The sequence below is a fragment of the Bacillus cereus group sp. MYBK101-2 genome (assembly GCF_051918845.1).
Classification (GTDB): Bacteria; Bacillota; Bacilli; order Bacillales; family Bacillaceae_G; genus Bacillus_A; species Bacillus_A paranthracis.
Genome location: NZ_JBQAIE010000022.1, coordinates 1 through 55,972 on the forward strand (window position 1 = coordinate 1; position 55,972 = coordinate 55,972).

Genomic DNA, 55,972 nt, shown 5'->3' on the forward strand with positions numbered 1-55,972 from the left:
TCAAACTCTCCAATAAAGTTAGTTTGTCTAGCATCTAAAATAAAAATTGACGTTTCACGTTGTTTGTTTCGTTCAGTTTTCAAAGAACTACTTGGTCGCTCATTTGCGACTTCCTTATGTTAACATCTTCGTTTTTTAATGTCAACTAAGTTTTTCAATTTCTTTTTTGTCGTTTTTTGCGTTTCCGCATCAGCGACGGTTATTAATTTATCATATAATATCTATCGACGTCAACACTTTTTAATAAAAAGTTCTTTTTCTTACATAACGAATACATTCTTCTGCATTAGCGACTCTTCGAAACAAACAAAAAATGATTTTATATCTTTCTTCCATTGCCTTTTTTACAACGTCATGAATACGTTCATCTTCAAAATCAAATAAAAGTTCTTCTAACTCTCTCTTCAATATGTATTCCATTTCTTTTTTCTCTTCTTTCGTTAACATAAACCCAAGCAAATCATCACCTCAATCATTTCTTCCAGAGCAATAAAAATTAAGCCCATTTTCATTTAACAAAATCCTACCATCCATTATATCCACTACTTACGATATTAATCCCTTGTTCTCTTTTTTATATTTACAGCATATATGTAACTGAAAAGGATTGGACAAAGGGGCGTAATATTATGTTTTTCTTTTTTATTACGAGTAAAAGAAACTTTAAACACATTAGCTTAATAGTGATACTTTCCTTATTTACAGCATGGCTACTCTTTTTGAAAACATATTCACACGAGTCTGCTTTTTCAACCGCTACAGGACCTAAAGTTATTTACAAAGGCGACACCTCTAAAAAACAAGTTGCATTCACGTTTGATATTAGTTGGGGAGACAAAAAAGCAATTCCAATCCTTGATACACTTAAAGAAAGAGATATTAAGAATGCAACCTTCTTCCTTTCTGCTGCATGGGCAGAAAGACACCCTGATGTTGTTGAACGCATCATAAAAGATGGACATGAAATCGGTAGTATGGGTTATAATTACACGTCCTACACTTCTCTAGAGGCAAATGAAATAAGAAGAGATCTTCTGCGAGCACAAGATGTTTTTACAAAACTCGGTGTGAAACAAATTAAACTATTGCGTCCACCTAGTGGAGACTTTAACAAGGCAACACTTAAAATAGCAGAATCACTCGGATACACTGTCGTTCATTGGAGTAATAACTCAAACGATTGGAAAAACCCTGGTGTAAACAATATCGTTTCCACCGTCTCTAATAATTTAAAAGGTGGAGATATCGTCTTATTACATGCATCCGATTCTGCTCTTCAAACAAATAAAGCTTTACCACTGCTTCTACAGAAATTAAAGAGTGACGGCTATGAGCAAATATCCGTATCACAACTTATTTCCAACACAAGTACGAAAAGTAAAGATGTCCAATAATTTTTTACACATAAAAAGCTCTAATACCTTTCGTTCAGGTAATAGAGCTTTTTTTATCCCGATATTTTCATTCGTACAACTACCCTGCTTAAAAACTCTCTTAATTAGGCCGACTTACTCGTCTTTCCAATTAAACGATGTAATATAAGTAACTGATATGCATTACATAATAAAAGTGGTATCACCATTAAATATAACCAATCTGTATCATTAATTCGAAGTGCTGGTACCCACTCAAGAATTGTTACAACCACCATAAAGAACAAAGCTGGCACAAATGCCTTTTTATTCGTTTCCTTACTTTTTATATAAGCAACGATGGCACCAAACATAAATAACACACCAGCAACAAGTATGTTATTCCCTAATGAAATTTCCCCATTTGCAATCAATACCGATCTTAAATACACAAAATCAAATAAAACGAATGCAATAAAGAAGAGCTGGACTATATTCCATAAAGAAGATGATCGGAACATTCCTAGTCCAAAACGGTGGATTGTTAAATAAGCAAAGAACCCCATTTGACTTATCACACTAAAAATAAATCCTACACCCATCAACCAGAAGGAAACTGCCAAAATTTCCTTTCCGTCGAAATTTTGAAAAAATTTAGCGTACTTGTCCCACTCTAAAACAAATCCAATAATGACTGTACTAACCCCACCAAGAAACAACGTCGTAAAAAATAGTCGTACCCACTTGCGGCTATTCACAACACATCCCCCATTATCCTTATATTTCTAATTAAATTGTATCAATGACAATTTCAAAAAGCTAGCCATGTTCATGTATAAATTCCTTAAAGATATTTATATTAAAAAGAGAGAACTGTGCTGAAAGGAGTTCCAACTTATGAAACGGATGCTGCTCGTTTTGACTTCTTCTTTTCTATTTCTTGTACTTGTAGCATGTGCACAAGAAAAAGAAGCAAAGTCCGAACTTGATTATGATCAAACGAAGAAAATGATTGTTGATATTTTAAAAACCGATCAAGGTAAGAAAGCCATTCAAGATGTGTTAACTGATGAAAAAATGAAACAAGCACTCATACTAGATGAAACAGTAGTAAAGAAAACGATTGAAGATGCAATGGTATCCGATAAAGGGCAACAATTCTGGGAAAAGCTCTTTAAAGACCCTGAGTTCTCATCGAAATTCGCTAAAAGTATGGGAAAAGAACAAACAGCTTTAATGAAAACATTACTAAAAGACCCTGAATACCAAGCAGGCGTCATGGAAATTATGAAAAACCCTGAAGTAGAAAAAATGATGTTACAAACGATGAAGAGCAAAGAATACCGTCAATATTTACAACAAGTACTAACAGAAACTGCTGAAAGCCCACTCTTCCAAGCTAAGATGATTGATATTATTAGTAAAGGTGTCCAAAAAGCCGAAAAAAGTGGTTCTGATAAAAAGGAAGCCGGCGGTGAAGGTGGTTCCCAAGAAGGTAAAAAGGAACAGCAGTAAAAATAATAACGATAATAATGAGTGGACAATATATGTATCATCCACTCATTATTATTTTATTTTTGCGCAACAGTTGTTTTATCAATTACCGTTTCAGCTATTGTGCGGTAAATAAGACCTGTCGTATGCGTATCTTCATATACTGACGGCGCAAAATCTTCTTTATTCCAATCAGGTTGTTGAAGCGGGATTCGGCCAAGTACTTCTGTTTGAAGTTCTGTAGCTAATTTATCTCCTCCACCTCTTCCAAACACATATTCTTTTTCGCCAGTTGTTTTACTTTCAAAATAAGCCATATTTTCAACAACACCAAGAATACTATGTTCTGTACGCAAAGCCATTGCTCCAGCACGTGCTGCTACAAATGCCGCTGTTGGATGCGGTGTTGTAACAATAATCTCTTTACAAGCTGGTAGCATCGAATGTAAGTCTAGCGCAACATCACCTGTACCTGGTGGTAAATCTAAAACTAAATAATCTAAATCGCCCCATTCTACTTCTGTAAAGAAATGATTTAACATTTTCCCAAGCATAGGTCCTCTCCAAATAACCGGTGCATTATCTTCTACAAAGAACCCCATTGATATTACCTTTACACCTAGACGCTCCACTGGAATGATTTTATCTCCTCTTACTACAGGGCGTTTTTCTATCCCCATCATATCAGGTACGCTAAAACCATAAATATCGGCATCAATGATACCAACTTTTTTCCCTAGACGAGCTAAAGCAATAGCAAGGTTAACAGAAACTGTTGATTTCCCTACTCCACCTTTTCCACTCGCCACTGCTAAAAATATCGTTTTCGAATTTGGTGACAATAAAGATTCAGTTTGCTCTTCTTCTTGTTCTGGTGCAAACTGAGCTAATTCCTCTTCTGTAAATTCTGCAAAGCGAAGCCCTACTGTTGCTGCTCCTAGTTCTTTTACTAACTTTACAATTCCAGATTGCAATTGCATTTGTTCCGCGGTACCAGTTTTTACGATTGCAATTTTAACACTTACATGTTCCTTCTCAGGCTTGACTGTTACCTCTTTAATTGCCCCTGTTTCTTTTAACGTTTTATGTAAAAACGGATCTACAATCCCTTCTAACGCTTCCACTACTTGCTCTTTCGTTACCATAATTAGCCCAGCCCCCTGTATGAAAAATAACATAATGTTAATTAAATATATCTCTCTTTACTTTTGAAATAAATGCGTTTACATTTCCAGTATAACATATTTTCGGAAAACTTCGTTAACGAGAGAAACGCAAAAAAATCCTCCTTATTCTGGAGGATTTCCTTTTTCCGTGAAATAACGTAATATACCACGATATACAGCAGCTGCTACCTTTTGCTGATATTTCTCCGAATTTAACATATACCTTTCATTTACATTCGATAAAAAGCCAGCTTCAATTAAAGCACCTGGGTTTTTCGCATACTTTAATAAATACACATGAGAAATTGTTTTAGCAGAACGATTTGTATTCTCTAAACTCGTTCTCAACTCAGCTTGTATAAATTTCGCAGCACGTTCATTTTCAATTGAAGAACGGTAATAGAACGTTTGTGCGCCCTTTGATCCACTACTAGTTAAAGCATTTAAATGGATACTTGCAAAAAAATCTACATCGGGTTTATTAATAATCTCTACACGTTTTTTTAAATCTTCTGCTTTACGTCTACTATATGACTTTGTATCTTTCTGGGCTAAATCATAATCTCCCTCACGCGTTAAAATAACTAGTGCACCTTGCTCTTGTAAATAATCTTGCACCTTCTTTGTAATCTCAAGCGTAATATCTTTTTCTACAATATCCTTGCCACCAACAGCCCCTCCGTCTGGTCCACCATGCCCAGCATCTAATACGATTACTTTCCCTGATAAGGGTAAATTCCAAGCTCGCCACGATTTTGTAATTTGAAATTCTTGTTTGACTAAAAAAAACAAAATAACCGCAGCGAGTGCAAAAGAGATAATTCGAATTCTCTTCATACCTTTCCTCCTCCAGCTAGTCCCTCTAATTACTTATATGGGACAAGAGGAAAGTTTATGCTTGTCTTAATGAAGCTTTAATCGATATCTTCTTTCACCTTTTTCATATCCTTCCTGCCACCATAAGCCGATAAACTGCTGGCAAGATTCAAAAAGTAATTCCTCATCTTGTAACTTAATCTCCCGCATAGTCATGCTCGTTAAAAATTGAAATAGTGTTTCCGTTAATTGTTGCTCTTCTTCTAAGGCCCTATATTTCACATCAAAGAACGATTCGCCATAATAACCAAATTTACTATATCTCGCTCCTAATAAATACGATTCTATCCCTAATTCAATGCAGTAATCTTCATACTGACGATGAAGTTCCTGCATCTGAAAGGCATCTCTAATATTTGAACGTAATGTTTTTAATGATAATTCCCGCAGCATCTTCCGCTCATATTTCAACTGCTTTTCTTTTTGTTTTTCTTGTAAGCTGACAATGACATTCATAGTACTTATAAACCTCCCTAATACGTATTAGTCTAAACTTCTAAAGAAGAAGCATACGCGAGAGGATAGCACTAAAATATTCCAAACTACAAAAATTTCAAAAGAGGAATGAAACATAAAAAACCCCAACCAAAATGGTTGGGGTTTGTAGTTCGCAAAAATTAACGTTTTGAGAACTGAGGTGCACGACGTGCGCCTTTAAGACCGTATTTTTTACGCTCTTTCATACGTGCGTCACGAGTTAATAGACCTGCACGTTTTAGTGTTAGACGGTATTCTGGATCAGCTTTTAATAAAGCGCGAGAAATACCGTGACGAATAGCACCAGCTTGACCAGTGTATCCACCACCATTTACGTTTACAAGTACATCGTAGTTACCTAAAGTTTCTGTTGCAACTAGAGGTTGTTTCACTACTTCACGTAATGCAGCAAATGGGATATAGTTTTCAAAATCACGACCGTTAATGATAACGCGTCCTTCGCCTGGAACTAGGCGTACGCGCGCTACTGAACTCTTACGACGTCCAGTGCCATAGTATTGAACCTGTGCCAAAGTAAGCCCTCCTTTAATTGATTATCCGCGAAGTTCGTAAACTTCTGGTTTTTGTGCTTGGTGTGGATGCTCTGCTCCAGCATACACGTTTAGTTTCTTAGAAACTTGACGGCCTAAGCGTCCTTTTGGAAGCATGCCTTTAATTGCAAGCTCTAACATTTGTACAGGGTAGTTTGTACGCATTTCAAGAGCTGTTCTTTGTTTAAGTCCACCTGGGTGGTTAGTGTGACGGTAGTAAATTTTATCGTTTAATTTATTACCTGTTAAATGAATTTTCTCAGCGTTAATAATAATTACATGATCACCCGTGTCAACGTGTGGTGTAAATGTAGGTTTGTTTTTACCACGTAAAATGGATGCTACTTCACTAGCAAGGCGACCTAAAGTTTGACCTTCAGCATCAACCACATACCATTTACGCTCAACTTCGTTAGCTTTTGCCATAAAAGTCGTACGCATGTGTTTCCCTCCTCGTTATCTTTTCCATAGAAAAAATCTATTGTTTATCTTAAACACGATTTCCTTCCGGGGCTAATCGTGGTTTTAGAAACAATACCATATGTTATGATATACTTTTGAGTTTCTAATGTCAAGCAAATGTTACACCAGGATTAGTTGTTATAGTTTACCTGCCATAAATAAAGCCCATGACCAGGAGCCATCTTTCCAGCAAACTGACGATTTTGTTTCGCTAAAATCTCTGGAATGCTATCCGGATCAAGCTTTCCTTGCCCTACGATCAGTAACGTACCAACAATAATCCTGACCATATTATATAAAAATCCATTACCTACAAAACGAAAAATTAATTCGTCGTCCTGCTCAATTAGCTCGATTTCATAAATTGTTCTCACTTTATCTTTTTTGTCAGTTTTTGCCGAACAAAAAGAAGTGAAATCATGCGTTCCAATAAAATAAGGGATCGCTTTTCTTATAGCATTTATTTCGAGCGGATATGGATATTGATATACGTAATTTCTACGGAATACATCCGCAGTCTTTGATAATAATACACGATAACGATATTCTTTTCTCTCGACACCGTAACGTGCGTGAAATTCTTCTGTTTTTTTCTCTACCTGTGTGATAACAATATCATCTGGTAACATAGTGTTTAATGCATTGCTCCATTGCCACTCTTCAAGAGACAACGGTGTATCAAAGTGTATCACTTGTCCTTTAGCATGAACAGTAGAATCTGTTCTGCCCGATGCCTGAACACGAACAAGTTCCCCTTTATGCAATTTCTGTAAAGCTTTCTCTATTTCTTGTTGAACAGTACGATGCTGCGGTTGAATTTGATAACCACAAAAATGCATGCCATCATATGCAACCGTACATTTTATTCTATCCATTTCTTTATTCTCCATTACGATCGCACCCATGCCAAAATACAAGCTAAACAAAGTAAGCTTATAATCGTTACAGTATCGCTTGTTTTCCAGCGTAGTTGCCTAAATTTAGTACGTCCTTCGCCACTTTGATATCCACGGGCTTCCATAGCAATTGCTAAGTCTTCTGCACGCTTAAAAGCACTGATAAATAGAGGAACGAGTAGTGAAATGATAGCTTTCATCCTATCTTTTATCGGTCCCCCTGCAAAATCAATACCACGTGACGATTGTGCCTTCATTATTTTACTCGTTTCATCCATTAATGTCGGGATAAAACGAAGAGAAATTGACATCATTAATGCGATTTCATGAACAGGAACTTTTATACGCTTCAACGGCTTTAATAACGTCTCCAAACCATCTGTAATCTCAATGGGTGTCGTCGTTAACGTTAATAATGTCGTCATTAAAATAATAACGAAGAATCGTATAGAAATGTATATTCCTTGCTCTAATCCTTTTTCATGTATCGAAAACCAACCAAGCTGGAATAGTACTTCCCCTTCTTTATTTGTTAAAATATGCAGGAAAAATGTAAAAAGAAAAATCCATAGAATTGGTTTTAAGCCCGAAAGTACATAACGAATCGGCACTTTTGCAAAAAATAAAGCAATGAGTGCATATAAAAATAAAAATCCATATGAAATCGCATTATTTGCTAAGAAAACAACAAATACATATAAAAAGACAATCAGCAGCTTCGTACGTGGATCAAGTTGATGAATAAGAGAATTCCCTGGAATATATCTTCCAATAATCAACTGCTGCATGATTCATGACCACCTTTTCGTAACACCTGCACAACTTCATGAGTAAGATCCTCTAAAGATAAGGTAGCCTTTGGGATTGAAATGCCAAACTTCTCTTCAATTGCACGTTTATACTTTAAAGACATAGGAAGATCCACACCAATTTTCTCTAGTTCATCAGCATGTGAAAATACTTCCTCTGCACTTCCTTGCAAAAAGACCGTTCCTTTATGCATGACTACAATCTGCTCGGCATATTTAGCAGCATCCTCCATATTATGCGTTACAAGGATAACTGTAAGGCCTTTCTCCTTATGTAGCTTATAAAACATCTCCATAAGTTCATTTTGCCCTTTTGGATCTAGTCCTGCTGTAGGTTCATCTAATACGAGCACTTCGGGTTCCATCGCTAATACGCCTGCTATCGCAACACGCCTCATTTGCCCACCACTTAACTCAAATGGTGAACGTACTAACAGTTCTGGTTCTAACCCTACAAGTTGAATTGCCTCTCTTGCCTTTTGCTTCGCTTCTTCTACAGATACACCAAAATTAGTAGGTCCGAAGCAAATATCTTTCTCCACAGTCTCTTCAAACAACTGATGTTCTGGGAATTGAAAGACAACACCTACCTTTTTACGTAGTGGCTTTAGCTTTTTTTCTTTCTTTCCTGCCGAAATGAAATGTTCACCAATTTGAACTGTGCCATTTGTCGGCTGCAATAAACCATTTAAATGTTGAATCATCGTCGACTTACCTGAACCAGTATGACCGATAATGGCATAATAGCCCCCACTTGGAAACGACACGTCTACATCATAAAGTGCGCGTCTTTCAAATGGAGTTTTATATTGATAACGATGTTCTACTTTTTGGAATGTAATCTCCAAAGTTCGTTCACCAAGCTTTCCATTGTAAGATGCGTATTTTGCAAGAGAATTTCATTTCTTTTTAATAATTCTGCTATTTTCACTGAAAATGGTACATCTAATCCAATTTCTTGGAGCATATGAGAGGACTTGAAAATTTGTTCTGGAGTCCCTTCCTCTAATATCTCTCCCTTATTTAAAATAATGACACGGTCTGACTGTGCCGCTTCTTCTAAATCGTGCGTAATTGATAACACGGTAATACCTTTTTCATTAACAAGTTGTCTAACCGTTTCTACCACTTCACGTCTCCCTTGAGGGTCTAGCATTGACGTTGCTTCATCTAATATCAAAATAGACGGCTGAAGTGCTAAAACGCCTGCTATTGCTACTCGCTGCTTTTGCCCACCAGATAACGAATGTGGCTCATCATTAAGAAAATCTTCCATACGGACTAGTCGTAAGGCCTGATCTAATCTTTCTACCATTTGTTCTCTCGGCATTCCGATATTCTCTAAACCAAAGACAACGTCATCTTGCACTGTTGTTCCAACAAATTGATTATCTGGATTTTGAAATACCATCCCAATTTGTTTTCGAACATCCCATACCGTTTCCTCTGACAAAACCATTGTATCATTTACTGTAATTGTCCCTGCTTCTGGCAAAAACAAACCATTCAATAATTTTGCAAGTGTAGACTTCCCAGAACCGTTTTGTCCAATAACAGATACCCATTCTCCTTCATATAAGGAGAATGAAACATCTTTTAATGCATAAGTGGCTGCACCAGGATATTGAAATGATATATTTTCTGTCCGAAGTTTCTCTTTTTTCAATACAAGGCACCCTTTCCTTCGCCAAGTAAGCCTATTTTTATATTTAAAAAAAAGGGCCATGACCAGTTTCTTGAAAAGAACTGTCCTGCCCTTTTAATTATCATTATACTAACTCGATAATTACCATTGGTGCTGCGTCTCCGCGACGTGGACCAATTTTTGCAATACGAGTGTATCCGCCTTGGCGCTCAGCATAGCGTGGAGCTACATCAGCGAATAGTTTTTGAAGTGCATCTTGACCAGTCTCAGCGTTAGCTACTTCATTGCGAATGAAAGCTGCTGCTTGACGACGAGCATGAAGATCTCCGCGTTTACCTAAAGTGATCATTTTTTCCACTACAGAACGAAGTTCTTTTGCACGAGTTTCTGTCGTTTGGATGCGCTCGTTGATAATTAAATCAGTAGCTAAGTCACGTAACATAGCTTTACGTTGCGCACTTGTACGGCCTAATTTTCTGTATGCCATTCGTAGTTCCCTCCTTTGTTGATGGGTTTAAATCCTCAGTCGTCTTTACGTAAACCTAAACCTAATTCCTCAAGTTTATGTTTAACTTCTTCTAAGGATTTACGTCCTAAGTTACGAACTTTCATCATATCTTCTTCTGTTTTGTTCGCAAGCTCTTGTACAGTATTAATTCCTGCACGTTTTAGGCAATTATAAGAACGAACAGAAAGGTCTAGTTCTTCGATAGTCATCTCAAGAACTTTCTCTTTTTGATCTTCTTCCTTCTCGACCATAATCTCAGCATTTTGTGCTTCATCAGTTAAACCAACAAAGATATTTAAATGCTCAGTTAAGATTTTGGCACCTAAAGAGATAGCTTCTTTTGGCCCGATGCTTCCATCCGTCCATACATCAAGCGTAAGCTTATCATAATTAGCCACTTGTCCGACACGTGTCTTTTCCACTTGGTAAGTCACACGTGATACTGGAGTATAAATAGAATCAATAGGAATTACTCCTATTGGTTGATCTTCGCTTTTATTTGCATCAGCTGGCGTATACCCACGGCCACGCTTTGCAGTTAAACGCACGCGGAAATGCGCATCTTTTGCTAACGTTGCAATGTGTAAATCTGGATTTAAGATTTCTACATCACTATCGTGAGTAATATCAGCAGCTGTGACAATACCTTCGCCCTGCACATCAATTTCCAACGTCTTCTCTTCTTCAGAGTAGATTTTAAGAGCTAACTTTTTCAAGTTCAAGATGATCGTTGTAACGTCTTCTACTACGCCCTCAACTGTTGAAAATTCATGTAATACGCCATCGATTTGGATAGCAGTAACAGCGGCACCAGGGAGTGAAGATAAAAGAATACGACGTAAGGAGTTACCCAACGTAGTACCATATCCACGCTCAAGCGGTTCAATTACGAATTTACCATATTTAGCATCTTCGTTAAGTTCAACCGTTTCGATTTTCGGCTTTTCGATTTCAATCATTAACTAAACCCTCCTTCAAAACGTCGAAACCCCGGTTAAACAAAGGTATAACCTCTGTCTAACCGAAAGTCCCCCTTAGGCAGTTCCCGATTGTGCACAACAAGCGATGTTTCTGTACGAAATTTCTCGATAATGCATCATATCCATTATAGACAAAAGGGAAAATTCTATACAGAAAAATTACACACGACGACGTTTTGGTGGACGACATCCATTATGAGGAACTGGAGTAACATCTCTAATTGCTGTTACTTCTAGACCTGCAGCTTGAAGAGCACGAATTGCAGCTTCACGACCAGCACCAGGACCTTTAACAGTAACCTCTAAAGTTTTTAAACCGTGTTCCATTGCAGCTTTAGCAGCAGTTTCAGCAGCCATTTGCGCAGCGAATGGAGTAGATTTACGAGATCCACGGAAACCAAGTGCACCAGCACTAGACCAAGAAAGTGCGTTACCGTGAGTATCTGTAAGTGTTACGATTGTGTTGTTGAAAGTAGAACGAATATGAGCTACACCAGCTTCAATATTCTTTTTCACACGTTTTTTACGAGTGTTTGTTTTACGTGCCATTGTTAGTTCAACCTCCTTTACTTATTATTTCTTTTTATTTGCTACTGTACGACGTGGACCTTTACGTGTACGAGCATTGTTTTTAGAGTTTTGACCACGAACTGGTAAACCACGACGGTGACGAAGACCACGGTAAGAACCGATCTCCATTAGACGTTTGATGTTAAGAGATACTTCACGACGAAGGTCTCCCTCAACTTTAATACGATCGATGATATCACGGATACGTCCTAATTCGTCTTCCGTTAAATCACGAACTCGTGTTTCTTCAGAAACACCAGCTTCAGCAAGAATTTTTTCAGCAGTTGTGCGACCAATGCCGAATACGTAAGTTAAAGAAATAACAACGCGTTTGTCACGAGGAATATCTACACCTGCGATACGTGCCATTCTGAATGCACCTCCTTCTGATTAACCTTGTTTTTGTTTATGTTTAGGGTTTTCACAAATAACCATTACTTTTCCACGTCTACGAATAACTTTACATTTTTCGCAGATTGGTTTAACTGACGGTCTTACTTTCATGTCTCGAACCTCCTTAAAGATTACGGAGTGCTATATTATTTAAAACGGTACGTAATACGACCACGATTTAAATCGTACGGAGATAATTCTACCGTAACTTTGTCTCCTGGTAAAATACGAATGAAGTTCATACGGATTTTACCAGAAACGTGAGCCAATACGACATGCCCATTCTCTAATTCTACTTTGAACATAGCATTTGGCAACGTTTCAAGAACGGTACCTTCGACTTCAATTACATCATCTTTAGCCATTCAATAGTTCTCCCTTCTTCAAATCAGTAACATTTTACACTGCTCTGAAATCCCGGAGAGCCAGCTACTTATAAAGTGGTAAGGATTTCGTATCCTGCTTCTGTAAGAGCAATCGTGTGCTCAAAATGGGCACACCATTTACCATCTACCGTTACCACTGTCCAGTCATCAGATAGTGTTTTTACATATCGTCTTCCTTGATTCACCATCGGCTCAACACAGATGACCATTCCCGGCTTTAATCTAGGGCCTCTATTTGGTGGACCATAGTGCGGGATTTGAGGGTCCTCATGTAAGTCTTGCCCGATTCCGTGACCAACATACTCCCTAACGATCGAGAATCCGTTCTCTTCAGCATGGGTTTGAACCGCATGTGAGATATTTGATAATCTCTCGCCTGGTTTTACTTGTTCTAGACCAAGATACAACGATTTTTCTGTGACATCAAGTAGCTTTTGAACAGATTCAGAAATGTTTCCAACTGGATACGTCCATGCAGAATCTCCATGGTACCCATTGTATTTCGCACCAATATCGATACTGATGATATCGCCCTCTTTGAGCTTGCGCTTCCCTGGAATTCCGTGTACAAGCTCTTCATTTACAGAAGCACATATGCTCCCCGGAAATCCGTTGTATCCTTTAAAAGATGGCGTAGCACCATATTTTTGAATCGTCTTTTCCGCTATTTGATCGAGCTCTTTCGTTGTAATTCCTGGAGTAATGTGCTGTTTTAACTCTTGATGAGTCAAAGCAACGATCCTGCCCGCTTCTCGCATGATTTCTATCTCGCGAGGAGTTTTGCAGATTATCATTACGCTAAGCCTCCGATGAGAACATCGATATCAGCAAATACTTTATTGATATCTTGCTCACCATTAATGCTTTGTAAGTAACCAAGCTCCTCGTAGAAATCAAGCAAAGGTTTAGTTTGCTTAATATTTACATCTAAGCGATTTGCTACAGTTTCTTCATTGTCATCAGAGCGTTGATATAACTCGCCACCACATTTATCGCACACGTCAGCTTTTGCTGGCGGATTGAATTCTAAGTGGTAAGTCGCACCGCACTCTTTACAAATGCGACGGCCTGTAAGGCGTTTTAATAACAATCCTGAATCCACATTAATGTTTAAAACATAGTCGATTTTTTTGCCAAGATCTTTCATAATCTCTTCAAGAGCTGATGCTTGTGCAACAGTTCGTGGGAAACCGTCTAATAAGAAACCTCTTACGCAGTCTTCTTGACTTAAACGTTCACGAACGATTCCGATTGTAACTTCATCTGGAACAAGTGCCCCTTTATCAATAAAGGATTTTGCTTGTAAACCCATTTCAGTTTCAGCCTTCATAGCTGCACGGAACATATCTCCTGTTGAGATGTGAGGGATGTTATACTTGGCAACAATCTGTTCGGCTTGTGTACCTTTACCAGCACCAGGAAGCCCCATTAAAATTAAGTTCATCCTTGTTCCCCCTCAGAGTACATGAGCATGTAGGGAAGACAATACTTCCCACTTACTCACTGCTTGATAAACCCTTTGTAATGGCGTTTTACCAGTTGGCTTTCTAGTTGCTTCATTGTTTCTAAAGCAACGCCGACAACGATTAACATACTCGTTCCACCGATCTGTGCAGATGGAGGAAGATTTCCCAGCTTCGTAAAGATAACTGGTAAGATTGCAATCGCTGCTAGGAAAATTGATCCTACAAAGGTCAAACGATACAAGATTTTTGTTAGATATTGTTCTGTATTCTTACCCGGACGAATACCTGGAACATATCCACCTTGTTTGTTTAGATTCTCTGACATTTGCTCTGGATTAACCTGAACAAACGCATAGAAATATGTGAAGGCTACAATGAGCGCAACATATATGATCATTCCCACTGGGTGAGAATAGTTAAAGTTTGCAATAATCCACTGCGATACATCATGTTTCGGGAAGAACTGTGCAATAGTCGGAGGAGTAATTAAGAATGAAACAGCAAAAATTACTGGAATAACACCAGCACTATTTACCTTAAGCGGTAAATGTGTGTTTTGTGCTCCAGCATAACCACCATTTCCTCCTGTTACACGCTTCGCATATTGAATTGGGATCTTCCTAACAGCCTGTTGAATGAAAATAACACCCACAATAACTGCTAGCACAGCTAGTAAAATCAATGCAACTTTAACGATACTCATGAACAATTGATCTCCGATATTTTGAAACTGTTGCTGATACACTTGAGATATAACACTTGGGATCGCTGCGGCAATACCACCAAAGATAAGAATGGAAATACCATTACCTACACCTTTAGCTGTAATCTGTTCACCTAACCACATTAAAAATGCAGTACCAGCAGTCAGTACCGTAGCAATGTATAAATAAGTGCTCCAACCAGGATTCAAAATTAATTGTCCACCTACCATACCGTTAAAACCGATTGACATACCAAACCCCTGAATAAACGCAAGAACAATTGTAAAATAACGCGTGAATTGCGTTAGTTTACGACGGCCCATTTCACCTTGCTTCGCCCATTCCGAAAATTTAGGAACAACATCCATCTGCAATAATTGCACGATGATGGATGCTGTAATATACGGCATGATTCCCATCGCAAAGATGGAGAAGTTTTTCAAGGCTCCACCGCCAAATGTATTTAGAATACCTAAAGCATTTAATTGATCTTGTGCCTTCAGTACGTCTCCATTTGTAAATGGCACGGGGATAAACGTGCCAATCCTGAATACGATTAACATCGCTAAAGTGAATAATATTTTACGTCTTATCTCAGCAACGCGCATAAAGTTGGAGATTGTACGAAACATTAGATCACCTCAACTGATCCGCCAGCTGCTTCAATTGCTTCTTTAGCACTTGAAGAGAACTTGTGCGCTTTAACAGTTAGTTTTTTCTCTACTGCGCCGCTTGCAAGAATTTTAACACCGTCGTTTAATTTGCTGATAACGCCAATTTCCAGCAATAATTCAGGTGTTACTTCTGTACCATCTTCAAAACGATTTAACGTTGATAAGTTTACAATAGCAAACTCTTTACGGTTAATGTTTGTGAAGCCGCGTTTTGGTAAACGACGGAATAATGGAGTTTGACCACCTTCGAAGCCAAGACGAACACCGCCGCCAGAACGTGCGTTTTGTCCTTTATGACCTTTACCAGCAGTTTTACCGTTACCAGAACCGATACCACGACCGACACGGTTACGTACTTTACGAGAACCTTCTGCAGGTTTTAATTCATGAAGTTTCATTCCCAGGCACCTCCTTATATTAATGAGTTATCCTTAAGCTTCTTTTACAGTTACAAGGTGAGAAACTTTGTTGATCATACCAAGAATAGCAGGAGTTTCTTCCTTAACTACAGTTGAATTCAACTTTTTAAGACCTAAAGCTTCTACCGTCGCACGTTGATCTTGTGGACGACCAATTACACTACGAGTGAGGGTAATTTCTAACTTTTTCGCCATTTGTTTTCCCTCCTTAACCTAGTAGCTCTTCTACAGATTTACCGCGTAATTTTGCAACATCTTCAGCGCGCTTAAGTTCGCTTAATCCGTTCACAGTAGCGCGAATCATGTTGATTGGTGTGTTAGAACCAAGAGATTTCGAAAGAATATCTTGTACACCTGCTAATTCAAGGACCGCACGAACAGGTCCACCAGCAATAACACCAGTACCCTCAGCAGCAGGCTTTAAGAATACTTCACCAGCTCCAAAATGACCGTTGATTGTGTGTGGAATTGTTGTACCAACTAATGGTACAGCGATTAAGTTTTTCTTAGCGTCTTCGATAGCTTTGCGGATTGCGTCTGGTACCTCTTGTGCTTTACCAGTACCGAATCCAACATGACCGTTTTTATCGCCAACTACAACTAGTGCAGCAAAGCGGAAACGACGACCACCCTTAACAACTTTCGCGACACGATTTATCGTAACTACACGTTCTTCAAGTTCTAATTTACTTGGGTCAATGCGATGCATCAATTTTCCCTCCTTTGACCATTAAAATTGTAATCCAGCCTCACGAGCAGCTTCAGCTAGAGCTTTAACACGGCCATGGTATAAGTAACCACCGCGATCAAATACTACTTCTTTAACGCCTTTCTCTACAGCACGCTTAGCAACTGATTCTCCAACTTTCGTAGCAGCTTCAATATTGCTAGTACCGTTAAGAGCAAGGTCTTTATCAAGAGTAGATGCACTTACTAACGTTACACCATTTACATCATCAATAACTTGAGCGTAAATATGTTGGTTAGAACGGAACACGTTTAAACGTGGACGTTCTGCAGTACCAGTAAGTTTAGCACGTACACGCGCATGTCTTTTCTTACGAGTCGCATTTTTATCAGCTTTAGTGATCATTCTTGTCACTCCTTTCTCTCACCTAACGGGTTTACTTAGCAGTTTTACCTTCTTTACGACGAACAACTTCGCCTTCGTAACGAATACCTTTACCTTTGTAAGGCTCAGGAGCACGTACAGCGCGGATGTTAGCAGCGAATTCGCCAACACGTTGCTTGTCGATACCTTTGATTACGATCTTAGTTGGTGCAGGTACTTCAACTTCAAGACCTGCTTCCGGAGTCATTTCTACTGGATGAGAATAACCTACGCTTAATACAAGTTTATCACCTTGTTTTTGAGCACGGTAACCAACACCGACTAATTCAAGTCCGCGTGCGAAACCTTCAGTTACACCTTCAACCATGTTTCCGATTAAAGCACGAGTTGTACCGTGTAATGCACGGTGTTCCTTCTGTTCAGATGGACGCTCAACTGTTAATGTATTCTCTTCAATTTTGATAAGCATATCAGCATTGAAAGTACGAGTTAATTCACCTTTAGGGCCTTTTACTGTTACAGTATTGTCTTCTGCAACTGTAATAGTAACACCTGCAGGGATTTCAAGAATCTTTTTACCAATACGAGACATGTGGTCACACCTCCGTTCGTTTTAAATATATATTACCAAACGTATGCTACTACTTCTCCACCAGTTTGTAATTGACGAGCGTCTTTGTCTGTCATTACTCCCTTAGATGTAGAAACAAGAGCGATACCTAATCCGTTAAGTACACGTGGTACTTCGTCAGCTTTAGCGTAAACGCGTAAGCCAGGTTTACTGATACGTTTTAATCCAGTGATTACACGTTCGTTGTTTGCACCATATTTCAGGAAAATACGAAGGATACCTTGTTTGTTATCCTCGATGTATTCTACATCACGAATGAAACCTTCACGTTTTAAAAGTTCAGCGATCTCTTTTTTGATTTTAGAAGCAGGAACCTCTAATTTCTCATGACGTACCATGTTCGCATTACGGATGCGAGTAAGCATGTCTGCAATTGGATCTGTCATCACCATGTGTTTTACCTCCTTCCCATTTGTGGGTTTTACCAACTAGCTTTTTTAACACCAGGAATTTGACCTTTATATGCAAGTTCACGGAAACAAATACGGCAAAGTTTAAATTTGCGGTATACAGAATGCGGACGACCGCAGCGTTCGCAACGTGTATACTCTTGTACTTTAAACTTAGGAGTACGCTTTTGTTTCGCAATCATAGATTTTTTAGCCACGTTTTCGCCTCCTCTACTTAGCGTTGGCTTCCATTATTTTTGGAATGGCATACCGAATTGTGTTAAAAGTTCACGAGCTTCTTCATCAGTGTTCGCTGTAGTAACGATTACGATGTCCATACCGCGGACTTTGCTTACTTTATCATAATCAATCTCAGGGAAAATAAGTTGCTCTTTAACACCTAATGTATAGTTTCCACGACCATCGAATGATTTCTTAGAAACACCACGGAAATCACGTACACGTGGTAAAGAAACTGATACTAATTTATCGAAGAACTCATACATTTGCTCGCCGCGTAAAGTTACTTTCGCACCGATTGGCATACCTTCACGAAGACGGAAACCAGCGATTGATTTTTTAGCACGAGTTACAACAGGTTTTTGACCTGCGATTTGTGTTAATTCTTCTACTGCGTTGTCTAAAGCTTTTGAGTTAGATACCGCGTCACCAACACCAGTGTTGATTACGATCTTTTCGATTTTTGGTACCTGCATTACAGATTTATAGTTAAACTTGCTCATTAGAGCAGGAGTAATTTCCTTTTGGAACTTCTCTTTAAGGCGATTCAATGAAGTGACCTCCTTTCTTAAGAAAATTATTTATCTAATAATTCACCAGATTTTTTTGCAATACGAACTTTTTTACCATCTTCTACCTTGAAGCCTACGCGAGTAGGTTCACCTGTTTTCGGATCTAAAATCATAACGTTAGAAACGTGAATAGGTGCCTCTTTAGTAATAATTCCACCTTGTGGATTTAATTGAGATGGCTTAGAGTGCTTCTTAACGATGTTAACACCCTCAACGATAACACGGTTTTGCTTTGGGAAAGCCACAAGGATAACGCCTTGTTTTCCTTTGTCTTTACCAGTGATTACCTGTACTTTATCACCTTTTTTTACATGCATCTTAATTCTGCACCTCCTTAGCAAGGCAATACCTTAAATTATAGAACTTCTGGAGCTAAAGAAACGATCTTCATGAAGTTGCTATCACGTAATTCACGAGCTACTGGTCCGAAGATACGAGTACCACGTGGGCTCTTATCGTCTTTAATGATAACCGCTGCGTTTTCATCAAATTTGATGTAAGAACCATCCGGACGACGAGCACCGCTCTTCGTACGTACTACTACTGCTTTAACAACGTCACCTTTTTTAACAACGCCACCTGGTGTTGCTTGTTTTACCGTAGCAACGATAATGTCACCAATGTTAGCATATTTACGACCAGAGCCGCCTAATACTTTAATTGTTAAAAGTTCACGTGCACCAGAGTTGTCAGCAACTTTCAAACGAGATTCTTGTTGGATCATGTTATGAAACCTCCCTTCGGACTAAAAATTCCGATTCGTCTATTTAGATAATAACCGCTTCTTCAACGATTTCAACTAAACGGAAACGCTTAGTAGCAGAAAGCGGGCGAGTTTCCATGATTTTTACGATATCGCCAAGTTTCGCTTGGTTTTGCTCATCATGGGCTTTGTACTTCTTAGAATACTTAACACGTTTTCCGTACAAGGAATGAGTTTTGTAAGTTTCAACTAAAACTGTAATCGTTTTGTCCATTTTGTCAGACACTACACGACCAGTATAAACTTTGCGTTGGTTACGTTCGCTCACTATGCAAACCTCCCCTCAATTTATCGATTAATTCCGATCTCTCTTTCACGAACTACAGTTTTCATACGAGCAATTGCCTTACGCACTTCACGAATGCGAGTTGGATTCTCTAATTGTCCTGTAGCAAGTTGGAAGCGAAGATTAAACAACTCTTCCTTTAAAGCTTTAACTTTTGTTTCGATTTCGGCAGTGGTTAATTCACGAATATCATTAGTTTTCATTAGATTCACCACCATTTTCTTCACGTTTTACGAATTTACATTTCACAGGTAACTTGTGAGCTGCAAGACGTAATGCTTCGCGTGCTACCTCTTCAGATACACCCGCGATTTCGAACATAATTTTCCCAGGTTTTACTACTGCTACCCAGCCTTCTGGTGCCCCTTTACCGGAACCCATACGTACTTCTAGAGGTTTTGCAGTGTAAGGTTTAGAAGGGAAAATTTTAATCCATACTTTACCGCCACGTTTCATGTAACGAGTCATTGCACGACGAGCAGCTTCGATTTGACGGTTTGTAATCCATGAAGCAGCTTGTGCTTGTAAACCGAATTCACCGAAAGCTACTTCAGTTCCACCTTTAGCACGACCACGCATTTTACCACGATGCTCTCTACGATATTTTACGCGTTTTGGCATTAACATATTATTTTCCTCCTTCCTCAGAAGCTTTCTTTTTTGTAGGAAGGACTTCTCCACGGTAGATCCATACTTTTACGCCTAATTTACCGTATGTTGTATCAGCTTCAACTGCTGCATAGTCAATATCAGCGCGAAGTGTATGAAGTGGAACAGTTCCTTCACTGTAAGATTCTGCACGAGCGATATCAGCTCCGCCAAGACGACCAGAAACCTGTGTTTTAATACCTTTAGCACCTGCACGCATAGCACGTTGAATAACTTGCTTTTGTGCACGACGGAATGATACACGGTTTTCTAATTGACGAGCGATGTTTTCGCCTACTAATTTAGCGTTAAGATCAGCTCTCTTAACTTCTAAAATGTTGATGTGTACACGCTTGCCTGTTAATTGGTTAAGAGCTTTACGAAGTGCTTCAACTTCAGTACCACCTTTACCAATTACCATACCAGGTTTTGCAGTGTGAATTGTAACATTTACACGATTTGCTGCACGTTCGATTTCTACTTTAGCAACAGCAGAATCTTTTAAGCGTACATTAATGTACTCACGGATTTTGATGTCTTCATGTAATAATGTAGCGTAATCTTTCTCAGCGAACCAACGAGATTCCCAGTCACGGATAACGCCGACACGAAGACCAATTGGATTAACCTTTTGACCCATCGATTATCCCTCCTTCTTTTCTGATACCACAACTGTGATGTGGCTTGTGCGTTTGTTAATTTGGCTTGCACGACCCATTGCACGTGGACGGAAACGTTTTAACGTTGGACCTTCGTCAACGAAAACTTTCTCAACAACTAGGTTGTTAATGTCCATTTCATAATTGTGCTCTGCATTTGCGATTGCAGATTTTAAAACTTTTTCTACAACTGGAGAAGCAGTTTTTGGTGTGTGGTTAAGGATAGCAATCGCTTCACCCACTTGCTTACCTCGGATTAAGTCTACAACTAAACGAACTTTACGAGGAGCAATACGAACTGTTCTCGCTACTGCTTTAGCTTGCATTGAAGTGCCTCCTCTCATTATCTTCTAGTTTTCTTATCGTCAGCATCATGACCTTTATACGTACGAGTTGGTGCGAATTCACCTAACTTGTGGCCTACCATGTCTTCAGTAACATATACAGGTACATGTTTACGACCGTCATATACAGCGATTGTGTGACCGATGAACTGAGGGAAGATCGTTGAACGACGAGACCAAGTTTTAACAACTTGCTTTTGCTCAGTTTCATTTAGCTTTGCAATTTTACTCATTAAATGATCATCGACAAATGGTCCTTTTTTCAAGCTACGAGCCATTTTGGTGCCTCCCTTCGTGATTGCCGTACGGTTCTCAAAGTGAACCGTACTACAATCCCATTATTTTTTACGACGACGAACGATGAATTTGTCAGACGCTTTGTTTTTCTTACGAGTTTTGAATCCAAGAGTTGGTTTACCCCATGGAGACATTGGAGACTTACGTCCGATTGGTGAACGTCCTTCACCACCACCGTGTGGGTGATCAACTGGGTTCATTACAGAACCACGAACAGTTGGGCGCTTACCTAACCAGCGAGAGCGACCAGCTTTACCGATCTTGATAAGTTCGTGTGACTCGTTACCAACTTGACCTACAGTTGCACGGCAAGCAGATAATACAAGACGCACTTCACCAGAAGTTAAACGTACAAGAACGTATTTACCTTCTTTACCAAGTACTTGTGCAGATGTACCAGCAGAACGAACTAATTGTCCACCACGACCTGGTTTAAGCTCGATGTTATGAACAACAGTACCTACTGGAATGTTGATTAATGGTAATGCGTTACCGATTTTAATGTCAGCTTCAGCGCCAGACATAATTTCCATACCTACTTCTAAGTTCTTAGGAGCAAGAATGTAACGTTTTTCACCGTCAACGTAGTTAATTAATGCGATATTCGCAGAGCGGTTTGGATCGTATTCGATCGTAGCAACGCGTCCTGGAATTCCATCTTTGTTACGTTTGAAGTCGATGATACGGTATTGACGCTTATGTCCGCCACCTTGATGACGTACAGTGATTTTACCTTGGTTATTACGACCAGCCTTTTTGCTTAAAGGAGCAAGTAAAGACTTTTCGGGTCTGTCAGTCGTGATTTCAGCGAAATCATTCGTAGTCATGTTACGACGACCGTTAGTAGTTGGATTATACTTTTTAATTCCCATCTCAATTTCCCTCCTTCTTTAGTAAGAATTAAACGCCTTGGAAGATTTCGATTTCTTTGCTGTCAGCAGTTAGCTTAACGATTGCTTTACGACGACGGCTAGTAAAACCAGCGTGACGACCAACGCGTTTTGCTTTCGGCTTGTAGTTCATGATGTTCACTTTTTCTACTTTAACACCAAAGATCGCTTCTAGAGCATCTTTAACTTCTGTTTTATTAGATTTAACGTCCACATCGAACGTGTATTTTTTTTCAGCCATCATTTCCATAGAACGTTCAGTGATAACTGGGCGCTTAATGATATCACGAGGATCTCTCATTATGCAAGCACCTCCTCTACTTTTTCCACTGCCGCTTTTGTCATGATTAGCTTATCATGATGAAGCACGTCTAAAACGTTTACGCCATCAGCAGTGATTACTGTTACTCCAGGGATATTGCGAGCAGATAACTCTACAGATTCGTTTGCATCAGCAGTTACGATAAGAGCTTTCTTCTCAACAGTTAATCCTTTAAGTACTGCTAGCATATCTTTTGTTTTTGGTGCATTTAACACTAGGTCTTCAAGAACTACAATGTTGTTCTCAACTACTTTAGTAGCTAATGCAGATTTGATTGCTAAACGACGAACTTTCTTAGGAAGTTTGTACGCATAGCTTCTTGGTGTAGGTCCGAATACCGTACCACCACCACGCCATTGAGGAGAGCGGATAGACCCTTGACGAGCACGTCCAGTTCCTTTTTGACGCCATGGTTTACGACCACCACCGCGAACTTCAGAGCGAGTTTTTACTTTGTGTGTACCTTGACGTAAAGATGCACGTTGCATCATTACAGCTTCGAAAAGTACAGCTTCATTTGGTTCGATACCGAAAATAGCTTCAGCTAATTCGATTTCACCAACCTGTGAACCAGTTTGGTTATATACAGTAACTTTTGGCATTGGAATTCCTCCTTCCTATTGTGAATTATTTGCTAACCTTCACAGCGCCTTGAACAACTACAAGAGATTTCTTAGCACCTGGAACGTTACCTTTTACTAGTAATAAGTTGCGCTCAGTGTCAACTTGAACGATTTCTAAGTTTTGGATAGTAACTTGGTCTCCACCCATACGTCCAGCAAGTTTTTTGCCTTTGAATACACGGTTCGGAGCAACTGGGCCCATTGAACCTGGACGACGGTGATAGCGAGAACCATGAGACATAGGTCCGCGAGATTGTCCGTGGCGTTTGATAACACCTTGGAAACCTTTACCTTTAGAAATTCCTGTTACATCAACGATTTCACCTGTAGCGAATACGTCAACTTTTACCTCTTGACCAACCTCTAATCCGTCCACGTCTGCATCGCGGATTTCGCGAATGAAGCGCTTAGGAGTTGTAGATGCTTTAGCAGTGTGGCCTTGTTCAGGTTTGTTAGTTAACTTTTCACGCTTATCTTCAAATCCTAACTGAATTGCGTTGTAGCCATCAGTTTCAGTTGTTTTCTTTTGAAGAACAACGTTTGGATTAGCAGCGATAACTGTTACTGGGATTAACTCACCGTTCTCAGCAAATACTTGAGTCATACCGATCTTTCTTCCTAAGATTCCTTTGGTCATGAGTTACACCTCCTACATTTTTAAGTTATATAAATTATAGTTTGATTTCGATATCTACACCAGATGGTAAGTCTAAACGCATTAATGAATCTACTGTTTGTGGAGTAGGACTCACGATGTCGATTAGACGTTTGTGCGTGCGCATTTCGAATTGCTCACGAGAATCTTTGTACTTATGAACAGCACGAAGAATTGTGTAAACAGTTTTTTCAGTTGGTAATGGGATCGGACCAGAAACTGTTGCCCCAGAACGCTTAGCTGTTTCTACAATTTTCTCAGCTGACTGATCAAGAATACGGTGATCGTAAGCTTTTAAACGGATACGAATTTTTTCTTTTGCCATTATTTTCCCTCCTTCGTTCGCCTATTTCTAAAATAGACCTTCTCCATGGAAATTTCCTCACACCATGCCATGGCAAAGCGGCCGGGTGTGTCAGCAACCTTCCACTTCATCGCAGTCAAAGACCAACATTGTCTATTATACAATGTTATTCGTCTAGATGCAAGCATCTTTTTGTTTGCATCTGCTTTTCTCTACTTTTGCTATTATACATGGCACTTTAAAGAATTTCAAGTTTTCATCTAGTAGAATTCATTTTACAGTTTCTGGATTTCAGTTTTAATGATTTCACATTATTATAGAAGAAACTCGTCAAAACATGAAACAATCATTTTGTTCATTATATAAATGCAAACAAAAACCCCAAGGGAAAATCCCTCGGGGTTTTTTATATCAGTTAAGATTACTCAACGATAGTAGCAACTACGCCGTAACCTACTGTACGTCCACCTTCACGAATAGAGAATTTAGTTCCCTCTTCGATAGCGATTGGAGCGATAAGTTCGATAGTCATTTCTACGTTGTCACCAGGCATTACCATTTCAGTACCTTCTGGTAATTGGATGATACCAGTTACGTCAGTTGTACGGAAGTAGAACTGTGGACGGTAGTTAGCGAAGAATGGAGTGTGACGTCCACCTTCTTCTTTAGATAATACGAAAACTTCAGCTTTGAATTTAGCGTGAGCTTTTACAGAACCGCTTTTTGCAAGTACTTGTCCACGTTGGATGTCTTCACGAGCAACCCCACGAAGTAAAGCACCGATGTTGTCACCAGCTTGAGCTTGGTCAAGAAGTTTACGGAACATTTCTACACCAGTTACAGTTGTAGAAGCATTTTCTTCAGCAAGACCGATGATTTCTACAACGTCACCAACTTTAACGATACCGCGCTCAACACGACCAGTAGCAACTGTACCACGACCTGTGATAGAGAATACATCCTCTACAGGCATTAAGAATGGTTTGTCAGTTTCACGTTCTGGAGTTGGGATGTAAGCATCAACTTCAGCCATTAATTCAATGATTTTTGCTTCCCAATCAGCTTCTCCTTGAAGAGCTTTAAGAGCAGAACCTTTGATTACAGGAATGTCGTCACCTGGGAATCCGTATTCAGATAATAGGTCGCGAACTTCCATTTCTACTAATTCTAATAATTCTTCGTCGTCTACCATGTCGCATTTGTTTAAGAATACAACGATGTAAGGTACACCTACTTGACGAGAAAGAAGGATGTGCTCACGAGTTTGAGGCATTGGGCCATCAGCAGCAGATACTACTAAGATACCGCCGTCCATTTGAGCAGCACCAGTGATCATGTTTTTAACATAGTCAGCGTGACCTGGGCAGTCAACGTGTGCATAGTGACGAGTTTCAGTTTCGTACTCAACGTGTGCAGTTGAGATTGTGATACCGCGCTCTCTTTCTTCTGGAGCAGCATCGATTTGATCGTATCCGCGTGCTTCAGCACCACCAGCTTTTGCAAGAACTGTAGTGATCGCAGCAGTTAATGTAGTTTTACCATGGTCAACGTGGCCGATTGTACCGATGTTAACATGGGGTTTAGAACGTTCGAATTTAGCTTTAGCCATTCTAAATTCCTCCTTAGTTTATATAGGTTATTTTATATTTAGTCTAGAAAGCGAAACTTGCGTCCCACTTTCTAAGCTTACATAAGTAGTTATACTTGAACAATCGATAAAAATCAATTATTCACCTTTATTTTTTTTGATAATTTCTTCAGAAACAGACTTTGGTACTTCTTCATAGTGGTCAAACACCATAGAGAATGTTCCGCGTCCTTGAGTGTTAGAACGTAATGACGTTGCATAACCGAACATTTCAGAAAGTGGAACCATAGCGCGAACAACTTGAGCGTTACCGCGAGCTTCCATACCTTCTACACGTCCACGACGAGATGTTACGTCACCCATAATGTCACCCATGTACTCTTCAGGAATTACAACTTCAACTTTCATCATTGGCTCAAGAATTACTGGGTTACATTTAGAAACCGCAGCTTTAAGTGCCATAGATGCAGCGATTTTGAACGCCATCTCAGATGAATCGACATCATGGTAAGATCCGTCAACTAATGCAGCTTTAATGTCTACTACTGGATATCCAGCAAGTACACCATTTTTAAGTGCATCTTCAAGACCTGCGCCTACAGCTGGGATGTATTCACGTGGAACAACACCACCGACGATCTTGTTTTCGAATTCGAATCCTTTACCTTCTTCGTTAGGTTCAAACTCAATCCAAACGTGTCCGAATTGTCCACGTCCACCAGATTGACGAGCGAACTTACCTTCAACTTTCGCAGCAGAGCGGAAAGTCTCACGGTATGCTACCTGAGGAGCACCAACGTTTGCTTCAACTTTGAACTCACGGCGCATACGGTCAACGATGATATCAAGGTGAAGTTCACCCATACCAGCGATGATTGTTTGGCCAGTTTCTTGGTCAGTGTGAGCACGGAATGTTGGATCTTCTTCAGAAAGCTTAGCTAATGCTGTACCCATTTTATCTTGGTCAGCTTTAGATTTTGGTTCGATAGCTACAGAGATAACTGGCTCTGGGAATTCCATAGACTCAAGGATAACAAGGCTCTTCTCGTCACAAAGAGTATCACCAGTAGTAGTATCTTTTAAACCTACAGCAGCAGCGATGTCACCAGCGTAAACTGTTGAGATCTCTTCACGGCTGTTAGCGTGCATTTGTAGGATACGACCTACACGCTCACGCTTACCTTTAGTTGAGTTTTTCACGTATGATCCAGAGTTTAACACACCAGAGTACACACGGAAGAACGTTAACTTACCAACATAAGGGTCAGTCATGATTTTGAATGCTAATGCTGAGAAAGGCTCTTCATCGCTAGACTTACGTTCTACTTCTTCATCTGTATCAGGAACGATACCTTTAATAGCAGGTACGTCTAATGGAGATGGTAGGTAGTCGATAACTGCGTCTAACAGAATTTGAACACCTTTGTTTTTGAATGCAGAACCACAGATTACTGGGAAGAATTCTACAGAAGTTGTAGCCTTACGGATACCAGCTTTAAGCTCTTCTACAGTGATTTCTTCACCTTCTAGGTACTTCATCATCATTTCTTCATCTAGCTCAGCTACCGCTTCGATAAGTTTTCCACGGTATTCTTCAGCTAGTTCTTTGTGCTCTTCAGGAATCTCAACACGTTGAATGTCTGTTCCTAAATCGTTACCGTACATGTAAGCACATTCTTCAACAAGGTCAATGATACCATTGAACTCATCTTCAGCACCGATTGGTAACTGAATTGGATGTGCGTTTGCTTGTAAACGATCGTGGATTGTTCCTACAGAGTATAAGAAGTCCGCACCAATCTTATCCATTTTGTTAACGAATACGATACGAGGTACGCCATAAGTAGTAGCCTGACGCCAAACAGTTTCTGTTTGTGGTTCAACACCAGATTGTGCATCAAGTACTGCTACCGCGCCATCAAGTACGCGTAAAGAACGTTCTACTTCTACTGTGAAGTCTACGTGACCTGGAGTGTCAATGATGTTTACACGGTGACCTTTCCATTGTGCTGTAGTTGCAGCAGAAGTAATTGTGATACCACGCTCTTGCTCTTGCTCCATCCAGTCCATCTGAGATGCACCTTCGTGAGTTTCACCGATTTTATGAATACGTCCTGTGTAGTACAGAATACGCTCAGTAGCTGTTGTTTTACCAGCATCGATGTGAGCCATGATACCAATATTACGAGTGTTTTCTAAAGAGAACTCTCTTCCCATTTGGTGTCTTGCTCCTTCCATATATGGATTGGATTTTTTATTTTAAGTAGCAAAAAAGCCACTTTATATTGTTACATATGTCAGTATGTCCAGTACTCTCATTATGTAAAACGAGCGCCATTGAAAGGGAGAGGCATTCTCCCTCTCCACACTTCCATAAGCGACAAATAAAGCGGTCTATGCTTACATTTATTTTACGTTGTATCCTACCAACGGTAATGAGCAAATGCTTTGTTAGCTTCTGCCATTTTATGAGTGTCTTCACGTTTCTTAACAGATGCACCAGCGTTGTTAGCTGCATCTAAGATTTCGTTAGCAAGACGCTCTTCCATAGTTTTTTCACCACGAAGACGAGCGTAGTTTACTAACCAACGAAGACCTAAAGTTGTACGGCGTTCTGGACGAACCTCAACTGGAACTTGGTAGTTAGCACCACCAACACGACGAGCGCGTACTTCAAGAACAGGCATAATGTTCTTAAGAGCTTGCTCGAATACTTCCATTGGCTCTTTACCAGTACGTTCGCTTACGATATCGAACGCATTATAAAGAATTGTTTGAGATTTACCTTTTTTACCGTCAACCATCATTTTGTTGATAAGGCGTGTTACTAGCTTTGAATTGTACATTGGATCTGGTAACACGTCACGTTTTGCAACAGGTCCTTTACGAGGCATATTGAGTTCCTCCTTTCATTAAAAAGTTATTATTTCTTAGCCGCTTTTGGCTTTTTAGTACCGTATTTAGAACGGCCTTGCATACGCTTGTCAACACCAGCTGTATCAAGCGCACCACGAACGATGTGGTAACGTACCCCTGGTAAGTCTTTTACACGACCACCGCGAATTAATACTACGCTGTGCTCTTGTAAGTTGTGACCGATACCTGGGATGTATGCTGTTACCTCAATACCATTTGTTAAACGAACACGAGCATATTTACGTAACGCTGAGTTTGGTTTCTTTGGAGTCATTGTACCAACACGAGTACATACACCACGTTTTTGAGGTGCAGAGATATCAGTTGATTTTTTCTTTAAAGAGTTAAAACCTTTGTTTAACGCAGGTGATTTAGATTTCCATACTTTATCAGTACGACCATTTCTCACTAATTGGTTAATAGTAGGCATTTGATTATCCTCCCTTCGCATGTTTGTATGACCACATATCCAGGTGGTTCATTATTAGTTGAAAACAAAGTTTTTGCAAGGGAGAGCAAATGCTCTCTCCTCACAAAAACAGTTTTAACTTATTATTCCTATTGCTGAAGCTCCCACTTGAATCCCCGCAACTTTTCCAAGTTTACGAACTGATTCAACTTTTGTTATGGGTATGTTATGTTGCAATGCAGTACGAATGATAACATGGGTTAACCGCATATCAGCATCTTCTGCAATGACAACTTCTTTAACTATACCATTTTTGATTGCTTCCAATGTACGTTTATGACCAACGACCACATTTTCAGCATTTGACACTTTTTGATAAGACATATAAATATCCTCCAAAGCATCGTTCAGGAGCAACCTTGCTTATAGTAACATTTTGACTCATACAATGTCAACTAGGATTAACTGTTTTTATACAAAATTTACGACGGAAAATTTTACTGTTCCACATAAACTTCATCGTTTTCTACATTCATGTCATCTTGTGTTGTTTTAACAAGATCCACTTTGCGATAACGATTCATGCCTGTTCCAGCAGGAACAAGTTTACCGATAATAACATTTTCTTTCAATCCTAGAAGCTCATCACGTTTACCCTTAATTGCTGCATCAGTTAAGACACGAGTTGTTTCTTGGAACGATGCTGCAGATAAGAATGAATCTGTTTCAAGTGAAGCTTTTGTAATACCAAGTAGAACAGGTCTAGCTGTTGCTGGTTGTTTACCTTGTAGTAACACCTTCGCATTGGCATCAGTAAACTGATGGATATCTAGTAATGTTCCTGGTAATACATCTGTTTCACCTGCATCACTTACACGAACTTTACGTAACATTTGGCGTACCATTACTTCTACGTGTTTGTCACCAATTTCTACCCCTTGCATACGGTATACTTTTTGAACTTCACGTAATAAGTATTCTTGAACTGCCGTAATGTCCGTTACTTTTAGTAATTCTTTCGGATCAATAGAACCTTCTGTTAACTCTTTACCGTGGCTAATTTGCTGTCCTGGAATTACTTTCAGACGAGCACCGTAAGGAATAGCATACGTACGAGTTTCAACTTCACCCTGTACAACTACTTCTTGGCGATCTTTAACATCGTTGATCGCTGCGATAACACCGTCGATTTCACTGATAACTGCCTGACCTTTCGGATTACGAGCTTCGAAGATCTCTTGGATACGAGGTAAACCTTGAGTGATATCATCTCCGGCAACCCCACCTGTATGGAACGTACGCATCGTTAACTGTGTACCTGGCTCACCGATAGATTGAGCTGCGATAATACCTACCGCTTCCCCTACCTCTACGTCTGTTCCAGTTGCTAAGTTACGACCGTAACACTTCTTACATACACCGTGGCGAGTGTTACACGTGAACGCTGAACGAATGTTTACAGTTTCAACACCCGAATTTTCAACAATATGAGCAATATCTTCAGTAATTAATTGATTTTCAGCAACTAATACTTCACCTGTTTCAGGATGTTTTACAGTTTTTCTTGCAAAACGTCCAACAAGACGATCATATAATGACTCGATAACTTCATTACCCTCTTTAATCGCACCAATTAATAAACCGCGATCTGTTCCACAATCATCTTCACGAACGATTACATCTTGTGCAACGTCAACAAGACGACGTGTTAAGTAACCAGAATCGGCAGTTTTCAGTGCTGTATCGGCAAGACCTTTACGCGCACCATGCGTAGAGATGAAGTACTCAAGTACTGTTAAACCTTCACGGAAACTTGATTTGATTGGAAGTTCGATGATACGACCAGATGGATTGGCCATCAGACCACGCATACCAGCAAGCTGAGTAAAGTTCGATGCGTTACCACGGGCACCGGAATCACTCATCATGAAGATTGGGTTGCGTTTATTCAAGGATTTCATCAGTTTTCCTTGGATAACATCTTTTGCATTACTCCAAATAGAGATAACACGATCGTAACGTTCTTCTTCCGTGATTAAACCGCGACGGAATTGTTTAATTACATTATCTACTTTTGCTTGTGCTTCGTGGAGAATTTCATCTTTTTCACCTAATACAAGAATGTCAGATACCCCAACTGTAATACCAGCTTTTGTAGAGTACTTGAATCCTAAGTTTTTCATACGGTCAAGCATGCGAGACGTTTCTGTAATTTTGAAACGTTTAAACACTTCCGCAATGATGTTACCAAGGATTTTCTTGCTGAATGGCGCCACTTCTTCGCGACTAGCAATAATCTCTTTAATGTTCGCACCTTTTTCAACGAAATATTTCGCTGGTGTTTCTTTTTCAAGGTTTGAATTTGTTGGTTCATTAATATAAGGGAACGACTCTGGTAAGATTTCGTTAAATATTAATTTACCAACTGTTGTTAATAGAAGCATACTCTTTTGCTCTTCAGTAAATGTTGCGTTGTTTACTGCGCTTGCAGCTACTGCAACACGTGTATGAAGATGTACATATCCATTTTGGTATGCAAGTAATGCCTCGTTCGCATCTTTGAAGACCATACCTTCACCGATTGCGCCTTCACGCTCAAGTGTTAAGTAGTAGTTACCTAATACCATATCCTGAGATGGAGTAACAACTGGTTTACCGTCTTTCGGGTTCAAGATGTTTTGTGCCGCTAACATAAGAAGACGAGCTTCTGCTTGTGCTTCTGATGATAAAGGTACGTGAACGGCCATTTGGTCACCGTCAAAGTCCGCGTTGTATGCAGTACATACAAGTGGGTGAAGACGGATTGCGCGACCTTCTACTAATGTAGGTTCAAACGCCTGAATACCAAGACGGTGAAGTGTTGGTGCGCGGTTTAGAAGTACTGGATGTTCTTTAATCACAGATTCTAAAACGTCCCAAACTTCAGGTTGTACACGCTCGATTTTACGTTTCGCACTCTTAATGTTGTGTGCTAATCCTTTTTCAACTAACTCTTTCATTACGAAAGGTTTGAACAGTTCAAGCGCCATCTCTTTTGGTAATCCACATTGGTACATCTTTAAGTTCGGTCCTACAACGATTACAGAACGACCAGAGTAGTCAACACGTTTACCTAATAAGTTTTGACGGAAGCGTCCTTGTTTACCTTTAAGCATGTGAGATAGTGATTTTAATGGACGGTTACCTGGTCCAGTAACTGGACGGCCACGACGACCATTATCGATTAATGCGTCTACAGCTTCTTGTAACATACGTTTTTCGTTCTGAACGATAATGCTTGGTGCACCTAAGTCCAATAGACGTTTTAAACGGTTATTACGGTTAATTACACGACGGTATAAGTCGTTTAAGTCAGAAGTAGCAAAACGTCCACCATCTAACTGTACCATTGGGCGTAGTTCTGGTGGGATTACTGGTAGAACATCTAAGATCATCCAAGATGGCTCATTTCCAGAGTTACGGAATGCTTCTAATACTTCTAGACGTTTAATAGCACGAGTACGGCGTTGTCCTTGTGCTGTTTTTAATTCTTCTTTTAAGAAGTCTACTTCTTTATCTAAATCGATGTCTTGTAATAGCTTTTTAATCGCTTCTGCACCCATAGCAGCTTGGAATGTGCTACCATATCGATCACGATATGCACGGTATTCTTTTTCAGAAAGTAATTGCTTCTTATCAAGTGGTGTATCTCCACTTTCTGTTACAACATAAGAAGCGAAATAAATTACTTCTTCAAGCGCGCGAGGGGACATGTCTAAGACAAGTCCCATGCGGCTCGGGATACCTTTGAAATACCAAATATGAGATACAGGAGCAGCTAATTCGATATGACCCATACGTTCACGACGCACTTTCGCACGCGTTACTTCAACGCCACATCGATCACAAACTACACCTTTATAACGTACACGTTTGTATTTTCCGCAATGACATTCCCAGTCCTTTTGTGGTCCGAAAATGCGCTCACAGAACAAGCCATCTTTTTCAGGCTTTAACGTACGATAGTTAATTGTTTCTGGTTTCTTAACTTCACCGTATGACCAAGAACGAATCTTGTCAGGTGAAGCAAGTCCAATCTTCATATATTCAAAGTTATTTACATCTATCAAGGGGCCTACCTCCCTTTTAGTCTACAGGTTATCCCAATTATTCCTTAGTTGTCTCAACTTCGACATTCAATTTGTCTGCTGATTGATGATCATCGTCATCTTCCGTATCACGCATTTCAATTTCTGTATCGTCGCTAGACATCATTTTAACGTCCATACCTAAACTTTGCAGCTCTTTAATCAATACTTTGAATGATTCAGGAACGCCTGGCTCTGGAACATTTTCGCCTTTAACAATTGCTTCATACGTCTTAACACGTCCAACAACATCATCAGACTTCACTGTTAAGATTTCTTGAAGAGTATAAGCAGCACCATAAGCTTCAAGTGCCCAAACCTCCATCTCACCGAAACGCTGTCCACCGAACTGAGCTTTACCTCCAAGAGGCTGCTGCGTTACAAGTGAGTATGGTCCAGTAGAACGAGCATGAAGTTTATCGTCAACCATGTGCGCAAGTTTGATCATATACATGACACCAACAGATACACGGTTATCGAATGGTTCACCAGTACGTCCGTCATACAGGATTGTTTTCGCGTCATTTGCCATACCAGCTTCTTCAATTGTGCCCCAAACATCTTCCTCACGAGCACCATCGAATACTGGTGTTGCAATGTGAATGCCAAGGTATCTTGCTGCCATACCAAGATGAAGCTCTAATACCTGACCGATATTCATACGAGATGGTACCCCTAATGGGTTTAACATGATATCGATTGGCGTACCGTCTGGTAAGTAAGGCATATCTTCTTCTGGTAAAATACGAGAGATAACACCTTTGTTACCGTGACGTCCGGCCATCTTGTCACCTTCAGAAATTTTACGTTTTTGAACGATATATGCACGCACAAGTTGATTCACGCCTGGTGGCAATTCGTCGCCATCTTCACGGTTGAATACTTTTACGTCTAAGATAATACCGCCACCACCGTGTGGTACACGTAGTGATGTATCACGTACTTCACGCGCTTTTTCTCCAAAGATAGCATGTAATAGACGTTCTTCAGCTGTTAATTCTGTTACACCTTTAGGTGTTACTTTACCAACAAGTAAATCTCCATCTTTTACTTCCGCACCAACGCGAATGATACCGCGCTCGTCAAGGTTGCGTAATGCATCTTCCCCAACGTTTGGAATATCACGTGTGATTTCTTCTGGTCCAAGCTTCGTATCACGAGCTTCTGACTCATATTCTTCAATATGAATAGAAGTGTACACATCATCTTTTACAAGGCGCTCACTCATAATGATCGCATCCTCGTAGTTATAACCGTCCCAAGTCATGAAGCCAACAAGCACGTTACGTCCAAGTGCTAGTTCACCTAATTCCATAGAAGGACCATCCGCAAGGATTTCACCTTTTACAACTTCATTTCCAACACTTACGATTGGACGTTGGTTGTAGCAAGTTCCTTGGTTAGAACGAATGAATTTTTGCATTTTGTAGCGATCTAAGTCGCCTTTTACTGTTTGACCGTCAACTTCTACATAGCGACGTACCCAAACTTCACGTGCTTCTACGCGTTCAACAACACCAGGGTGTTTACAGATTACTGCAGCACCTGAGTCTTTTGCTGATACGTACTCCATACCTGTACCTACAATCGGAGATTCCGGATTCATTAACGGAACCGCCTGACGTTGCATGTTCGCTCCCATAAGTGCGCGGTTAGAGTCATCGTTTTCTAAGAACGGAATACAAGCTGTCGCTGCCGACACTACTTGTTTTGGTGATACATCCATGTAGTCGATGCGTTCTTTATTTGTGACAATGTTTTCACCGCGGAAACGAGCTACGATATCTTCATCAAGGAATTCTCCTTCTTCAGATAATTTCATATTCGCTTGGGCTACAACATAATTATCTTCTTCATCTGCTGTTAAATAATCAACATGCCCTGTTACAAGACCAGTTTCTGGGTCAACACGACGGTATGGTGTTTCAATGAAACCAAACTCATTTACTTTCGCGAACGAAGATAATGAGTTAATCAAACCGATGTTTGGTCCCTCTGGTGTTTCAATCGGACACATACGACCATAGTGAGAGTAGTGAACGTCACGTACTTCAAAGCCTGCGCGCTCACGCGTTAAACCACCAGGTCCTAATGCAGATAATCTTCGTTTGTGAGTTAACTCTGCTAACGGATTTGTTTGGTCCATGAACTGAGATAACTGAGAACTTCCGAAGAACTCTTTAATAGATGCAATAACAGGACGAATATTAATTAATGCCTGTGGTGTAATTGCATTTGTATCTTGGATCGACATTCTCTCACGAACAACACGTTCCATACGAGAAAGACCGATACGGAATTGATTTTGTAATAGTTCTCCAACAGAACGCAGACGACGGTTTCCTAAGTGGTCGATATCATCTGTATCCCCTACTTTATATAGTAGGTTGAAGAAGTAACTGATAGAAGCAAGGATATCACCTGGTGTGATGTGTTTTACATCGCGAGTAATATTTGCATTACCAATTACGTTAATTACGCGCTCGCCTTCTGACTCAGGAGCATAAATCTTAATAGATTGCAGCTCAACATCGCCTTCTACCACTCCACCCATTGGTTTCGCTGTTTTGAATCCAATGTTTTTCTCTAAGTAAGGTAAAATGCGATCAAGTGTACGACGATCTAAGATTGTTCCTTCTGCCGCTAAAATTTCACCAGTTTCTGGATCCACTAATGTTTCAGCTAAACGTTGATTAAACAATCTGTTTTTAATGTGTAACTTTTTGTTGATCTTGTAGCGACCTACATTTGCTAAATCGTAGCGCTTTGGATCAAAGAAACGAGACACAAGTAAGCTCTTAGCATTTTCTACTGTTGGTGGTTCACCAGGACGTAGACGCTCATAAATTTCAAGCAATGCTTTTTCTGTGCTATCTGTGTTGTCTTTTTCCAATGTGTTGCTTAAGTATTCGTTATCACCTAAAAGCTCGGTGATTTCTTGATCAGAGCCAAACCCTAATGCGCGTAACAAAACAGTTACAGGAAGTTTACGCGTACGGTCAATACGCACATATACAACATCCTTAGCATCTGTCTCATACTCTAACCAAGCTCCGCGGTTTGGAATTACAGTAGCAGTAAAACCACGTTTTCCGTTTTTATCCACTTTGCCACTATAGTATACGCTTGGAGAGCGAACTAACTGGGAAACGATAACACGTTCTGCACCGTTAATTACGAATGTTCCAGTCTCTGTCATGAGTGGGAAATCTCCCATGAACACATCTTGTTCTTTTACTTCACCAGTTTCCTTGTTGATTAGACGCACTTTTACACGAAGTGGTGCTGCATACGTCACATCACGCTCTTTGCATTCGTCTACAGAGTATTTAGGTTCACCTAAGCTGTAGTCGATAAATTCAAGCGATAGATTTCCCGTAAAGTCTTCAATCGGAGAAATGTCTTGGAACATTTCTCGCAAACCCTCATCAAGAAACCACTGATAAGAAGAGGTTTGAATTTCGATAAGATTTGGTAACTCTAATACTTCACTAATACGGGCATAACTTCTTCGTTGGCGGTGGCGTCCGTATTGAACTAGTTGACCTGTCAACTGCTTCACCCCTCAAATCATGAGTATTATAAATGCACAAAAAAATTTGTGCAAAATCACAAATAAATACAACTACTGCTATTTAGCGTAGTCTTTTTCTCTTAAAGATAAATACGTTGAGTCTTTCTACCTGTTCAAAAAAGAAAAATGGCTTCTATAAGAAAACCATCATTCTGTTTCATAATCTGCTGATTTTACTATCTTTTCCAAGAGAAACAAAAATATACATCTTTCTCAACGCAGAAAATCATATATTGGCATTGTATAATGTTAACATAGCCAAAAATAACCGTCAACGTTTTTTTGATTTTATGATATAATATCCTTTTTTCTTTTCTACAACTTCGACTTCAGAAAATACTTCTTCTAGTTTCTTCAGCGCAGATGGTGCACCTTGTTTCTTTTGAATAACAATCCACAACTCCCCACCTGGAACTAAATGTTCTACAGCTTTTTCTAAAATCTCATGCACGATATCTTTACCTGCACGAATTGGAGGATTAGATAGAATAGCAGCATACATACCATCTACATTTTCATAGACGCTACTTTGAAAAATGTGCACATTTCCAATTCTATTGTTAGCGGCATTTTCTTTCGCAAGCTCAAGTGCCCTTTCATTCACATCCACCATGTGAACTTTACGGTCTTGAAACTCTTTCGCCAACGATAAACCAATTGGTCCATACCCACAACCTACGTCTAATATGTCACCTTTAATATCTGGCACTTGAAACGCTTCAATTAAAAGACGAGAACCAAAGTCCACTTCGTTTTTCGAGAACACCCCACGGTCAGATAAGAAAGTAAATTGAGATCCACGAAGCGTAAATTCCCATCGCTTACGATCACTTTTACTAGAAGGGTCGTTAGAAAAATAATGGTCTGCCATATGGCCACCTCTTTTCTTTACAGTTAAAAAAAAAGCTCGCATGAGAGCGAGCTTTTTTTAAAGCATCAAAAGTTAATTACTTAACTTCTACAGCAGCGCCAACTTCTTCAAGTTTAGCTTTGATTTCTTCAGCTTCTTCTTTAGCAGCAGCTTCTTTGATTACTTTTGGAGTGTTGTCAACTAATTCTTTAGCTTCTTTTAAGCCAAGACCAGTGATTTCACGAACAACTTTGATAACTTTGATTTTTTGTGCACCAGCGCTAGTTAGTTCCACATCAAATTCAGTTTTCTCAGCAGCAGCTTCTCCAGCGCCACCAGCAACAGCTACAGGAGCAGCAGCAGTTACGCCGAATTCTTCCTCGATAGCTTTTACTAAGTCGTTAAGTTCTAATACAGTCATAGATTTAACTGCTTCAATGATTTGTTCTTTAGTCATTGTAAATATCCTCCCTTAAATAGGTTTGTATTGTTTTATCGATAATACGTAATTATCTTTTAAAAAATTAAGCGCCTTGCTCTTCCTTTTGGTCTGCAACTGCTTTAGTAGCAAGTGCAAGGTTACGGATTGGAGCTTGAAGAACGCTAAGAAGCATAGAAAGTAAGCCTTCACGTGATGGAAGAGTAGCGATAGCTTTAACCTCATCAAGTGTTACAAGTTTACCTTCGATTACGCCTGCTTTAATTTCTAAAGCTTCATGATCTTTAGCGAAGTCGTTTAATACTTTCGCAGGAGCAACTACATCCTCGTTACTGAACGCGATTGCGTTTGGTCCTGTTAAGAATTCATTTAACTCAGCCATTTCAGCAGATTCTGCAGCACGACGAGTTAGAGAGTTTTTGTAAACTTTGAACTCAACGCCAGCTTCACGTAATTGCTTACGTAATTCTGTTGCTTCAGAAACTGTTAAACCACGGTAGTCAACAACGATTGTAGATTTACTAGCGCGAAGTTTGTCCGCGATTTCAGTTACAACTTGTTGTTTAGTTTCGATTACTTTGCTCATGTTATTACACCTCCTGTAGATTATATAGAAGATGTACCGAAAGTGCACTAAAAACCTCCATGCCCAACTTGTAGACATGGAGGCATATAGTCACAGAAAAAAATTCCGCTTCGTATATTAACACCTAGGTAGGAAATTAAGTCTATTGACACCTACTGTCTACGGTACACTAATTAAATTCACAACATAAATGATTATATTAAAACTTCTTTATGAAGTCAACTTCCAAAATTTACGCTAATGTAGAAACGTCTACACGTACGCCAGGTCCCATTGTAGAAGCAACTGTTACGTTCTTCATGTAAGTACCTTTTGCAGCAGCTGGCTTAACTTTTTGTAAAGTGTCAGCGATTGTTCTGAAGTTTTCTACTAATTTAGCATCTTCGAAAGATACTTTACCGATTGGAACGTGGATGTTACCAGCTTTATCAACGCGGTATTCAACTTTACCAGCTTTGATTTCGTTAACAGCTTTAGTTACATCGAAAGTAACTGTTCCAGTTTTAGGGTTTGGCATTAAACCTTTAGGTCCTAATACGCGACCAAGTTTACCAACTTCACCCATCATGTCAGGAGTTGCTACTACTACATCGAAATCGAACCAACCTTGTTGGATTTTACCGATGTAATCAGCATCGCCTACGAAGTCAGCTCCAGCAGCTTCAGCTTCTTTAGCTTTTTCACCTTTAGCGAACACTAATACACGTTGTACTTTACCAGTACCGTGTGGAAGAACAACTGCACCACGGATTTGTTGGTCAGCTTTCTTAGGGTCAACACCTAAACGGAATGCAGCTTCTACAGTTGCATCAAATTTAGCTGTGTTTGTTTTCTTTACTAATTCTACTGCTTCTGTTGCAGAGTAAGCAGCTGCACGATCAACAAGCTTTGCAGCTTCTACGTACTTTTTACCTCTTTTAGCCATTTTTATTTCCTCCTCGAATGTGGTTTTAGCGGAATAACCTCCCACGTTTACGCTTATTTTCAGGTATAACCTGAGGATGCGCGCCACCCATTTATTTAAAAACGATAATCATTTACGATAATAAAGGTTGCGAATTGGAATTCCAGACCCGCAACCTTTTTTAAAAAACAAATCGAATTAGTCTTCGATAACGATGCCCATACTGCGTGCAGTACCTTCAACCATACGCATTGCAGCTTCTACGCTAGCAGCGTTTAGGTCAGGCATTTTAGTTTCAGCGATTTCGCGTACTTTATCACGCTTAACAGTTGCCACTTTATTACGGTTTGGTTCACCAGAACCAGACTCAATACCAGCTACTTTCTTAAGAAGAACAGCAGCAGGAGGAGTTTTAGTAATGAAAGTGAATGAACGGTCCTCAAATACCGTAATTTCAACAGGGATGATAAGACCAGCTTGATCTGCTGTACGAGCGTTAAACTCTTTACAGAAGCCCATGATGTTAACACCTGCTTGTCCTAATGCTGGACCAACTGGTGGAGCTGGGTTAGCTTTACCTGCAGGAATTTGAAGCTTTACCATTTTAATTACCTTTTTAGCCACGAGACACACCTCCTTAAGTCCGTGATGTGGTCAATTGGACAGTGATTTGCCCTCCCACGTCATATTTTATCTCTAAGGATAAAATCTTTCAAAAAACGTCTCCGATAACGAAGACGTACTGACTTAAAAGATATTATCACTTTTTACAATTCATTTCAAGTTTCATTTTATAATTTTTCAATTTGATGGAAGTCAAGTTCAACTGGAGTCTCGCGACCAAACATGTCCACAAGCACGCTAACCTTCTTCTTCTCCACATCAATTTCTTCGATAGCACCTGTATAATCTGCGAATGGTCCCTCATTTACACGTACTGTCTCATGAAGTTCAAAGTCGAAATCAACCACCTCGTTGTCCATTCCCATATGTTTCATAATGGTAACAACTTCCTCTTCTAATAGAGGTGATGGTTTAGATCCAGAACCAGAAGAACCAACGAACCCAGTTACACCTGGCGTGTTACGTACAACATACCAAGAGTCATCAGTCATGATTAATTCTACTAATACATAACCTGGGAACACTTTTCTTTTCATTAATTTTTCTTTACCATTTTTCATTTCTACTTCTACTTCTTCCGGGACAACAACACGGAAAATTTTATCTTGCATACCCATTGATTCTACACGTTTCTCTAGGTTTGCTTTTACTTTATTTTCATATCCAGAATAAGTATGGACAACATACCAACTTTTTTCCATTCATTTAGGACGAGCGTCCTTCCCTCCCTGACGTACATTTTTTTGCGCAAATGAAAAAACCCGTTCACCGGGCTTTTACACAGTTCTTATAAATAACATTATATCATGGATAAGTGCTTCTTATTCAAGAATTAACCAAGAATTAACCGAATTAAAGAAGAAATGCCCATATCAACAACTGCGAAGAAAATCGCAAAGAAGACAACTGTAGCGATAACAGTCGCTGTTGAACGGAGTAATTCATCTTTTTTAGGCCAACTTACTTTTTTCATTTCGCGACCTACATCGCCGAAAAAGTTCGTTAAACGCATCTACGGGACCTCCAGTGTATTATTTCAATTATTTATTTTGTTTCCTTGTGAACTGTATGCTGATTGCATGTTTTACAAAATTTCTTTATTTCAAGTCGCTCTACTGAGCTCGTATCTTTCATCGTAGAGTAGTTTCGATTTTTACACTCTTCACATGAGAGTACAACTTTTTTCCTCATTAGTTACACCAACCTTGTAACATTATGTCCCTAAAAATGTATCATACAATAAAAGACAATGTCAATGTCATGCCTTTTGTACTCCCTACAAAAAGAAAACAGGTGATTTTTTACACCTGTAGTACTTGTTATGAATTTAAAGTGGTACTCTCTCTCATTTCCATATATCGTTCTAATTTCCGCTTCACCCTCTGTAAAGCGTTATCAATAGATTTCACATGTCTATTTAACTGTTCCGAAATCTCTTGATAAGAACGGCCGTCTAGATATAAAGAAAGCACCTTTCTTTCTAAATCGCTTAATAATTCAGATATTTTAGATTCTATGTCTGTATATTCTTCCTGACTTATAATCATTTCTTCAGGATCAGTTACCTTCGCTTCCGAAATAACATCTAATAATGTCCGATCAGATTCCTCGTCATAAATCGGTTTATCTAAAGACACATATGAATTTAACGGAATATGCTTTTGCCTGGTTGCTGTTTTAATAGCGGTAATAATTTGTCGAGTGATACACAGTTCAGCAAATGCTTTGAACGAAGACAGCTTGTCCTCCTTATAATCACGAATCGCTTTAAACAATCCAATCATACCTTCTTGAACAATATCTTCTCGATCGGCACCCACTAAGAAATAAGATCTCGATTTCGCGCGAACAAAGTTCTTATATTTGTGAATCAAATATTCTAGAGCGTCAGTATTACCTTTTCGAACTAACTCAACGATTGCCTCATCTTCTAAATCACGAAATGTAACGTCGCCTACACTTACGAAGCCTGCTTCCACCTTGATCCCTCCGACCGCTATTTATTTAGAAATATTATACAGTAAAAAGACAAAGAGCGTCAATGCTTCAACGCTCTCCTCTTCTTAATTTTTCTAACTTTTCTGTAATATCTTTACTAAATATCTTTCGCATGGCGGGTTGCTTTTCTTTTGCGTCTTGTGTACGCCTTCTTACTTGTTGCTCCATCGCTTGTACTTCCAACTCTAATTCCCGCGCAGATTTCCGGAGCGCACCTTGAGCAAATATAACCCATTGTTCCGTATAATCAGAAGTCGCAACATATATTTGCGTATTTATATTTCTAAGTTCAATCGCAAGTTGCTCTATCTTTTCATCTGCCGTTTGATTCTTCCTCGTGAATATAACTTCCACACGCGATTGTTTCATCTTTTTTTCAATACCGTGGACTGTATACGCATCAAAAACTATCATTACCTTTGTCCCTGTGTAACCTTGGTAATCCGCCATCTTATCAATCAGTGCATCTCTTGATGACTGCAAATCTACATCCCGTAGTTTCTTCAAGTCTCCCCAAGCTCCAATAATGTTGTAACCGTCAACGATTAAAATATCGTTCATTTTTTATTTACCAATTTCGTTACGTTTACGATATACCTCATACATTAACAAACTCGCGGCCACTGAAGCATTTAAGGATGTAACTTTACCAACCATCGGTAAAGTAATTAAGAAATCACATTTTTCACCAATAATACGACTCATACCTTTTCCTTCACTTCCAATTACTAATCCAATTGGCATTTTCCCATCTAAATTACGATAATCCGTTTTCCCTTTTGCATCTGTACCAGCAATCCAAAGTCCACGTTCTTTTAATTCATCGATTGTACGAGATAAATTCGTTACGCGTGCAACAGGAATATATTCAATTGCCCCAGTAGATGCTTTCGCAACTGATGCAGTAAGTCCCACAGCTCTTCTTTTCGGAATTATAATTCCATGAGCTCCTGTCGCATCCGCAGTACGCATAATAGAACCGAGGTTATGCGGGTCTTCAATTTCATCTAAAATTAAGAAGAACGGATCTTCGTTACGCTTCTCTGCTACTTTGAATAGATCTTCTAGCTCAGCATATTGATATGCGGCCACTTGAGCAATTACACCTTGATGGTTCCCCTCAACTAATTGATCTAACTTCTTTTTTGGTGCATGTTGCAAAATAATTTTATTTTCTTTCGCTAGTGCCAGTACAATTTGCACTTGTCCTTTGGCAGCACCTTCTGCGATCCAAATTTTATTAATATCTCTCCCTGATCGTAACGCTTCAATTACAGGGTTACGTCCGATAATATATTCACTACTCATGATGATGTGCCCCCTTCCTTTTCTTCTAGAACAGCAATTGCCTTATATACAATTTCGTCTAATCTTTCACGATTATTTAATAAGTGATGATAGCCAATTAACGCTTCAAAGGCTGTACTATGTCGATATGTTTGTACATCTGTATTTTTCGGAACAGTACCTGAATTTGCATTACGCCCTCTTCTTAGTACTGCCTCTTCTTCCTCAGTTAAAAATGCTGTCTCTAATAAATGATAAACAACTTTCGCCTGTGCTTTTGCCGAAACAAAGCTTGTCCCTAATCGATGCAACTGATTAGGACGAACCTTCCCTTTTTGAAGTAGGTGATAGCGGATATATTGTTCATATACCGCATCACCCATATATGCTAACGCTAAGCTGTTTAATTGCTTTGCATCAATCATTCTTATCCTCTTTTCCATCTTGTACCTTGAGCGGTATCTTCTAAAATAATATTACGGTCTTTTAAATCATCGCGAATTTGATCTGATAATGCAAAATCACGATTTTTACGAGCTTCAATACGTTTTTGAATAAGCGCCTCAATTTCTTCATCTAGTAACTCTTCTTGTGCTAATTCTAACCCTAAAATATCAAATAATGTTTCAAGTTGTTTTACGTATGCTTGAATTACCACTGTAGACGTATGTTCTTCCAGTAAATATTGATTTGCATGATTTGCTACATTATATAACTCAGTGATTGCATTAGCAGTATTGAAATCATCATTCATCGCTTCTTCAAATGCAGTTTGGAATTTTTCCAGATCAGCTAACCATTTCTCATTATGATCTGTTAAATCCGTACTACTTTCCATACGGTGTTTCAAATTACCGTAAGCTGTTTTAATTCTTTCCAGTCCGTTATTTGTGCTTCGTAATAACTCTTCACTGAAATTAATTGGGTGACGATAATGTACTGATAGCATAAAGAATCTAATTAACTGCGGATCATATTGCTTAATGATATCGTGAACTAAAATGAAGTTCCCAAGTGACTTAGACATTTTTTCATTATTAATATTAATATATCCATTGTGCATCCAATAACGTGCAAATGTTTTTCCTGTTAGCGCCTCAGACTGCGCGATTTCATTCTCATGATGAGGAAATGCCAAGTCTTGACCACCGGCGTGAATATCAATTGTATCCCCTAAGTATTTACGTGCCATTGCCGAGCATTCGATATGCCAGCCTGGACGACCTTGACCCCAAGGGCTTTCCCAGAAGATTTCTCCTTCTTTCGCAGCTTTCCATAGTGCAAAATCAAGAGGGTCTTGTTTCTTTTCTCCTACTTCAATACGCGCACCGTGACGTAAGTCCGCGATCGGTTGATGTGATAACTTACCGTACCCTTCGAATTCCTTCGTTCTAAAGTACACATCCCCTTCTGATTCATATGCATATCCTTTATTCACAAGTTCTTGAATAAATTCAATAATAATATCCATATTTTCTGTTACACGCGGATGAACTGTTGCATGTTTGCAACCTAATGCCGTTACATCTTCAAAGTACGCTTCCACGAAACGGTCCGCAATTGTCGGCACATCTTCGCCTAACTCATTTGCGGCTTTAATTAATTTATCATCTACGTCAGTAAAGTTAGATACATACTGCACATCGTATCCTTTATATTCTAAATAACGGCGCACTGTATCAAATACCATAGGTGGTCTTGCGTTCCCGATGTGAATATAGTTATAAACTGTAGGTCCGCATACATACATCTTTACCTTATTTTCTTCTAATGGAATAAACTCTTCCTTTTGACGTGTTAACGTATTATAAATGTGAATAGTCATTTTTATCCTTCCTTTCTACCTTTACTTCAAGTTGTTTTTTCAATTTATCAAGTTCTACTTCCATGACCTTTAATTTATCAAAAATTGGGTCTGGAAGGTCGGAATGATTCAATTCTTGACCAATCTTTACGCCATTTTGAATAACGACTCGGCCAGGTATACCTACAACTGTAGAATGTGCAGGGACTTCTTTTAATACGACAGAACCTGCTCCAATTTTAGAATTCTCTCCAACTGTAATAGAGCCTAGTACTTTAGCACCTGTTGCAATTAATACATTATCCTGAATTGTAGGGTGCCTCTTTCCCTTTTCTTTACCCGTACCACCTAATGTAACTCCTTGATAGATCGTTACATTGTCACCAATTTCGCACGTTTCTCCAATTACAACTCCCATTCCATGGTCAATGAAAAAACGACGACCAATTGTTGCTCCTGGATGAATCTCAATGCCAGTAAAGAAACGACTAACTTGTGAGATCCAACGTGCAATAAAGAAGAAATTCTTTTTATAAAAAGCATGTGCAATTCGATGGGCCCAAACTGCATGTAATCCAGAGTAAGTCAAAATGACTTCGAAATAACTTCTTGCCGCTGGATCCTGTTCAAAAACGACTTCAATATCTTCCCGAAGCCTCTTAAACATCGACGTTCCCTCCCCTTTATGGGCTGCTTTTTCGAGTGAACTAACTCCCTACTTATCCCCCTAAATCTTTATACACGTGGATAAAACTTATACTCATACCCAATTTTACGGTATAAAAAAAGACGCCTCTGTCATATTGACAGAGACGCCTTATAAGCGCGGTTCCACTCTGTTTAGGCTAAAAAAAGCCTCAAACTCATCTCTGATAACGGTGTACACCGCTTCTGCTTACTTTACGTCCTAAGACGTTTCGCAAAACAATTTGCTGTTCAGCAGAAGACTCGAAGGGGCATTTCAAAAACCCGCTTATAAACCACTTCCAGCCTAAGGTGGTTCTCTCTGTAAAAAGCCTGATTTTCTACTTCTCCTTCTCGTCGCTTTTCCTTATTAGGTTTTAAGTATACTTATTATATTTCTAAACCTAGAAAATGTTAACCAATTACTTTTTGAAGACGATTTAAAACTTTTTCTTTTCCAAGAAGTGCAATAGCATTAGGAAGCTCCGGGCCGTGTGTTTGACCAGTAGTTGCAACACGGATTGGCATAAATAGGTTTTTACCTTTATGACCTGTTTCCTTTTGAACTGCTTTAATAGCCGCCTTAACTGCTGCCGGTTCCATAGCTTCTAGTGCTTCTACTTGACCAGCAAATGCACGAAGTACTTCTGGTACTTGTTCACCTTTTAATACTTCTTGTCCTTCTTCTTCATAATCAACATGATCTTTGAAGAACATTTCAGAAAGCTCTACAATTTCAGCTCCAAAGCTCATTTGTTCATGATATAACGCAATTACATCACGAATCCAAGCTTGTTCTTGTTCACTTAAAGTTTCACCTATACGTCCAGCTTTCACTAAATGCGGTAAGCTTAATTCTACCACCGTATCTAAATCTTGCTTTTTCATATATTGGTTGTTCATCCATTTCAGTTTTTGAGAATCAAATAATGCAGGTGATTTTGATAAACGAGCTGCATCGAACATTTTGATAAACTCTTCTTGAGAGAAGATTTCTTCTTCTCCTACTGGCGACCAACCTAGTAGTGCAATGAAGTTAAAGATTGCTTCTGGAAGATATCCAAGTTCTTTATATTGCTCGATAAATTGAATAATAGATTCATCACGCTTACTTAATTTTTTACGGCTTTCATTTACAATTAAAGTCATATGACCGAATTGAGGAATATCCCAACCGAAAGCTTCATAAATCATCATTTGTTTTGGCGTGTTTGAAATATGGTCATCACCACGAAGTACGTGTGTAATTTCCATTAAGTGATCATCTACTGCTACTGCAAAGTTATAAGTTGGAATCCCATCTTTTTTCACGATAACGAAATCACCGAAATCATTTGAATGGAATGCAACTTCATCTTTTACAATATCTTTAAATGTGTAATCACGGTCAGCTGGTACACGGAAACGAATACTTGGAATACGTCCCTCAGCTTCAAATTCTTTCACTTGCGCTTCAGTTAAATCACGATGGTTACCTGCATAACGAGGTGTTTCACCACGAGCGATTTGCCCTTCGCGTTCTGCTTCTAGCTCTTCTTCTGTCATATAACATTTGTAAGCTAAACCACGCTCTAATAAATCTTCATATAACTTTTTATAAATATCTAAACGCTCTGTTTGACGATATGGTCCAAATTCACCACCAACATCAACACCTTCATCCCAGTCCATACCGAGCCATTTCAAGTATTTTAATTGGCTTTCTTCTCCACCAGCAACATTACGTTTTACATCAGTATCTTCAATACGAATAATAAACTTACCATCTTGATGACGAGCAAATAAATAATTAAATAATGCCGTACGCGCATTTCCGATATGTAAGTGTCCTGTTGGACTTGGCGCATAGCGCACTCTCACTTGCTTTTCCATAATTGGTACACCTTCCATTCTTAATGTCAACACATTCTATAATTGTACACCAAAAAAATGTGATTATCCATCTTACGAATTAAAAACCATTATTTTTTCTGTAATAAAACAACTGCTTGAGAAGCAATTCCTTCTTCTCTACCTGTAAATCCTAGTTTTTCTGTTGTTGTTGCCTTTACATTGATATTATCAATAGACGTTTCTAATAGTTCACTAATGCGTTTACGCATACTTTCAATATGTGGTGCCATTTTTGGCTTTTGAGCAATAATTGTACAATCTAAATTCCCTAATTCATAACCTTGTTCACGCACAAATCCCCAAACCTTTTGCAATAATATAGCTGAATCAGCATCTTTAAAGGCGGGGTCTGTATCAGGAAAATGTTTTCCAATATCTCCTGCTGCAATTGCACCTAAACACGCATCCGCGATTGTATGTAACAATACATCTGCATCAGAGTGACCGATTAATCCTTTCTCATGTGGAATTGTAATTCCGCCAATAATTAACGGTCTACCTTCCGCGAATTCATGCACATCAAAACCTTGTCCAATTCGAAACATTTTTTACATCCTCCTCGAGCTAAACTACTGAGCTTTATGATTCTATATTATATCGCTATCCTTATAAAGAAAAGCCCGGCCTTTGCCGAGCTTCTCTTCGCTATAATCATTGCTATCATTTCTTTTGAACGTGAAGAAAACTTTCAGCAATTAGTAAATCCTCTGGAGTCGTCACTTTAATATTATAGTAACTCCCCTCTACTACACCTACTTGCTTCCCGATACGTTCTACGAGACTTGCATCATCTGTACCAAGGAAACAACTCTGCTTCGCACTTCTATGAGCTTCTAACAAAAGAGAAACAGAGAACCCTTGCGGTGTTTGTACAGCTGTCAGCTGAGATCTTTCTACTGTTTCTACAACAACACCCTGCTCTACTTTCTTAACAGTATCTTTCACTGGCACTGCACAAATGGAAGCTCCATATTTTTCTGCTGCAGTTAATACATCTTGGATCACTTTATTCGTTACGAACGGGCGCGCACCGTCATGTACAAGAACATACTCAACATCACTCGTATGCTGAATCGCATTATATACACTATCTTGTCTTTCAGCTCCACCTTGAATAAATTGTACTGGCTTTGCAACCGGATACTTCTGCATTAACTCTTCAAAATACGGACGCTCTTCTTCGTTAATTGCCATAATAATATTTTTACATGCTTTATCCTGTTCGAAAGCACGTAACGTATGCACAATAATCGGTACTTCATTAATAAGTAAGAACAACTTATTTTTGCCAGCACCCATCCGCTTTCCTTGACCAGCTGCCGGAATAATTAATGTATACATATTAATAATCCTCTACTTATAATGCTTTTTCTAATAATTTACGTTTGGCAAAAATCATGCGCCCAGCCGACGTTTGTAACACACTCGTAACGAGTACATCGAGTTGTGAGCCTACATATTCTCTACCATCTTCTACTACAATCATCGTGCCGTCATCTAAATATGCTACACCTTGATTTTGTTCTTTTCCATCTTTTACAACATAAACACTTAGTTCTTCACCTGGGAGTACAACAGGTTTAATTGCATTAGCTAAATCGTTAATGTTTAACACCGTTACCCCTTGTAATTCAGAGACTTTGTTTAAGTTGAAGTCATTCGTTACTACCGTTCCACCAGTGATTTTCGCTAACTTTACAAGTTTGCTATCCACTTCTTGAATATCGTCGAAATCGCCTTCATAAATTTCTACCGGAATCGGCATCTCTTTTTGAATACGATTTAAAATATCTAATCCTCTACGACCACGATTACGTTTTAAAGCATCAGAAGAATCGGCAATGTGCTGAAGTTCTTCTAACACGAATTGTGGAATGACAATTGTTCCTTCTAAAAACTTTGTTTGGCAAATATCAGCAATACGTCCATCGATAATTACACTTGTATCGAGAATTTTCCAATGCGCTAAAGATTCTTCTACCTCATTTTCTGGTTCTTCATTCTCACTATTATTATTTTTCTTTTTCCCACGTTGTGGTAATGTAAATAATCCTAGCAATTCATTCCTCTTTTTAAACCCTACTTGGAATCCTAAATATCCTAGTAAAAGAGTAAAGAACACTTGCAACACTGTACTAATAACTGGAATTGTAAATTCACGAATTGGTATTAAAATTAAATACGCAACAATAAGCCCAGAGATTAAACCTAATGTACCAAACAAAACATCTGCTACAGGCGCTTTTACAAGAGCCTCTTCAATATGCTTAATAAGTTGAACAATATAATCTACAAGCCAAAATGTTGTTAAAAATAAAATAATTGCACCAATAATTGCACGAACATACGATCCTTCCAATAATGGAACAGCACCGATGTCTAATACATTAATAACTTTTGGGATTAAGTAAATCCCTAACGCTCCCCCGATTACTAAAAAGAAGAGCTGTACAATCCGTTTTAACATCCAACCACCTCCTACTCATTATTAACCATTGTTTCGCTAATCAAAACGCCGAATGCAAAAGCGGACGTGTTTTTTTATAAATAGTTTTATTTACCAATATATCATATCATATACCAAAAATGTTCTAGTGTCGTTATATTATAGAATCAATGTAATATTCTTAATTGTGTCTACTCATATAGAGATGCTCTTGAATTCTTTTTAGACCTTCTCGTATTTTCTTCGCCCTGACTTCCCCAATTCCTTCCACATCATCTAATTCATTAATAGTTGCACGACAAACACCTTGCAAAGTTTTAAATCGATTAATTAAGTTTTCAATGATAAGTGGTGGAACACGCGAAATTTTGCTTGTGATTCGGTATCCTCTCGGCGTCACACTTTCTTCTAAACTCGTTTGTCCCGGGTATCCGAGCAATTTAACTAAATCACTGTCCTCTAGAAGTTGTGTATTCGCAAGTTCTTGTAACTTTTTCAAAATTTGATGATGGTCTTGTGTTTTTTCTTGATAGTAATCTTTAATTAATAGCGCTGCCTCTGCTTCTAAGTCGGCTAATAGTTCCGTAAGTTGTAAACGAATTAACCTACCTTCTGTTCCCAATTCATGAATATAGCTCAATATTTCATTTTTAATACGTAGTACCATTTCAACACTATGTAAAACATGGACTACCTCGGACATTGTAACAACCTCTTCAAATTCTAGAATGCCCAAATTCGTAATCCCATCATTCCATACAGCCTTATATTTTTCTAACGTTTGGATAGCTTGATTCGCCTTTGTTAAAATAACGCCTATATCTTTTAGTGTATAACGTAAATTCCCTTGATATAGCGTAATTACGTTACGTCTTTGTGAAATAGCCACAACAAGGCTGCCTGTCTGCTTTGCTACACGCTCCGCCGTTCGGTGGCGCATACCTGTCTCAATAGAGTCAATAGATGACTCTGGAACTAACTGTGCGTTCGAAATCAAAATTTTACTTCCAGTTTCATTTAAAATAAGTGCCCCATCCATTTTTGCTAATTCATATAAACTAGCTGGAGAGAATGCACAATTAATATGAAAACCTCCATCAACAATACTTTTAATCTGCTCATTATATCCAAGAACAATTAATCCCCCTGTTTGTGCGCGAAGTACATTATCTATCCCTTCGCGCAGTGGTGTTCCCGGGGCCACAAGTTGTAAAATATTAATCATACTTTTGACACGTTGCTTGTTTTCTTCCATAGCCTAGCCTCCTAATGTCAAACGAAGTGCTTCTCCTAAATTAGATACACCAACTACCTCAATCCCATCTGGAATTGTCCATCCTCCCAAATTTTTTCTAGGAATAATAGCGCGTTGAAATCCTAATTTAGCCGCTTCTTGTACACGTTGTTCAATTCTTGATACTCTTCTTATTTCTCCAGTTAATCCTACTTCTCCTATTACTGCATCGGTTGGTGCCGTAGATTTATCTCTAAAACTTGAAGCTATACTTAAAGCGACAGCTAAATCAATTGCTGGTTCATCTAACTTCAAACCACCTGCTACTTTTAAATATGCATCCTGATTTTGCAATAATAAGCCTGTTCTTTTTTCTAGCACTGCCATAATAAGCGATACACGGTTATGATCAATTCCCGTTGCCATTCTTCGAGGGTTTCCAAAACTAGTAGGGGAAATTAATGCTTGTATTTCTACTAAAACTGGTCTTGTTCCTTCCATTGAGGCAACCACTGTTGATCCCGCAACCCCAACTGGTCTTTCCTCAAGGAAAATCTCAGAAGGGTTTAATACTTCTGCAAGACCAAGTTCTTTCATTTCAAAAATACCCATTTCATTCGTAGAACCAAAGCGATTCTTTACTGCTCGCAAAATACGGTATGTATGATGACGGTCTCCTTCAAAATAAAGAACTGCATCGACCATATGTTCTAACATACGAGGTCCTGCAATCGCCCCCTCTTTTGTCACATGTCCAACGATAAAAATAGGGATTCCTTTCGTTTTTGCAAGTTTCATTAATTCCGCTGTACATTCACGAACTTGTGCCACACTTCCCGGCGCTGATGTTACTTCAGGTAGATGTATTGTTTGAATAGAATCAATAACAACAAAGGCTGGGTTCACCTCTTCAATATGTGTTGCAATTCGCTGTAAATCCGTCTCTGATACAACAAATAGATTACTACCATTTACATGTAAACGATCCGCACGCAATTTAATCTGTTTTGCTGATTCTTCACCCGATATATATAGGACATCATATGAAGAATCTGCTAATTGCGATGATATTTGTAATAGTAACGTTGATTTTCCAATCCCGGGGTCTCCACCAATCAGTACTAAGGATCCATCTACAATCCCGCCACCAAGTACACGGTTAAATTCTTGAAATTTTGTTTCAATACGCGCCTCAGACTTTGTTTCCACTTCTGTTAGACGTCTTGGTTTTGTTACTTCTGTTTGAATTGCATTGGCATAATTAAGGCGCCTTGATGATACAACCGGTTCCATCTCTTCAACAAGCGTATTCCATTGACCACATCCAGGACATTTCCCCATATATTTTGGTGACTGATACCCACACTCTTGACATGTGAATTTTGTTTTCTTTTTAGCCATATCGTTTTATATCTCACTTCACTTTCATCTATAAACAATTTATCCTTGTCGTACAAGAAAGAGGGCTATCTCGTAGCCCTCTTAGTTTGTCTATACTTATTTTACCTTTTCAGCACTATGAATGACAAATGATTCTCCTTCAACATCAAAGATAACTTTTTGTCCTTTCTCAATAGCACCTTTTAAAAGTTCTTCCGATAGTCTATCTTCTACATGTTTCTGAATTGCTCTACGAAGCGGACGAGCACCGTACTCTCGGTCAAACCCTTTATCAGCAATGGCCGAAATTGCTCCTTCTGTTAATTGCAATTCAATTTCTTGCTCTTTTAAGCGATTTACTAACTGATTTACCATAAGTGTTACAATCTCTTGAATATGTTTTTTCTCAAGCATATGGAACACGATAATTTCATCAATACGGTTTAAGAATTCTGGACGGAAGGCTTTTTTCAGCTCATCCATTACTTTACCTTTCATATCCGAATAATCGCGGCCCTCATCTTGTACGTTAAATCCAAGATGCTTATTACGTTTTAACGCCTCTGCACCAACGTTAGATGTCATAATAACAATTGTATTGCGGAAATCAACTGTACGCCCTTTCGAATCTGTTAAGCGACCATCTTCTAATACTTGTAGTAAAATGTTAAACACATCAGGATGAGCTTTCTCTACCTCGTCTAATAGGACAACTGAATATGGCTTACGGCGAACTTTTTCTGTTAATTGTCCACCTTCTTCATATCCAACATACCCTGGAGGAGATCCAACTAAACGAGAAGTAGAATGTTTCTCCATGTACTCAGACATATCGATGCGAATCATTGCATCTTCATCACCGAACATAGATTCTGCTAACGCTCTTGCTAACTCCGTTTTACCTACACCTGTTGGTCCTAAGAAAATAAACGAGCCAATCGGACGTTTCGGATCTTTCAACCCTGCTCTAGCACGGCGAACAGCTTTTGCTACAGCTACTACCGCTTCATCTTGACCAATAACACGATCGTGAAGGATGGATTCTAAGTTTAATAATTTATCAGTCTCTGTTTGTGCAAGTTTAGAAACTGGGATACGAGTCCACGTAGAAACAACATTTGCAATATCTTCTACTGTCACTTCTGAGTTTTCTTTTCCTTGTTGCTCTTTCCATTGACGCTTCGTATCTTCTAACTTCTCACGTAAACGTTGTTCCATATCACGTAAGGAAGCAGCTTTTTCAAACTCTTGACTTTGTACAGCTGCATCTTTTTCTTTTCTAATTTCCTCAAGCTTCACTTCAAGCTCTTTTAGATTTGGTGGTGTTGTATAAGAGCGTAAGCGAACCTTTGAAGCAGCTTCATCAATTAAATCAATTGCTTTATCTGGTAAGAAACGATCTGTAATATAACGATCTGAAAGCTTTACAGCTGCATCAATTGCATCATCTGTAATAGATACGCGGTGATGTGCCTCATAACGATCGCGTAAACCTTTCAAAATTTGAGTTGATTCATCTAAACTTGGCTCATCAACGTGAATTGGTTGGAAACGTCTCTCTAAAGCTGCATCTTTTTCAATATATTTGCGATATTCATCTAACGTTGTCGCCCCAATACATTGTAATTCCCCACGAGCTAAAGATGGTTTTAAAATGTTCGATGCGTCAATAGCACCTTCTGCTCCACCTGCACCAATTAATGTATGAAGTTCATCAATAAATAGAATGATATTTCCTGCTTGGCGGATTTCATCCATTACTTTCTTTAAACGGTCTTCAAATTCACCACGGTATTTCGTTCCGGCTACCACTGTACCCATATCTAGTGTCATAACACGCTTATCTCTTAAAGTTTCAGGAACTTCATTATTTACGATTTGTTGTGCTAATCCTTCTGCAATTGCCGTTTTACCTACACCAGGCTCCCCAATTAATACAGGATTGTTTTTTGTTCTACGGCTTAAAACCTCAATTACACGTTGAATTTCTTTACCACGTCCAATAACAGGATCTAAACGATTTTCACGTGCAACAACTGTTAAATCACGTGCTAAGCTATCAAGTGTTGGTGTATTTGCATTTGTTGAAGAACCACCTTGATGACCTGAACTTGCTTCATTACTTCCAAGAAGTTGCAATACTTGTTGTCTTGCCTTATTTAAGCTAACACCTAAGTTATTTAAAACACGTGCTGCTACCCCTTCACCCTCGCGGATTAAACCAAGTAAAATATGTTCTGTTCCAACGTAAGAATGACCTAATTTACGAGCTTCATCCATAGACAGCTCAATAACCTTTTTAGCACGCGGTGTATAATGTACGGTTTGAGAAGCTTCTGTTCCGCGTCCAATTAACGCTTCTACCTCTTTTTGAACTTTCTCCGGGCTTAATCCAAGAGCAATCAACGCTTTTGCTGCAATTCCTTCACCTTCGCGTACAAGCCCAAGTAAAATATGTTCTGTTCCAATATTGTTATGCCCAATACGAATCGCTTCCTCTTGAGATAAAGCTAATACTTTCTGTGCTCTTTCTGTAAATCTTCCAAACATCATAGAAATCGCCTCCTACTTGCGCTTAGTTTTTTTCAATACGTAATCGCTCACGGATTAAGGTTGCTCTTCGATAATCTCTTTCTTCTGGCCCTAAAGGTCCTCCCGCATATTGTTGTAAAATGCCTGGTTGTGTAAGAACCATTAGCTCAGTCA

72 protein-coding genes and 2 other annotated features (1 of these 74 cut by a window edge) are annotated in these 55,972 nt (G+C 39.1%); of the genes, 2 read left to right on the forward strand and 70 right to left on the reverse strand.

What is annotated here, in order from left to right; genetic code table 11:
* Positions 1 to 240: 240 nt before the first annotated feature.
* Positions 241 to 459, reverse strand: coding sequence for a hypothetical protein (locus ACTFSI_RS25930; protein ID WP_000900296.1), 219 nt, complete (start codon positions 457 to 459; stop codon positions 241 to 243).
* A 170-nt stretch (positions 460 to 629) separates the two neighbouring features.
* Between ACTFSI_RS25930 and pdaB the strand changes: the two genes are divergently transcribed.
* Positions 630 to 1,394, forward strand: a complete 765-nt coding sequence (pdaB, locus tag ACTFSI_RS25935) for a polysaccharide deacetylase family sporulation protein PdaB (protein WP_000464707.1) — start codon at positions 630 to 632, stop codon at positions 1,392 to 1,394.
* 104 nt (positions 1,395 to 1,498) lie between these two features.
* On the opposite strand, the gene kbaA is transcribed toward pdaB, so the two are convergent.
* Positions 1,499 to 2,110, reverse strand: coding sequence for a KinB signaling pathway activation protein KbaA (kbaA, locus tag ACTFSI_RS25940; RefSeq protein WP_070805071.1), 612 nt, complete (start codon positions 2,108 to 2,110; stop codon positions 1,499 to 1,501).
* A 139-nt stretch (positions 2,111 to 2,249) separates the two neighbouring features.
* On the opposite strand from kbaA, the gene gerD reads away from it, so the two are divergent.
* Positions 2,250 to 2,867 carry a spore germination protein GerD gene (gerD, locus tag ACTFSI_RS25945; RefSeq protein WP_000827521.1) on the forward strand — a complete coding sequence of 206 codons (618 nt, stop codon included), beginning with the start codon at positions 2,250 to 2,252 and terminating at the stop codon, positions 2,865 to 2,867.
* A 56-nt stretch (positions 2,868 to 2,923) separates the two neighbouring features.
* On the opposite strand, the gene ACTFSI_RS25950 is transcribed toward gerD, so the two are convergent.
* The 68 genes from ACTFSI_RS25950 to ACTFSI_RS26285 all read right to left on the reverse strand — a co-directional run.
* Positions 2,924 to 3,991, reverse strand: coding sequence for an Mrp/NBP35 family ATP-binding protein (locus ACTFSI_RS25950; protein ID WP_138322574.1), 1,068 nt, complete (start codon positions 3,989 to 3,991; stop codon positions 2,924 to 2,926).
* A 144-nt stretch (positions 3,992 to 4,135) separates the two neighbouring features.
* Complete coding sequence (cwlD, locus tag ACTFSI_RS25955) at positions 4,136 to 4,849, reverse strand: N-acetylmuramoyl-L-alanine amidase CwlD (protein ID WP_000822435.1); 714 nt, start codon at positions 4,847 to 4,849, stop codon at positions 4,136 to 4,138.
* Positions 4,850 to 4,915: 66 nt separating this feature from the next.
* Positions 4,916 to 5,344 (reverse strand): YbaK family protein, encoded by a 429-nt coding sequence (locus tag ACTFSI_RS25960; RefSeq protein WP_001101006.1) that lies wholly within the window; start codon positions 5,342 to 5,344, stop codon positions 4,916 to 4,918.
* Between the two features lie 161 nt (positions 5,345 to 5,505).
* Entirely contained in the window at positions 5,506 to 5,898 is a 393-nt protein-coding gene (gene rpsI, locus ACTFSI_RS25965) for a 30S ribosomal protein S9 (protein WP_000079986.1), read from the reverse strand.
* 21 nt (positions 5,899 to 5,919) lie between these two features.
* On the reverse strand, positions 5,920 to 6,357 hold the full coding sequence (rplM, locus tag ACTFSI_RS25970; RefSeq protein ID WP_001260793.1) for a 50S ribosomal protein L13: 438 nt from the start codon (positions 6,355 to 6,357) through the stop codon (positions 5,920 to 5,922).
* Positions 6,358 to 6,509: 152 nt separating this feature from the next.
* On the reverse strand, positions 6,510 to 7,253 hold the full coding sequence (gene truA, locus ACTFSI_RS25975; protein ID WP_070807269.1) for a tRNA pseudouridine(38-40) synthase TruA: 744 nt from the start codon (positions 7,251 to 7,253) through the stop codon (positions 6,510 to 6,512).
* Positions 7,254 to 7,267: 14 nt separating this feature from the next.
* Positions 7,268 to 8,062: an energy-coupling factor transporter transmembrane component T family protein gene (locus ACTFSI_RS25980; RefSeq protein ID WP_001186536.1), complete on the reverse strand. Its 795-nt coding sequence runs from the start codon at positions 8,060 to 8,062 to the stop codon at positions 7,268 to 7,270.
* Positions 8,050 to 8,931 (reverse strand): energy-coupling factor ABC transporter ATP-binding protein, encoded by an 882-nt coding sequence (locus ACTFSI_RS25985; RefSeq protein WP_000406520.1) that lies wholly within the window; start codon positions 8,929 to 8,931, stop codon positions 8,050 to 8,052. The genes ACTFSI_RS25980 and ACTFSI_RS25985 overlap by 13 nt, the downstream gene beginning before the upstream one ends.
* The gene (locus ACTFSI_RS25990) at positions 8,907 to 9,749 is read right to left on the reverse strand and encodes an energy-coupling factor ABC transporter ATP-binding protein (RefSeq protein WP_000711783.1); all 843 of its coding nucleotides are present in this window, start codon (positions 9,747 to 9,749) and stop codon (positions 8,907 to 8,909) included. The genes ACTFSI_RS25985 and ACTFSI_RS25990 overlap by 25 nt, the downstream gene beginning before the upstream one ends.
* Positions 9,750 to 9,852: 103 nt before the next feature.
* Complete coding sequence (rplQ, locus tag ACTFSI_RS25995; RefSeq protein ID WP_000331490.1) at positions 9,853 to 10,215, reverse strand: 50S ribosomal protein L17; 363 nt, start codon at positions 10,213 to 10,215, stop codon at positions 9,853 to 9,855.
* 35 nt (positions 10,216 to 10,250) lie between these two features.
* Positions 10,251 to 11,195 carry a DNA-directed RNA polymerase subunit alpha gene (locus tag ACTFSI_RS26000; protein WP_000569643.1) on the reverse strand — a complete coding sequence of 315 codons (945 nt, stop codon included), beginning with the start codon at positions 11,193 to 11,195 and terminating at the stop codon, positions 10,251 to 10,253.
* A gap of 180 nt (positions 11,196 to 11,375) precedes the next feature.
* Complete coding sequence (rpsK, locus tag ACTFSI_RS26005) at positions 11,376 to 11,765, reverse strand: 30S ribosomal protein S11 (RefSeq protein WP_000101799.1); 390 nt, start codon at positions 11,763 to 11,765, stop codon at positions 11,376 to 11,378.
* A gap of 24 nt (positions 11,766 to 11,789) precedes the next feature.
* A complete protein-coding gene (rpsM, locus tag ACTFSI_RS26010; protein WP_000090789.1) occupies positions 11,790 to 12,155 on the reverse strand; it encodes a 30S ribosomal protein S13 in 366 nt (121 codons plus the stop codon).
* A 21-nt stretch (positions 12,156 to 12,176) separates the two neighbouring features.
* A complete protein-coding gene (gene rpmJ / locus ACTFSI_RS26015; protein WP_000868344.1) occupies positions 12,177 to 12,290 on the reverse strand; it encodes a 50S ribosomal protein L36 in 114 nt (37 codons plus the stop codon).
* 35 nt (positions 12,291 to 12,325) lie between these two features.
* On the reverse strand, positions 12,326 to 12,544 hold the full coding sequence (gene infA / locus ACTFSI_RS26020; RefSeq protein ID WP_001029884.1) for a translation initiation factor IF-1: 219 nt from the start codon (positions 12,542 to 12,544) through the stop codon (positions 12,326 to 12,328).
* A gap of 68 nt (positions 12,545 to 12,612) precedes the next feature.
* Entirely contained in the window at positions 12,613 to 13,359 is a 747-nt protein-coding gene (map, locus tag ACTFSI_RS26025; protein WP_000582539.1) for a type I methionyl aminopeptidase, read from the reverse strand.
* On the reverse strand, positions 13,359 to 14,009 hold the full coding sequence (locus tag ACTFSI_RS26030; protein ID WP_001048996.1) for an adenylate kinase: 651 nt from the start codon (positions 14,007 to 14,009) through the stop codon (positions 13,359 to 13,361). The genes map and ACTFSI_RS26030 overlap by 1 nt, the downstream gene beginning before the upstream one ends.
* 56 nt (positions 14,010 to 14,065) lie before the next feature.
* Positions 14,066 to 15,367 carry a preprotein translocase subunit SecY gene (gene secY / locus ACTFSI_RS26035; protein WP_000490114.1) on the reverse strand — a complete coding sequence of 434 codons (1,302 nt, stop codon included), beginning with the start codon at positions 15,365 to 15,367 and terminating at the stop codon, positions 14,066 to 14,068.
* Positions 15,367 to 15,807 carry a 50S ribosomal protein L15 gene (gene rplO, locus ACTFSI_RS26040; protein WP_440045754.1) on the reverse strand — a complete coding sequence of 147 codons (441 nt, stop codon included), beginning with the start codon at positions 15,805 to 15,807 and terminating at the stop codon, positions 15,367 to 15,369. Before rplO ends, secY begins: the two co-directional genes overlap by 1 nt.
* A gap of 33 nt (positions 15,808 to 15,840) precedes the next feature.
* The gene (rpmD, locus tag ACTFSI_RS26045) at positions 15,841 to 16,023 is read right to left on the reverse strand and encodes a 50S ribosomal protein L30 (RefSeq protein WP_001085234.1); all 183 of its coding nucleotides are present in this window, start codon (positions 16,021 to 16,023) and stop codon (positions 15,841 to 15,843) included.
* A 13-nt stretch (positions 16,024 to 16,036) separates the two neighbouring features.
* Entirely contained in the window at positions 16,037 to 16,537 is a 501-nt protein-coding gene (rpsE, locus tag ACTFSI_RS26050; protein WP_000554646.1) for a 30S ribosomal protein S5, read from the reverse strand.
* Between the two features lie 21 nt (positions 16,538 to 16,558).
* Entirely contained in the window at positions 16,559 to 16,921 is a 363-nt protein-coding gene (gene rplR, locus ACTFSI_RS26055; protein WP_000628816.1) for a 50S ribosomal protein L18, read from the reverse strand.
* A 31-nt stretch (positions 16,922 to 16,952) separates the two neighbouring features.
* Positions 16,953 to 17,492: a 50S ribosomal protein L6 gene (gene rplF, locus ACTFSI_RS26060; protein WP_000086558.1), complete on the reverse strand. Its 540-nt coding sequence runs from the start codon at positions 17,490 to 17,492 to the stop codon at positions 16,953 to 16,955.
* Positions 17,493 to 17,524: 32 nt separating this feature from the next.
* Positions 17,525 to 17,923, reverse strand: a complete 399-nt coding sequence (rpsH, locus tag ACTFSI_RS26065; protein ID WP_000245511.1) for a 30S ribosomal protein S8 — start codon at positions 17,921 to 17,923, stop codon at positions 17,525 to 17,527.
* A gap of 29 nt (positions 17,924 to 17,952) precedes the next feature.
* Positions 17,953 to 18,138, reverse strand: coding sequence for a 30S ribosomal protein S14 (gene rpsN / locus ACTFSI_RS26070; protein ID WP_001085700.1), 186 nt, complete (start codon positions 18,136 to 18,138; stop codon positions 17,953 to 17,955).
* Between the two features lie 33 nt (positions 18,139 to 18,171).
* Positions 18,172 to 18,711, reverse strand: a complete 540-nt coding sequence (gene rplE, locus ACTFSI_RS26075) for a 50S ribosomal protein L5 (protein ID WP_001080827.1) — start codon at positions 18,709 to 18,711, stop codon at positions 18,172 to 18,174.
* Positions 18,712 to 18,737: 26 nt separating this feature from the next.
* Complete coding sequence (gene rplX, locus ACTFSI_RS26080; RefSeq protein WP_000558200.1) at positions 18,738 to 19,049, reverse strand: 50S ribosomal protein L24; 312 nt, start codon at positions 19,047 to 19,049, stop codon at positions 18,738 to 18,740.
* 38 nt (positions 19,050 to 19,087) lie between these two features.
* The gene (rplN, locus tag ACTFSI_RS26085) at positions 19,088 to 19,456 is read right to left on the reverse strand and encodes a 50S ribosomal protein L14 (RefSeq protein ID WP_000615912.1); all 369 of its coding nucleotides are present in this window, start codon (positions 19,454 to 19,456) and stop codon (positions 19,088 to 19,090) included.
* Positions 19,457 to 19,499: 43 nt separating this feature from the next.
* On the reverse strand, positions 19,500 to 19,763 hold the full coding sequence (gene rpsQ, locus ACTFSI_RS26090; protein WP_000004106.1) for a 30S ribosomal protein S17: 264 nt from the start codon (positions 19,761 to 19,763) through the stop codon (positions 19,500 to 19,502).
* 20 nt (positions 19,764 to 19,783) lie between these two features.
* Positions 19,784 to 19,984, reverse strand: a complete 201-nt coding sequence (gene rpmC / locus ACTFSI_RS26095; RefSeq protein WP_000855718.1) for a 50S ribosomal protein L29 — start codon at positions 19,982 to 19,984, stop codon at positions 19,784 to 19,786.
* On the reverse strand, positions 19,974 to 20,408 hold the full coding sequence (gene rplP / locus ACTFSI_RS26100; protein WP_000928971.1) for a 50S ribosomal protein L16: 435 nt from the start codon (positions 20,406 to 20,408) through the stop codon (positions 19,974 to 19,976). The genes rpmC and rplP overlap by 11 nt, the downstream gene beginning before the upstream one ends.
* A gap of 1 nt (position 20,409) precedes the next feature.
* Positions 20,410 to 21,069: a 30S ribosomal protein S3 gene (gene rpsC / locus ACTFSI_RS26105; protein WP_000529956.1), complete on the reverse strand. Its 660-nt coding sequence runs from the start codon at positions 21,067 to 21,069 to the stop codon at positions 20,410 to 20,412.
* Positions 21,070 to 21,072: 3 nt separating this feature from the next.
* Positions 21,073 to 21,414: a 50S ribosomal protein L22 gene (gene rplV, locus ACTFSI_RS26110; RefSeq protein ID WP_001148024.1), complete on the reverse strand. Its 342-nt coding sequence runs from the start codon at positions 21,412 to 21,414 to the stop codon at positions 21,073 to 21,075.
* A 17-nt stretch (positions 21,415 to 21,431) separates the two neighbouring features.
* Positions 21,432 to 21,710, reverse strand: coding sequence for a 30S ribosomal protein S19 (gene rpsS / locus ACTFSI_RS26115; RefSeq protein ID WP_000124453.1), 279 nt, complete (start codon positions 21,708 to 21,710; stop codon positions 21,432 to 21,434).
* 60 nt (positions 21,711 to 21,770) lie between these two features.
* Positions 21,771 to 22,601, reverse strand: a complete 831-nt coding sequence (rplB, locus tag ACTFSI_RS26120) for a 50S ribosomal protein L2 (protein WP_000511580.1) — start codon at positions 22,599 to 22,601, stop codon at positions 21,771 to 21,773.
* A 28-nt stretch (positions 22,602 to 22,629) separates the two neighbouring features.
* On the reverse strand, positions 22,630 to 22,920 hold the full coding sequence (gene rplW, locus ACTFSI_RS26125; RefSeq protein ID WP_001205558.1) for a 50S ribosomal protein L23: 291 nt from the start codon (positions 22,918 to 22,920) through the stop codon (positions 22,630 to 22,632).
* A complete protein-coding gene (rplD, locus tag ACTFSI_RS26130; RefSeq protein ID WP_001127258.1) occupies positions 22,920 to 23,543 on the reverse strand; it encodes a 50S ribosomal protein L4 in 624 nt (207 codons plus the stop codon). Before rplD ends, rplW begins: the two co-directional genes overlap by 1 nt.
* A gap of 25 nt (positions 23,544 to 23,568) precedes the next feature.
* Positions 23,569 to 24,201: a 50S ribosomal protein L3 gene (gene rplC, locus ACTFSI_RS26135; protein ID WP_000160207.1), complete on the reverse strand. Its 633-nt coding sequence runs from the start codon at positions 24,199 to 24,201 to the stop codon at positions 23,569 to 23,571.
* A 34-nt stretch (positions 24,202 to 24,235) separates the two neighbouring features.
* Positions 24,236 to 24,544, reverse strand: coding sequence for a 30S ribosomal protein S10 (gene rpsJ / locus ACTFSI_RS26140; protein ID WP_001040596.1), 309 nt, complete (start codon positions 24,542 to 24,544; stop codon positions 24,236 to 24,238).
* A 400-nt stretch (positions 24,545 to 24,944) separates the two neighbouring features.
* Positions 24,945 to 26,132 (reverse strand): elongation factor Tu, encoded by a 1,188-nt coding sequence (gene tuf, locus ACTFSI_RS26145; protein WP_001029615.1) that lies wholly within the window; start codon positions 26,130 to 26,132, stop codon positions 24,945 to 24,947.
* Between the two features lie 117 nt (positions 26,133 to 26,249).
* Positions 26,250 to 28,328 carry an elongation factor G gene (gene fusA, locus ACTFSI_RS26150; RefSeq protein WP_000532231.1) on the reverse strand — a complete coding sequence of 693 codons (2,079 nt, stop codon included), beginning with the start codon at positions 28,326 to 28,328 and terminating at the stop codon, positions 26,250 to 26,252.
* Between the two features lie 206 nt (positions 28,329 to 28,534).
* Entirely contained in the window at positions 28,535 to 29,005 is a 471-nt protein-coding gene (rpsG, locus tag ACTFSI_RS26155) for a 30S ribosomal protein S7 (protein ID WP_001137493.1), read from the reverse strand.
* Positions 29,006 to 29,034: 29 nt separating this feature from the next.
* Positions 29,035 to 29,457 carry a 30S ribosomal protein S12 gene (rpsL, locus tag ACTFSI_RS26160; RefSeq protein WP_001142340.1) on the reverse strand — a complete coding sequence of 141 codons (423 nt, stop codon included), beginning with the start codon at positions 29,455 to 29,457 and terminating at the stop codon, positions 29,035 to 29,037.
* 114 nt (positions 29,458 to 29,571) lie between these two features.
* Complete coding sequence (locus ACTFSI_RS26165; protein ID WP_000121830.1) at positions 29,572 to 29,820, reverse strand: 50S ribosomal protein L7ae-like protein; 249 nt, start codon at positions 29,818 to 29,820, stop codon at positions 29,572 to 29,574.
* Between the two features lie 113 nt (positions 29,821 to 29,933).
* Positions 29,934 to 33,545, reverse strand: a complete 3,612-nt coding sequence (gene rpoC / locus ACTFSI_RS26170) for a DNA-directed RNA polymerase subunit beta' (protein WP_000567938.1) — start codon at positions 33,543 to 33,545, stop codon at positions 29,934 to 29,936.
* 37 nt (positions 33,546 to 33,582) lie between these two features.
* Positions 33,583 to 37,116: a DNA-directed RNA polymerase subunit beta gene (rpoB, locus tag ACTFSI_RS26175; RefSeq protein ID WP_000147555.1), complete on the reverse strand. Its 3,534-nt coding sequence runs from the start codon at positions 37,114 to 37,116 to the stop codon at positions 33,583 to 33,585.
* A 292-nt stretch (positions 37,117 to 37,408) separates the two neighbouring features.
* Positions 37,409 to 38,008: a class I SAM-dependent methyltransferase gene (locus ACTFSI_RS26180; RefSeq protein ID WP_000763282.1), complete on the reverse strand. Its 600-nt coding sequence runs from the start codon at positions 38,006 to 38,008 to the stop codon at positions 37,409 to 37,411.
* Between the two features lie 76 nt (positions 38,009 to 38,084).
* Entirely contained in the window at positions 38,085 to 38,444 is a 360-nt protein-coding gene (rplL, locus tag ACTFSI_RS26185) for a 50S ribosomal protein L7/L12 (protein WP_000159736.1), read from the reverse strand.
* A gap of 67 nt (positions 38,445 to 38,511) precedes the next feature.
* A complete protein-coding gene (gene rplJ / locus ACTFSI_RS26190) occupies positions 38,512 to 39,012 on the reverse strand; it encodes a 50S ribosomal protein L10 (protein ID WP_000048716.1) in 501 nt (166 codons plus the stop codon).
* A 39-nt stretch (positions 39,013 to 39,051) separates the two neighbouring features.
* Positions 39,052 to 39,195, reverse strand: a sequence feature (ribosomal protein L10 leader region).
* A 49-nt stretch (positions 39,196 to 39,244) separates the two neighbouring features.
* Entirely contained in the window at positions 39,245 to 39,937 is a 693-nt protein-coding gene (gene rplA, locus ACTFSI_RS26195; protein WP_002020168.1) for a 50S ribosomal protein L1, read from the reverse strand.
* 177 nt (positions 39,938 to 40,114) lie between these two features.
* On the reverse strand, positions 40,115 to 40,540 hold the full coding sequence (rplK, locus tag ACTFSI_RS26200) for a 50S ribosomal protein L11 (RefSeq protein ID WP_001085872.1): 426 nt from the start codon (positions 40,538 to 40,540) through the stop codon (positions 40,115 to 40,117).
* Between the two features lie 167 nt (positions 40,541 to 40,707).
* Positions 40,708 to 41,241, reverse strand: coding sequence for a transcription termination/antitermination protein NusG (gene nusG / locus ACTFSI_RS26205; RefSeq protein ID WP_000415794.1), 534 nt, complete (start codon positions 41,239 to 41,241; stop codon positions 40,708 to 40,710).
* Between the two features lie 131 nt (positions 41,242 to 41,372).
* A complete protein-coding gene (gene secE, locus ACTFSI_RS26210) occupies positions 41,373 to 41,552 on the reverse strand; it encodes a preprotein translocase subunit SecE (protein WP_001241321.1) in 180 nt (59 codons plus the stop codon).
* 32 nt (positions 41,553 to 41,584) lie between these two features.
* Positions 41,585 to 41,731, reverse strand: a complete 147-nt coding sequence (gene rpmG, locus ACTFSI_RS26215) for a 50S ribosomal protein L33 (protein ID WP_002070160.1) — start codon at positions 41,729 to 41,731, stop codon at positions 41,585 to 41,587.
* A 128-nt stretch (positions 41,732 to 41,859) separates the two neighbouring features.
* Positions 41,860 to 42,519, reverse strand: coding sequence for an RNA polymerase sporulation sigma factor SigH (locus tag ACTFSI_RS26220; RefSeq protein WP_000387198.1), 660 nt, complete (start codon positions 42,517 to 42,519; stop codon positions 41,860 to 41,862).
* Positions 42,520 to 42,586: 67 nt separating this feature from the next.
* On the reverse strand, positions 42,587 to 43,099 hold the full coding sequence (locus ACTFSI_RS26225; protein WP_000997882.1) for an NYN domain-containing protein: 513 nt from the start codon (positions 43,097 to 43,099) through the stop codon (positions 42,587 to 42,589).
* Positions 43,100 to 43,102: 3 nt separating this feature from the next.
* A complete protein-coding gene (gene rlmB / locus ACTFSI_RS26230) occupies positions 43,103 to 43,846 on the reverse strand; it encodes a 23S rRNA (guanosine(2251)-2'-O)-methyltransferase RlmB (RefSeq protein ID WP_000093759.1) in 744 nt (247 codons plus the stop codon).
* Complete coding sequence (locus ACTFSI_RS26235; protein WP_000564261.1) at positions 43,843 to 44,250, reverse strand: Mini-ribonuclease 3; 408 nt, start codon at positions 44,248 to 44,250, stop codon at positions 43,843 to 43,845. Before ACTFSI_RS26235 ends, rlmB begins: the two co-directional genes overlap by 4 nt.
* Positions 44,251 to 44,252: 2 nt before the next feature.
* Complete coding sequence (gene cysS, locus ACTFSI_RS26240; protein ID WP_000152260.1) at positions 44,253 to 45,650, reverse strand: cysteine--tRNA ligase; 1,398 nt, start codon at positions 45,648 to 45,650, stop codon at positions 44,253 to 44,255.
* Complete coding sequence (gene cysE, locus ACTFSI_RS26245; protein WP_000476500.1) at positions 45,631 to 46,296, reverse strand: serine O-acetyltransferase; 666 nt, start codon at positions 46,294 to 46,296, stop codon at positions 45,631 to 45,633. The genes cysS and cysE overlap by 20 nt, the downstream gene beginning before the upstream one ends.
* A 138-nt stretch (positions 46,297 to 46,434) precedes the next feature.
* Positions 46,435 to 46,680, reverse strand: a binding site (T-box leader).
* A gap of 47 nt (positions 46,681 to 46,727) precedes the next feature.
* Positions 46,728 to 48,185, reverse strand: coding sequence for a glutamate--tRNA ligase (gene gltX, locus ACTFSI_RS26250; RefSeq protein ID WP_044790591.1), 1,458 nt, complete (start codon positions 48,183 to 48,185; stop codon positions 46,728 to 46,730).
* Between the two features lie 89 nt (positions 48,186 to 48,274).
* Positions 48,275 to 48,751 (reverse strand): 2-C-methyl-D-erythritol 2,4-cyclodiphosphate synthase, encoded by a 477-nt coding sequence (ispF, locus tag ACTFSI_RS26255; protein WP_000488383.1) that lies wholly within the window; start codon positions 48,749 to 48,751, stop codon positions 48,275 to 48,277.
* Between the two features lie 115 nt (positions 48,752 to 48,866).
* Positions 48,867 to 49,547, reverse strand: coding sequence for a 2-C-methyl-D-erythritol 4-phosphate cytidylyltransferase (gene ispD / locus ACTFSI_RS26260; protein ID WP_000288305.1), 681 nt, complete (start codon positions 49,545 to 49,547; stop codon positions 48,867 to 48,869).
* A 16-nt stretch (positions 49,548 to 49,563) separates the two neighbouring features.
* Entirely contained in the window at positions 49,564 to 50,673 is a 1,110-nt protein-coding gene (locus tag ACTFSI_RS26265) for a PIN/TRAM domain-containing protein (protein ID WP_000919684.1), read from the reverse strand.
* 160 nt (positions 50,674 to 50,833) lie between these two features.
* Positions 50,834 to 51,907 (reverse strand): DNA integrity scanning diadenylate cyclase DisA, encoded by a 1,074-nt coding sequence (disA, locus tag ACTFSI_RS26270; protein ID WP_000392171.1) that lies wholly within the window; start codon positions 51,905 to 51,907, stop codon positions 50,834 to 50,836.
* 3 nt (positions 51,908 to 51,910) lie between these two features.
* Entirely contained in the window at positions 51,911 to 53,287 is a 1,377-nt protein-coding gene (gene radA, locus ACTFSI_RS26275; RefSeq protein ID WP_001085212.1) for a DNA repair protein RadA, read from the reverse strand.
* Positions 53,288 to 53,383: 96 nt separating this feature from the next.
* On the reverse strand, positions 53,384 to 55,819 hold the full coding sequence (gene clpC, locus ACTFSI_RS26280; protein WP_000971177.1) for an ATP-dependent protease ATP-binding subunit ClpC: 2,436 nt from the start codon (positions 55,817 to 55,819) through the stop codon (positions 53,384 to 53,386).
* 22 nt (positions 55,820 to 55,841) lie between these two features.
* Positions 55,842 to 55,972 carry the end of a protein arginine kinase gene (locus tag ACTFSI_RS26285; protein WP_000050825.1) on the reverse strand. It continues 934 nt past the right edge of the window, so only the last 131 of its 1,065 coding nucleotides appear in the window; its start codon lies beyond the right edge, outside the window; the stop codon is at positions 55,842 to 55,844.

Bases quoted from the DNA above. Each gene is read 5' to 3' on its own strand.
- rpsS (WP_000124453.1), bottom strand. From the start codon at position 21,710: ATGGCTCGTAGCTTGAAAAAAGGACCATTTGTCGATGATCATTTAATG.
- ACTFSI_RS26235 (WP_000564261.1), bottom strand. From the start codon at position 44,250: ATGATTGATGCAAAGCAATTAAACAGCTTAGCGTTAGCATATATGGGT.
- rplQ (WP_000331490.1), bottom strand. From the start codon at position 10,215: ATGGCATACAGAAAATTAGGCCGTACAAGTGCGCAACGTAAAGCTATG.
- rplP (WP_000928971.1), bottom strand. From the start codon at position 20,408: ATGTTAATGCCAAAACGCGTAAAATATCGTAGAGAGCATCGTGGTAAA.
- ACTFSI_RS26000 (WP_000569643.1), bottom strand. From the start codon at position 11,195: ATGATTGAAATCGAAAAGCCGAAAATCGAAACGGTTGAACTTAACGAA.
- clpC (WP_000971177.1), bottom strand. From the start codon at position 55,819: ATGATGTTTGGAAGATTTACAGAAAGAGCACAGAAAGTATTAGCTTTA.
- gerD (WP_000827521.1), top strand. From the start codon at position 2,250: ATGAAACGGATGCTGCTCGTTTTGACTTCTTCTTTTCTATTTCTTGTA.
- rpsM (WP_000090789.1), bottom strand. From the start codon at position 12,155: ATGGCACGTATCGCAGGTGTAGATATTCCTCGTGACAAACGCGTTGTT.
- rlmB (WP_000093759.1), bottom strand. From the start codon at position 43,846: ATGAGTAGTGAATATATTATCGGACGTAACCCTGTAATTGAAGCGTTA.
- ispF (WP_000488383.1), bottom strand. From the start codon at position 48,751: ATGTTTCGAATTGGACAAGGTTTTGATGTGCATGAATTCGCGGAAGGT.
- ACTFSI_RS26030 (WP_001048996.1), bottom strand. From the start codon at position 14,009: ATGAACTTAATTTTAATGGGGCTTCCTGGTGCTGGTAAAGGTACACAA.
- disA (WP_000392171.1), bottom strand. From the start codon at position 51,907: ATGGAAGAAAACAAGCAACGTGTCAAAAGTATGATTAATATTTTACAA.
- rplJ (WP_000048716.1), bottom strand. From the start codon at position 39,012: ATGAGCAAAGTAATCGAAACTAAACAACAAGTTGTAACTGAAATCGCG.
- rplV (WP_001148024.1), bottom strand. From the start codon at position 21,414: ATGCAAGCTAAAGCAGTAGCGAGAACAGTTCGTATTGCTCCTCGTAAA.
- rplX (WP_000558200.1), bottom strand. From the start codon at position 19,049: ATGCATGTAAAAAAAGGTGATAAAGTACAGGTAATCACTGGTAAAGAC.
- rplM (WP_001260793.1), bottom strand. From the start codon at position 6,357: ATGCGTACGACTTTTATGGCAAAAGCTAACGAAGTTGAGCGTAAATGG.
- ACTFSI_RS26225 (WP_000997882.1), bottom strand. From the start codon at position 43,099: ATGAACGATATTTTAATCGTTGACGGTTACAACATTATTGGAGCTTGG.
- rpsH (WP_000245511.1), bottom strand. From the start codon at position 17,923: ATGGTGATGACAGATCCAATTGCAGACATGCTTACTCGCATCCGTAAT.
- ACTFSI_RS26265 (WP_000919684.1), bottom strand. From the start codon at position 50,673: ATGTTAAAACGGATTGTACAGCTCTTCTTTTTAGTAATCGGGGGAGCG.
- rplN (WP_000615912.1), bottom strand. From the start codon at position 19,456: ATGATCCAACAAGAATCTCGTTTGAAAGTTGCTGACAACTCTGGTGCA.
- map (WP_000582539.1), bottom strand. From the start codon at position 13,359: ATGATAATCTGCAAAACTCCTCGCGAGATAGAAATCATGCGAGAAGCG.
- rpsG (WP_001137493.1), bottom strand. From the start codon at position 29,005: ATGCCTCGTAAAGGACCTGTTGCAAAACGTGACGTGTTACCAGATCCA.
- truA (WP_070807269.1), bottom strand. From the start codon at position 7,253: ATGGATAGAATAAAATGTACGGTTGCATATGATGGCATGCATTTTTGT.
- ispD (WP_000288305.1), bottom strand. From the start codon at position 49,547: ATGTATACATTAATTATTCCGGCAGCTGGTCAAGGAAAGCGGATGGGT.
- rplO (WP_440045754.1), bottom strand. From the start codon at position 15,807: ATGAAACTTCATGAATTAAAACCTGCAGAAGGTTCTCGTAAAGTACGT.
- rpsC (WP_000529956.1), bottom strand. From the start codon at position 21,069: ATGGGTCAAAAGGTTAATCCAATTGGTCTTCGTGTCGGCGTTATCCGT.
- ACTFSI_RS25960 (WP_001101006.1), bottom strand. From the start codon at position 5,344: ATGAATGTCATTGTCAGCTTACAAGAAAAACAAAAAGAAAAGCAGTTG.
- nusG (WP_000415794.1), bottom strand. From the start codon at position 41,241: ATGGAAAAAAGTTGGTATGTTGTCCATACTTATTCTGGATATGAAAAT.
- secY (WP_000490114.1), bottom strand. From the start codon at position 15,367: ATGTTTCGTACAATCTCCAACTTTATGCGCGTTGCTGAGATAAGACGT.
- pdaB (WP_000464707.1), top strand. From the start codon at position 630: ATGTTTTTCTTTTTTATTACGAGTAAAAGAAACTTTAAACACATTAGC.
- rpmG (WP_002070160.1), bottom strand. From the start codon at position 41,731: ATGAGGAAAAAAGTTGTACTCTCATGTGAAGAGTGTAAAAATCGAAAC.
- ACTFSI_RS25950 (WP_138322574.1), bottom strand. From the start codon at position 3,991: ATGGTAACGAAAGAGCAAGTAGTGGAAGCGTTAGAAGGGATTGTAGAT.
- infA (WP_001029884.1), bottom strand. From the start codon at position 12,544: ATGGCTAAAGATGATGTAATTGAAGTCGAAGGTACCGTTCTTGAAACG.
- fusA (WP_000532231.1), bottom strand. From the start codon at position 28,328: ATGGGAAGAGAGTTCTCTTTAGAAAACACTCGTAATATTGGTATCATG.
- secE (WP_001241321.1), bottom strand. From the start codon at position 41,552: ATGCGTTTAACGAACTTTTTCGGCGATGTAGGTCGCGAAATGAAAAAA.
- rpsK (WP_000101799.1), bottom strand. From the start codon at position 11,765: ATGGCACGTAAAACAAACACTCGTAAAAAACGTGTGAAAAAGAATATT.
- rplL (WP_000159736.1), bottom strand. From the start codon at position 38,444: ATGACTAAAGAACAAATCATTGAAGCAGTTAAATCTATGACTGTATTA.
- rplD (WP_001127258.1), bottom strand. From the start codon at position 23,543: ATGCCAAAAGTTACTGTATATAACCAAACTGGTTCACAGGTTGGTGAA.
- ACTFSI_RS25980 (WP_001186536.1), bottom strand. From the start codon at position 8,062: ATGCAGCAGTTGATTATTGGAAGATATATTCCAGGGAATTCTCTTATT.
- rpsJ (WP_001040596.1), bottom strand. From the start codon at position 24,544: ATGGCAAAAGAAAAAATTCGTATCCGTTTAAAAGCTTACGATCACCGT.
- gltX (WP_044790591.1), bottom strand. From the start codon at position 48,185: ATGGAAAAGCAAGTGAGAGTGCGCTATGCGCCAAGTCCAACAGGACAC.
- cwlD (WP_000822435.1), bottom strand. From the start codon at position 4,849: ATGAAGAGAATTCGAATTATCTCTTTTGCACTCGCTGCGGTTATTTTG.
- rplF (WP_000086558.1), bottom strand. From the start codon at position 17,492: ATGTCTCGTATTGGTAAAAAGATTCTTGAAATCCCTGCAGGTGTTACT.
- rpsL (WP_001142340.1), bottom strand. From the start codon at position 29,457: ATGCCTACTATTAACCAATTAGTGAGAAATGGTCGTACTGATAAAGTA.
- rplB (WP_000511580.1), bottom strand. From the start codon at position 22,601: ATGGGAATTAAAAAGTATAATCCAACTACTAACGGTCGTCGTAACATG.
- rpmC (WP_000855718.1), bottom strand. From the start codon at position 19,984: ATGAAAACTAATGATATTCGTGAATTAACCACTGCCGAAATCGAAACA.
- rplA (WP_002020168.1), bottom strand. From the start codon at position 39,937: ATGGCTAAAAGAGGTAAAAAGTACGTAGAAGCTGCAAAGCTTGTTGAT.
- cysE (WP_000476500.1), bottom strand. From the start codon at position 46,296: ATGTTTAAGAGGCTTCGGGAAGATATTGAAGTCGTTTTTGAACAGGAT.
- rplR (WP_000628816.1), bottom strand. From the start codon at position 16,921: ATGATCACTAAAGCTGATAAAAATGCGACTCGTAAGAAAAGACATGCG.
- rpmD (WP_001085234.1), bottom strand. From the start codon at position 16,023: ATGGCGAAAAAGTTAGAAATTACCCTCACTCGTAGTGTAATTGGTCGT.
- rpmJ (WP_000868344.1), bottom strand. From the start codon at position 12,290: ATGAAAGTAAGACCGTCAGTTAAACCAATCTGCGAAAAATGTAAAGTT.
- rpsE (WP_000554646.1), bottom strand. From the start codon at position 16,537: ATGCATCGCATTGACCCAAGTAAATTAGAACTTGAAGAACGTGTAGTT.
- ACTFSI_RS26180 (WP_000763282.1), bottom strand. From the start codon at position 38,008: ATGGCAGACCATTATTTTTCTAACGACCCTTCTAGTAAAAGTGATCGT.
- rplC (WP_000160207.1), bottom strand. From the start codon at position 24,201: ATGACCAAAGGAATCTTAGGAAGAAAGATCGGTATGACTCAAGTATTT.
- rplW (WP_001205558.1), bottom strand. From the start codon at position 22,920: ATGAGAGATCCTCGTGATATCATTAAGCGCCCAGTTATCACTGAACGT.
- tuf (WP_001029615.1), bottom strand. From the start codon at position 26,132: ATGGCTAAAGCTAAATTCGAACGTTCTAAACCCCATGTTAACATCGGT.
- cysS (WP_000152260.1), bottom strand. From the start codon at position 45,650: ATGACTATTCACATTTATAATACGTTAACACGTCAAAAGGAAGAGTTT.
- radA (WP_001085212.1), bottom strand. From the start codon at position 53,287: ATGGCTAAAAAGAAAACAAAATTCACATGTCAAGAGTGTGGGTATCAG.
- ACTFSI_RS26165 (WP_000121830.1), bottom strand. From the start codon at position 29,820: ATGTCTTATCAAAAAGTGTCAAATGCTGAAAATGTGGTCGTTGGTCAT.